Source organism: Sporosarcina sp. USHLN248, assembly GCF_037144575.1.
GTDB lineage: Bacteria > Bacillota > Bacilli > Bacillales_A > Planococcaceae > Sporosarcina > Sporosarcina contaminans.
In genome coordinates this window covers 1-57671 of record NZ_JBBCZC010000026.1, presented here as the reverse complement: position 1 = coordinate 57671, position 57671 = coordinate 1, and the positions used below count along the sequence as shown (strand labels likewise).

Sequence of the window (57671 nt, the reverse complement as noted above, 5' to 3'; positions counted from 1 at the left end):
CATGTTGGCGCTGCAATATACAGTTGCAGGTTCACTATCTGGACGAAATCCATTCGTTTTAATGAAAAAAATGATTCCAGCCTATTTGACGGCTATCGGTACTCAATCTTCTGCTGCTACAATCCCTGTCACTTTAAAACAGACGAAGGAAGCAGGGGCATCTAATCGAGTTACGGATTTTACAGTTCCTTTATTTGCAACAATCCATTTATCGGGCAGTACGATTACATTGGTGTCCTGTTCAATTGGCGTCATGCTAATGAATGGCATGACTGTTGAATTTTCATCCTACTTGCCGTTCATCTTCATGTTAGGCGTAACGATGATTGCTGCACCTGGAGTACCTGGTGGCGCAGTCATGGCTGCGGTTGGCCTGCTTAGTTCCATGTTAGGTTTCAGCGAATCAATGGTCGCACTCATGATTGCGCTTTATATGGCGCAAGACAGCTTTGGCACAGCGACAAACGTAACAGGAGATGGCGCATTAACGCTTATTGTTGACCGGTTTACATCTGAAGCGGAAAAAGTTGAAAATGTAGCTAAAGAGCAATCGGTATAATTTGAAAATAAATTATAGAGAACATATGTGAACTTGGATCATTTTTATTGCATTGCGGTTGTTGAAAAAAAGCCGATGCGCTGTAATAGGTTATTGTAAAGTTCATGGTAGATTGAGTGGTTTTTATTAATTCTATAGAGGGCCTCTCCGTTCATCGAAGGGTGCCATAATTTCTGCTAAAGGCGCAGAAATTATAGCCAATCTAACCCTTTGATTTTCGATTGCGGTGGACGATCCGATTGTTGGATTGTCTGCCGCTATTTTATTCTAAAAAACATAGGATGATTTCTTCTGTTGTAGCTGCGTGGCGTGTTGAAATTTTTTTAGAAACGAAGTCTATAGTGTAAATGTCGCAGATTGTTTTGCAGTATACTTAATGGAGTTTCGCACCGTCATAAAGCAAAGGTCGCTAACATTCATTCTCAATCGCTTCAATTTAATTGAAAATGCGTTTAGAAATGAATGCAGCAATTAAAATCAAGTTGGATAAAGTATTGTCCAATTAAAATAGAATCATTCTAAATGATTTGCAAGGCGGCGTTTAATACGATAAGATTAGAATGATACTAAATAGAGAATGGAATAACCGTTCATCTTTAATAAAATGGAGGTAGTGGAATGGCAACTTTGGAAATTAAAGACCTTCACGTTGAGATTGAAGGTAAGGAAATATTGAAAGGTGTCAACTTAACGATAAATACAGGTGAAATTCACGCAATCATGGGGCCAAATGGTACTGGTAAATCGACACTTGCTTCTGCAATTATGGGCCACCCTAAATACGAAGTCACTTCCGGGTCTGTTACATTGGACGGCGAAGATGTACTTGAAATGGAAGTAGACGAGCGTGCAAAAGCTGGCCTATTCTTAGCGATGCAATATCCAAGTGAAATTACAGGCGTTACAAATGCTGATTTCATGCGTTCCGCAATTAATGCCCGTCGCGAAGAAGGCGATGAAATTTCCTTAATGAAATTTATCCGTGAATTGGACAGCAAGATGGAAGTCCTTGAAATGGATCAAGATATGGCAACACGCTATTTGAATGAAGGATTCTCTGGCGGTGAAAAGAAACGCAACGAGATTCTTCAATTAATGATGCTAAAACCAAAATTTGCAGTTCTTGATGAAATTGACTCCGGTCTTGACATCGACGCATTGAAAATCGTTTCGAAAGGGATCAATGAAATGCGTGGAGAAGGTTTTGGATGCTTGATCATCACGCACTATCAACGTCTATTGAACTATATCACTCCGGATCACGTACACGTGATGATGCAAGGAAGAGTCGTTAAATCAGGCGGTGCTGAACTTGCGAAGAAACTTGAAGAAAACGGTTATGACTGGATTAAAGAAGAACTAGGGATCGAAGACGAAACAGTTGGACAAGAAGCTTAAGAAAGGGGACAAGTCATAATGACGGTTGAAATGAAAATGGCATTGACCGAACAGGACGTCCGCTCTTTTTCCGCAAAAATGAATGAAGCCGATTGGATGGCCGATTTCCGTACAGATGCGCTTTCAAAAGTGGAACAGCTTCCGATGCCAACACCAGATAAAACGAAAATCGATAAATGGAATTTCACTGATTTTCCTGCACACGCAGTAGAAAGTTCGGTATATACTTCTCTTGCAGATCTGCCTGCAGCTGCGAAAGAATTGGTTGGAGACGACCAAAAGAACATTTACGTTCAACATAACAATACGCCGGCGTTTCTTTCATTGTCTGATGAATTGAAGGCAAAAGGTGTTATTTTAACAGATATTTTCACTGCTTCACGCGAACATAGCGACCTAATGAAGAAATACTTCATGAAGGATGGCGTTAAAGTAGATGAGCATCGACTTACGGCATTGCATGGCGCACTTATGAACGGTGGAGTATTCATGTATGTGCCGAAAGACGTAGTTGTAGAGGAACCGATTCAAGTGCTGTTCTTGCATGATGATGTTGAGGCATCACTCTTCAATCATGTAATCGTTGTAGCAGATGCGAACAGCTCTGTAACTTACGTTGAAAACTACTTGTCCACAGTGGAAGAAGCTAAAGGGCAAGCGAATATCATTGCAGAAGTGTTCACTGAAGATAATGCGAAAGTTGTTTACGGTGCAGTTGACGTACTTTCAAAAGGATTTACTACTTATGTAAACCGCAGAGGCGTTACAGGACCAAACAGCCGCATCGAGTGGGCTCTTGGTTTAATGAATGACAGCGATACGATTTCCGAAAACATTACGCATTTGGTCGGCAATGGCTCTTCAAGCGACATGAAAACAGTGGTTGTCGGACGCGGAAGCCAAAAGCAGAACTTTACATCTGAAATTGTGCATTGGGGAATGGATACAGACGGCTTCATCCTCAAGCATGGTGTCATGAAAGAAAGTGCGTCCTCGATCTTCAACGGCATCGGCCGCATTGCAAAAGGCGCAACTCGTGCAAACGCGGAGCAAGAATCACGCGTACTTATGCTTAGTGAAAAAGCGCGTGGTGATGCGAACCCGATTTTATTGATCGATGAAGATGATGTAACAGCAGGCCACGCAGCTTCCGTTGGACGTGTTGATCCGCTGCAATTGTACTATTTGATGAGCCGCGGTATTTCACAACAAGAAGCAGAACGCCTCGTCATTCACGGTTTCCTTGCACCAGTTGTTAGCAAGCTTCCAATCGAAGGTGTCAAGAAACAATTGACGGAGGTTATCGAAAGGAAAGTGCGCTAATGCTCAGCAAAGAGATCCGCAAACATTTCCCGATACTTGACCAGGATGTTAACGGGCATCCGCTCGTTTATTTAGACAGTGCCGCGACTTCCCAAAAGCCGCGGCAAGTCATTGAAGCGATCAATGACTACTATACATTCGATAATGCAAACGTGCATCGCGGCGTGCATACGTTAGGAAATCGTGCAACGGATCATTATGAAGGAGCGCGCGAAAAAGTGCGCAAATTCATTAATGCAAAGTCAACGCAGGAAATCATTTTTATGCGTGGCACGACGACTGGACTCAATACGGTAGCACAAAGCTATGGCCGTGCAAATGTCGGAGAAGGCGATGAAATTGTCATCACGCATATGGAGCATCATTCGAATATTATTCCTTGGCAGCAATTGGCGAAGGAAAAAGGCGCTGTGCTGAAATATATCGATCTTGAAGAAGATGGCACGCTATCACTTGAAAAAGTTCGTGCCACTATTACGGACCGTACGAAAATCGTATCGATCATGTATGTTTCAAATGTAATGGGTACAATGAATCCGATTAAGGAAATTACGGAAATTGCCCATGCTCATGGAGCTGTTATGGTTGTTGATGGTGCCCAAGCTGCTCCGCATTTGAAATTAGATGTCCAGAAATTGGATTGTGATTTCTTGGCTTTTTCAGGTCATAAAATGTGCGGACCGACAGGAATCGGTGTATTATACGGTAAAAAAGATTTATTGAACAACATGGAGCCAGTTGAATTCGGTGGTGAAATGATCGATTTTGTCGGCCTTTACGAGTCAACTTGGAAAGAGCTTCCTTGGAAGTTTGAAGGTGGAACACCAATTATCGCAGGCGCTATCGGTTTAGGCGCTGCCATCGATTATTTGGAAGAAATCGGACTGGAAGAGATTGAAAAACATGAGCATGAGTTGGCTGCTTATGCAATGGAAAGAATGTCAACGATTGAGGGCCTAACAATCTATGGACCTGATGCAAAAGAGCGTGCTGGGATTGTCACATTCAATTTAGGCAATGTGCATCCGCATGATGTTGCTACAGTCCTTGATATGAATGGCATTGCAGTGCGTGCAGGTCACCATTGTGCACAGCCTCTTATGAAATGGCTTGAATGCTCGGCGACAGCCCGTGCAAGTTTCTACCTCTACAACACGGAAGAGGATGTCAACCGTCTCGTAGAAGGACTCCGCATTGCAAAGGAGTATTTCGAATAATGCCTACTAACAATTTAGACCAGCTATATCGCTCTGTCATTATGGATCACTATAAGAATCCTAAAAACAAGGGTGTTTTAGAAGATAATAACATTACAATCGACATGAACAATCCAACTTGCGGAGATGTAATCCATCTTACATTGCAAGTGGAAGACGGTGTTGTGCAAGACGCGAAATTCGAAGGGGAAGGCTGTTCGATTTCAATGGCCTCCGCTTCTATGATGACGCAACTTGTGAAAAAGAAAAAGGTCGATGAAGCACTAAACTATGCACACGTCTTTTCCGACATGATGTTAGGAAAAGAAGTGGACGATTCAGTTGATTTAGGTGATATTGAAGCTCTTTCGGGAGTGGCAAAATTCCCCGCGCGTATTAAATGCGCTACATTGGCTTGGAAAGCAATGGAAAAAGGAATTGGCAACGACTCGGACGAATGATGCACCGAAAGTCAATTTGAAAAAACAGAACGGAGGAATAAAAGATGGCAAAGAAAATGCCTGAAATTGGCGATTATAAATATGGTTTCCATGACAAAGACGTATCTGTTTTCCGTTCAGAACGAGGCTTGACTCGTGAGATTGTTGAAGAAATCTCCAAAATGAAAGAAGAACCTGAGTGGATGTTGAATTACCGTTTGAAATCTCTTGAAGTATTCTACAGCAAACCAATGCCACAATGGGGCGGAGACTTAAACTCGCTTAACTTCGACGAAATTACGTACTATGTAAAGCCTTCTGAAGCAACAGAACGTTCATGGGATGAAGTGCCAGAAGAAATTAAACGCACATTCGATAAATTAGGTATCCCAGAAGCTGAACAAAAATACTTGGCAGGTGTTTCTGCACAGTATGAATCGGAAGTTGTCTACCACAATATGAAGGAAGACCTTGAAGAAATGGGAATCGTCTTCAAAGATACAGATTCCGCGCTTCGTGAAAATGAAGAGCTCTTCAAGAAATATTGGGGCACAGTCATCCCGAACACGGACAATAAATTCGCTGCATTGAACTCTGCAGTTTGGTCAGGCGGATCTTTCATCTACGTACCACCTGGTGTTAAAGTAGATACACCGCTACAAGCCTATTTCCGAATCAACTCGGAAAACATGGGGCAATTCGAACGTACACTTATCGTTGTTGACGAAGGCGCAAGTGTTCACTATGTAGAAGGATGTACAGCTCCTGTTTATACGACAAACTCACTTCACAGTGCTGTCGTTGAAATCATTATTAAAAAAGATGCTTATTGCCGCTATACAACGATTCAAAACTGGGCGAACAACGTTTACAACCTTGTAACAAAACGTGCAGTTTGTGAAGAGAATGCGACAATGGAATGGATCGACGGTAATATCGGTTCGAAGCTGACGATGAAATACCCAGCATGTATCCTTAAAGGTGAAGGTGCTCGCGGAATGACATTGTCTATCGCTTTGGCTGGTAAAGGCCAACACCAAGATGCAGGAGCTAAAATGATGCACTTGGCGCCAAATACATCATCGACAATCGTTTCAAAATCCATCTCTCAACACGGCGGTAAAGTAACATACCGTGGTATCGTTCACTTCGGACGCCGTGCTGAAGGTGCACGTGCGAATATCGAGTGCGATACGTTAATTATGGATAATCAATCTACATCCGATACAATCCCTTACAACGAAATTTTGAACGATAACATTTCTCTGGAACACGAAGCGAAAGTTTCCAAAGTTTCCGAAGAACAGCTCTTCTATTTGATGAGCCGCGGTATTCCTGAGCTTGAGGCGACAGAAATGATCGTCATGGGCTTCATCGAGCCATTCACGAAAGAATTGCCAATGGAATATGCAGTTGAAATGAACCGTTTGATCAAGTTCGAAATGGAAGGTTCAATCGGTTAATAAAGAAACCCTCACAATTGCTTGATACAGAGAAAACAGTAAATAATACGACATTTGGGGACACCATTCGCATATGAAATGGTGTCCCCGTTTTATTTTCACTGTTCATGACATTTTCAGCCTTACGATTGATGAGTGAATAACCTCTCATAAATAAAAATGCATTTGCTTATTGCATTGTTTCTGGATTCGTATTCAAAATCATCGTACCCTGCATCCACTTCAAAATTATATTGTACTTCATTCACTGTAAGAAATTACGATTCGTTTCCATATAAAAGACTACTTACCTAATTCTATGTTTTGACGAAGTTATAGTTTAAATGATATAATTATATTGAATTAAAGGTAATTTATTTTAATTCTTCTATTTCCGTTTTAGATACATCGCAGTAGATTTTTCATCAAAAATAGGAGGTATGAAGTTATGAAAGCAGCAGTTTGGTATGGCGAAAAAGATATCCGTGTGGAAGAACGGGAACTGAAGCCATTGCAAGACAATGAGGTGACAGTACGTGTAGCATGGGCAGGTATTTGTGGCTCTGACTTACATGAATATCAAGAAGGTCCAGTATTTATTCCAGTCAATGAACCTCATCCGTTAACTGGACAACAAGCACCACTTACAATGGGACATGAATTTGCCGGCGTCGTTGAAAAAGTCGGGAAAGATGTAACCTCGATTAAGGTTGGCGATCGTGTAGCGATTAATCCTATGTATACGTTCGGCAATAAACATGAAGATGTGGATGCTTATGACGGTTTCCAATTTATCGGCTTAGGGTCAGATGGTGGATTTGCAAAGTATGTAAACGCAGGTGAAAACTTTATTTATAAATTGCCGGAAGGTATGACATTGCAGGATGGTGCATTAGTTGAACCGACAGCGGTTGCTGTACAAGCAGTTAAAGAAGGAAATATGCAATTCGGTGATACAGTAGCAGTTTTTGGTGCTGGTCCGATTGGATTGTTAACAATCATTGCAGCTAAAGCAGCGGGGGCAAGCAAAATCTTTGCATTTGATTTGTCGGAAGAACGTTTAGAGAAAGCTAAAGAGCTTGGCGCTACACATGTTTTCAATTCAGGGAAAGTGGATCCTGTACAAGCTGTTAAAGACGTTGTGCCTGATGGCGTGGATGTGTCCTTTGAAGTTGCAGGTGTTGCACCGACTTTCAAACAAGCAATTGACGCAACGCGTGCTCGGGGTACGATGGTTATTGTATCAATCTTCGCTCGTCCAATTGAATGGAATCCGATGCAATTAACGAATACTGGTGTTAAAGTAACTTCGACCATTGCCTATACACGAACTACATTCCAACAAACAGTTGATTTGATCGGTACAGGCCAATTAAAACCACAAGGCGTTATCACTTCTCAAATTGAATTGGATGATATTGTGGACAAAGGCTTTGAGGCTTTGACGAATGATAAAACGCAAGCGAAAATTTTAGTAAAATTAAGCGGAGAAATGTAACACTCTTTGATTATTAGTGAGGCAGCCATTTTATGGCTGCCTCAGCTTGTTGACAAACGCTCGCATACTGCGTTGCTCGTCTCGCTCGTCCCCTCATGAACCTAAGTTCTATTCGGGTCTTCGCTCGACTTCGCGCCTTGTCTGACAAGCGTTTTCAAGCCAAGCTGGGCAAACACCTATCTCATGACTACAAACCTTAAAAGAACTGTAGACAAAGTAAAAAGATACTTTGTCTACAGTCTGAGGCAGCCATTTTATGGCTGCCTCTTTCGTTTGTACATATAACCCCCAAGTCCGTGCTCCGTTCCCAAAGTAAATTGTCCCGAGTTCATATAGAAGGTAACTCCACGTCCAATGTGAATCTTTCGCTCTCAAAGTAAGATGCTCTGCTACAGAATGCGAATCCTCCCGCGCTGAAAGGTCAAGTTCCGCCCTCAAATTAGCATCCCATATCTGTATGAGATAGATGCAAAATGGCGGAATCGCCTCTTGGACATATGATATGATGAAAATATTCATCTATGAACGGAAAAGAGGGATACTTTGATTTACATTGGATTGACAGGTTGGGGCGACCATCCGGACGTTTACTCACCGACCTCCAAGAAAAATGAAAAATTGATAGATTATAGCTCCCACTTTCCAATCGTTGAGTTAGACGCATCTTTTTACGCTATTCAACCTGAGCGTAATATCCGAAAATGGATTGATGAAACGCCTGATAACTTTAAATTTATCGTGAAAGCTTATCAAGGAATGACAGGACATCAGCGAGGAAAGTTACTGTATGATACTGCCGAAGAAATGTTTCAGCTGTTTAAGCTTTCTATCGAACCGATGCGAGCAGCCGGAAAGCTATCTATGATTTTAGTTCAGTTCCCACCTTGGTTTGATTGCAAACGGGAAAATGTAGAGCAGATCAGATACATTCGAAGACAACTGGAAGGGTACGATGTAGCAATCGAGTTTCGCCATCAATCATGGTACGATTCACCTATGCAGGAAAAAACACTTTCCTTTCTGAAGGATTTGGATTTTATTCATACTGTTTGCGATGAGCCGCAAGCTGGTGAGGGCAGTGTCCCACTTATAGCTAAAACAACGCGCAATGATAAAGTATTTATTCGTTTGCACGGTAGGAATGTGAATGGCTGGCGCAATACAACAGGAGATAATGAAGCTTGGCGCAGAGTCAGGTATTTGTATAATTACTCAGACAGTGAATTGATGGAAATTCGTCAAGTTGTTCATCAATTAAAAAACGAATCGAAAGATGTATTTGTCATTTTCAATAATAATTCTGGTGGCCATGCAGCTGAGAACGCCAAACGTTTTCAAAAAATGATGGGCATTAACTTCCAGTCACTTGCACCTAAGCAGCTTGACTTTTTTGAGGAGGAATAAGAATGGCGTATCTTTTATTGGCATTGATCGGTGCAATATCAGGTGTTATGGGGTCAATCGTAGGGCTTGGCGGAGGAACAATCTTAGTGCCGCTAACACTATTAGTTGGAATTGACCTAGGCTTAATACCGGGAATTACTCCTCAAGTTGTCGTCGGTATTTCTGTCATTATGATGATTTTCAATGGACTCTCCTCAACGTTATCGCATATGAAAGTGAAGACGGTCGATTATCGTACTGGCTGGATTTTTTTTGCGGGGTCCATTCCGGGCACTTTAATCGGTGCATTTGTGAATAAAGGGCTTGATTTGCCATCTTTCAATTTGTATTTTGGAATATTGCTTATATTGCTTTCGATATTATTATTAGCTCGAAAATATATGAAGCCGATAAATTGGTTTGTCGATCATGGAAAGAAGCAGGAATTCATTGATCACAATGGAAAGACCTATATTTATGGCTATCCAGTTTGGTTTGCGCTCATCCTTTCATTTGCAATCGGATTTTCATCAGGATTGTTCGGGATCGGTGGCGGAACGATGATTGTTCCAGCGATGATCCTCCTGTTTTTATTTCCACCCCACGTGGCTGTTGGAACATCGATGTTCATCGTATTTCTCTCGGCAATCGTCAACTCGATCACTCATATTTCGTTAGGTCATGTAAACTGGCTTTACGCTTTGCCTGTCATACCTGGCGCGTATATCGGGGGGACTATCGGTACAATGCTGAATAAAAAAATGAACTCAGATACGTTAGTTCTCTTATTGCGGATCATGCTCTTGTTATTCGGAATACGGTCTATTTTTGAAGGGATTTGGGGATGAATATGCAAAAAAAGATGGAAACGATATATTTTTACCATACAAATGATATTCATAGTCATTTTGATACTTGGCCGCAAATTAGCAGATATCTAATATCAAAACGAGCCGAGCATAAAGAACGTGAAGAAACTTGCCTCGTTTTTGACATAGGCGATCACGTAGACCGTTCTCACCCCTTCACGGACGGAACAGCTGGCAAGGGGAATGTTGCATTGCTGAACAGTGCTGGCTATGACGCGATTACAATCGGAAATAATGAAGGCATTACGATGTCGAAAAAAGCATTGAATACGTTATATGAAGGTGCTAATTTTGATGTTATTATTTGCAATTTATTTGAAACCGATGATTCAACTCCAAAATGGATGAAGCCCTATGAAATCTATACGACTGTTACCGGTTTAAAGATAGGCGTTATTGGTGCTACTGCGCAATATAAGGAATTTTACGCGAAGCTTGATTGGAGGATTGTGGAGCCGCGTGAAGCCCTACAGAAAATTGCAAAATCGATTCGTCCGCAAGTAGATATGATCGTCTGTCTTTCCCATTTAGGCATCCATGAAGACCGATTGCTTGCGGCAGAATGCAAAGAAATCGATGTTATTTTCGGAGCGCACACTCATCATCTGTTAATGGAAGGAGAGTGCGTAGACTCAACACTGTTAGCTGCTACGGGCAAATTTGGACAGTATGTAGGAAAGGTTGTTGTACAGTTCGACATCGATTCGGGACGTATTGCAAATAAACATGCAACGATCATTCCGGCAAGTGAACTTGAGAGTGAGGAGGCGGACGTTGAAAGGGTCAATCGATTAATTGAAGACGGCAAACAATCGATGGATGAGAAGGTGTTTTACAATCCATTTCCGTTGAAGAATGATCTGTTTAAAGAAAGCCCGCTGTCATCGTTCTTCGGTAAATCATTAATCGCCTATACAGATGCTGATTGTGCTCTTTTTAATGGGGGACTCTTTTTAGGTGGTTTGGAGCAAGGATGGGTGACAAAAGCAGATTTGCATGCATTGCTGCCCCATCCGATCAATCTTTGTGTCGTTCAACTAAAAGGAACGGAGCTTTTGGAAATCATCCGTCTCTCAAAGAATGAAGAATGGCCGAAAACAGAAATTAAAGGGCTTGGCTTTAGAGGGACTTTAATGGGCGCGCTTATATTTGCAAACCTTCATGAGACGGAATCAGGACAGTTGTTCGCGGGTCAGAAGGAAGTTCTTCCTGAAACGAATATTTCATTAGCAACCTTAGATATGTTTACTTTCGGATTTTTCTTTCCAACTTTAAAAGATGCAGAAAAAGACTATATTATGCCGGAATTCATACGTGATGTGCTTGGATGGTATGGAAAAGAAACCTTTGCCGGTACGCTGTAAAAAATCCTTTTGTAGATGGCAATAGATAGTATGAACGGGGCCCCTCCTGCATAATGTGAAGCAGGAGGGATCAGTTTGAAATTTCATGGTCAAGTCCCTCGAAAATATTATAGAGGAAGACGTAAACCGAAACGTAAATGGTTCCCGATTTTAATTCCTGCATTTTTAATAACAATCGCTCTCTTTTTTTACTATGTTAATTCAAAATTGACGCCAATATACTTGCTATATGCGGAAGTCCAAACTGAAAGGATCGCGGCACATGTCATTTCTCAAGCAAATAAATCGAGGTCGACAGAGCTTTATAATGCAAATGAAATTATAGAAATTGTTCCAAATGATTCACCGGGAATGGTTGTCAACACGATTAATACCGATATTATTAATAAGTCGATGTCAGAGTTGCAAAGCCTTGTGGAGGCTCATTTGGCATCAGCTGAAAGCGGCAATTTGGAAATGCTGCCTATTAGCGAAAACATAGAGTATGATCCAAAAGCTATGGAAAGCCAAGGAGGAATTGTTTATTTCGTTCCGATGGGGCAGGCGTTGAATCTTCCTATATTGGGGAATTTAGGGCCGAAAATTCCAATTCGTTTTCATGTAATTGGGGAAGTCCAGACAGAAGTTGTAACGGATATTGAAGAGTTTGGCATTAACAATGCTTTAGTAAAGGTGGATGTTGTTGTAAAAGTGAACGTACAAATCATTGTACCGCTTGCGACACGTAAAAGTGTTGTGGAAAAAAGGATTCCAATGGCAATTGGATTAATCCAAAGCCCAATTCCTCAAATTTATAATAGAGGGGATGTCAGTCCTCCACAAGTAGAGGTGCCCTTCCCACTGACAGGCACACAAGGAAGCCCTTGAAAAAAGTTCGATTTCCTGTTAGTCTTAATAGAAAGAGGAACACCGATTAGGTAGAGGTTGCAATGCTTAAGAGTACCAAACGAGAGACGGCATCGATGACCGTTTGGGAAAGGAAGTTTTGCCGAAGTGTGAAATGGCTTGCCAAGCCTTTCATAGCTGGGGTCATTCCGAATAGGGATGGCACTGTCACACATTGTTGAGATGTGTGATGAGCTACAGATCGTGCGTTAGATAAAGAGAGCTCAATTATCTTACAAACGAAACGTAGAATAAGCCGACACCTATGACACATAAAGTGTAATAGGTGTCGGTTTTATTTTTTCCCCTCTATGTTCTTCAATTCATAAAGTTGGAGGAAATGAATATGATAGGCACATGGGTATCAATATTACCACCATTAATCGCAATCGCCATGGTGCTGCTAACGAAAAGGGTCTTGTTATCACTTGGATCCGGAATTGTAGCAGCGGCATTATTAGTTTCATCTTTTTCGCCATTGGAAACTGTGAAATCGATCTGGACAGGAATGACAGCATCATTCTGGTCAGAAGGCGCTTTGAATACGTATAATATTTTCATAATGATTTTCATTCTTTTATTAGGGATACTTACAGCGTTTGTCAGCTTGTCAGGCGGCAGCAGGGCATTTGCGGAATGGGCCATACGCCGCATTAAGACAAAGCGCGGTGCAAAGCTACTAACGGTTTTCATCGGCATTATAATTTTCGTAGACGATTATTTTAATTCATTGGCTGTAGGTCAGATTGCAAGACCTATTACGGATCAACATCGCATATCGCGTGCGAAATTGGCCTATTTCATCGATTCGACCTCTGCCCCAATTTGCGTAATTTCACCTATTTCAAGCTGGGGCGCATTTTTGATCGGGCAGTTAGCGTTAATTTTTGGAACGAGTGCAGCCATTACGTATTCTCCATTGTCTGCATTTTTAATGATGGCTCCCATGAATTTCTACGTGATCGCCACTCTGTCTATGGTATTTTTCTTTGCATGGACGAATATTGATTTCTTTGCAATGAAAAAGCACGAAGATCGTGCAGAGCAAACAGGTGAATTATTCGATCCTGAAAAGGATATTCCAGGTCAATTGAAAGAGGATTTTCCTGTTCATTCTTATGGCCGGGTACGAGATTTGATTGCTCCAATTGTGGCGCTTGTTATTTTTACATTGGGCATGATGGTGTGGACCGGTTATCGTGCAGGAGGGTCTGCAAGCATTTGGTCTATTTTTGAAAATACGGACGTACCATTGTCCTTAGTGACGGGGGGGATTGTCGGTACAGTATTAGCAGGAAGTCTTTATATCGCACAAATGAAACAGAACGAGACGGCTTCATTTTCATTAATTGGGAAAGCGATCGTTAGTGGTTTAAAAGCAATGCTACCAGCAGTATTAATTTTGATTTTTGCGTGGGGATTAACTGATTTGATCGATGTGCTTGAGACAGGTCTTTACCTCTCAGGCGTTGTAGAAAAATCTAGTATTCCTGTCCACTTCTTGCCGCTTATTATGTTTATCTTAGCCGGCCTGATGGCATTCTCAACTGGCACTTCTTGGGGTTCGTTTGGTATTTTGCTGCCGATAGCAGGAACGATTATGATCAATGCAGAACCAGAGCTTCTACTACCAGCACTTTCAGCAGTATTGGCAGGGGCGGTATTCGGAGATCACTGTTCTCCTATTTCAGATACGACGATTCTCTCTTCTACAGGCGCTGGTTCCAATCATATGGATCACGTAGCGACTCAGTTGCCTTATGCTTTAATAGCGGCAATCATATCCTGCATTGGTTATTTGACTTTAGGGTTAACTGGTTCCATTTGGGTAGGGCTTGTCGTAGTAGTAGTGATCATGGCATTATTATTTACTATAATAGTATCTAAAAAGAATAAAACAGAGTATAAGGTGAAATCCTTCATAGAATAAACAGAAACAGCTGTCTCATATGTTGATCTAATCGACTATGAGGCAGTTTTTTTACCCGAAAATGGCAGCGTTTGTACAATCTTTAGACCTAATAGAAGTAGTTAAAAAGATTCTTACTATACTAAAAACACTTTGACATTAGTAGGATGGACATTTATACTAACTGTAGGATTGCAATAATCTGAATTTACTTACACGTTAGATGCAGAAAAAAGAAAGGGGAGATCTAAAATGGAAGGACGTTCTCAATGGGGAACACGCGCCGGATTTATTATGGCAGCAGTGGGGTCTGCTGTCGGTTTGGGGAATATCTGGCGTTTTCCGTATGTTGCGTATGAAAATGGCGGCGGAGCATTTTTTATTCCGTACTTATTTGCTCTGTTAACAGCGGGAATACCAATTTTGATCATGGAGTTTACGATTGGTCATAAGTATCGTGGGTCTGCACCGTTGTCATTCTTCCGGATGAAGGGGAAAAAAGCGGAATGGATCGGTTGGTGGGGGATTTTTGTATCTTTTGTCATCTCTACTTATTATGCAGTTATAATCGCCTGGGCGATGAAGTATACGATTTACTCGTTTAATTTATCATGGGGGAGCGATACCGAAGGATTCTTATTTGGAAGCGTACTGAACATTGCCGACAATCCTGGGGAAGTTGGCGGTTTCGTCCCTGGTGTACTGTGGCCGCTGTTATTAGTATGGGCGCTCACATTTGTTATTCTGTTAGCAGGTGTCAAAAGAGGAATCGAGTTGGCGAACAGAATATTTATCCCGACATTGATTGTTGTATTCCTCTTAGTTGTCATAAGAGCGGTTACATTGGATGGGGCAGTATTGGGGCTTGAGGCATTCTTTAAACCGGACTTGAGCAAATTGACCAGTCCTACCGTTTGGGTTGCAGCTTACGGTCATATTTTCTTCAGTCTATCGATCGCATTTGCCATTATGATTACGTATTCGAGTTACTTGCCTAAAAAATCGGATATTACAAACAACGCATTCATCACAGGTTTTGCAAACTCAGGATTTGAATTGTTAGCAGGTATTGGGATTTTTGCAGCTTTAGGATTTATGGCTTCACAGGCAAACGTAGCAGTTTCAGAGGTTGCTTCAGCTGGAGTCGGGCTTGCTTTTGTTGTATTCCCACAAATCATTAATGAAATACCAGGCATGAATGGAATATTTGGTGCGCTCTTCTTCCTTTCTCTTGTGTTGGCTGGGCTTACATCGCTCATTTCAATTTGTGAAACATATGTAGCCGGCTTGCAAGATAAATTTAATATTTCAAGGACAAAATCAGTCATTATCGGAGCAGGCCTTGCAACGATTTGTTCATTGCTATTTGCAACTCGCGGCGGTCTCTACTTCCTCGATGCTGCGGATTATTTCATCAACCAGTTTGGTGTAGCGGCAATCGGGCTGATTGAAGTTATTTTGATCGCTTGGGTATTCAGAAAATTGGGTGTTTTCGAAGCGCATGCAAATGAAATTTCCGATATGCGAGTCGGAATGTTATGGAAAATTTGTTTAACGGTCATTACTCCACTCGTCTTAGGGTATATGATGATCGAGTTGCTGCGCATTAATATTATGAAGTTGCATGATACAGACACCGGAACGTATGAAGGATATCCTGCAGAATTCATAATGGCGGGAGGATGGTCTGTAGCCATTTTTGCACTCGTAGCGGCGATCATCTTTACGTTCTTCAAATGGAATAAAACAACTGCTGAATCTACGGACTATGATAATCGATAAGGAGGATTCTTTATGAGTGGTGGAGCAATTTTAATGATGATCGTCGGGATCCTCGTCATATGGGGGGGACTGGCGGCAAGCATCGTGCATGCGGTCATGAAATCGAAAAGTAATGGGTAATCGATAAATTTTCTAAAACGATAACATAGAAAACATGTGAGGATATTTATTCTTTCACATGTTTTCTTTTTCTACCATTTGGTTGCCGTCTGAAACTTATCATCTGTTCAACCGTATAAAAAAGGGAATTGGAAAAAATCAGTAAAAGGATGATTACTATGAAGGTGAATAAATGGTTTGCTACGATGTTTAGCATAATAATTTCCATTACCATATTAACAGCTTGTTCAATGAAAAAGGAGATTATTGTCTCGAATGAGCAGGAAGGAATTGAGTTGAAAGTACAACTGAATCAAGACAGTGTATCTCCTAACGATGAAGTACTCCTACATGTGACTTTGACAAATCATAATGATTCAACAAAAGAAATCTACGTTCCAACACCGAAAGAGACTGAAGAGGGCATTGCTGCGGTAATGGTAATTGATGAAAAGGATAATCGGTTGTATCAATTTTTATCTCCTCATTCCACTCAAAAATTATCGAATGTAAAAGAACGTACTTTCTATGATTATGTCTTAGTAGAATTAGGAGCAAATGAATCCATTGAACAACAGTTCCTTTGGAATCGGGAATTCTATGATGAACAGAATGAAAAATCCGTCACAGCTCAACGTGGAAAATATATTTTAAGTTCTTTCGTCATCTTGGATGAATTGGAAAATGAAGAAGATTATTTTGAGCCCGAAAAGCAAATTGTTTCCAAATTTCATTTTAGAATTAAATAAAATATACTTATGTATGAAAGACGCTGTTTCGTTGAAATGAAAAAAGTAATATCAAAAATCTCCGATACATTTTTGGATGATAAAAAGGATGATAGTAAAATCTGAAAAGTTGTTTGAAGTCAGAATATATGATACATTGACAAGAGCGTTGATATCCATTATAAGTACATAGGAATGGGGTAGATTGCTTTGTCTTGCAGACCAGAAACAGGAAAAAAAACAGAACATATTCGAAAGCCTGATTGGTTAAAAATTAAACTTAATACGAACGAGAACTATACCGATTTAAAAAAGTTAATGCGTGAAAAAAACTTGCATACTGTGTGTGAAGAGGCACGTTGTCCAAATATCCATGAATGTTGGGGAGAGCGAAGAACAGCGACATTTATGATTTTAGGAGCGGTATGCACACGTGCTTGCCGTTTTTGCGCTGTGAAAACCGGTTTACCGAATGAGTTAGACTTGGCAGAGCCAGAACGAGTTGCCGACTCTGTAGCGCTTATGAATTTGAAGCACGTCGTCGTAACGGCAGTAGCTCGCGATGATTTAAAAGATGGAGGCTCTGAAGTTTTCGCGGAGACAATCCGTGCAATCCGCCGCAAAAACCCATTCACAACAGTCGAAGTGTTACCGTCAGATATGGGTGGCGACTATGATAACTTAAAGAGGCTTATGGATGCCAAGCCGGATATTTTAAACCATAATATTGAGACGATCCGTCGCTTAACGCCAAGGGTCCGTGCGCGTGCAACTTATGATCGGTCGTTGGAATTGCTCGCACGTGCAAAAGAAATGTATCCTGATATCCCTACAAAATCTTCCTTGATGGTTGGATTAGGAGAAACGTTTGAAGAAATTGTTGAAACGATGGATGATTTACGTGCTCATAACGTCGATATTATGACGATCGGTCAATACTTGCAACCTACAAAAAAGCATTTGAAAGTCCAAAAATATTATACACCGCAAGAATTTGCCGAGCTTCGAAAGATTGCCATGTCAAAAGGTTTTTCACATTGTGAAGCTGGTCCGCTTGTTCGCTCAAGCTACCATGCCGATGAACAAGTAAATGCAGCGGCAAGGGAAAAACAGCGTATTGGCGATGAGTTATTGGAAGCAACAGTTAAAAGCTAAAATGGTGGTGATGGAATTTGATTATAATTGATCAGACGCAATATGAGGTTTTACAAAATCACCGCGACGGTTTTAATGAAGAAGCATTGGAAAATAGATATAGCGATGTCTTATCAAAGTATGACTATATTTTAGGCGATTGGGGCTATGGTCAGCTAAGATTGAAGGGATTCTTCGATGATCATCATCCGAAGGCGAGCTATGAATCTAAAATAAGCACATTGCAAGATTACCTGTACGAATACTGCAATTTTGGCTGTGCATACTTTGTATTGAAAAAGGTTGGCAAAGTAAAGCAAGAAGAGCTTGAAAAAGAAAATCCATAAGGAAAATTGATAGCTGGCATGTGTAAAAAACATGCCGGCTTTTTGCATGGTCTAGATTGCCGTATGAATGTTCCATTATGGAACCGATGTGATATGATGAAAGAGAGATGACTATCGGGAGGGAACACCATTGTATTTTATTGATCGCAATCAAATCAATGCTACATTGTCTTATATGGAAAAAATAATCGATTTGTTTGAACAGCGAACGGACTGGACGACTGATCCGATTAAGGAATTGGCATTGGAACGTATGGCACATACAGTGATTGAGTCGATTATTGACGTAGGAAATTCCATGATCGATGGATTTATAATGAGAGATCCAGGAAGTTATGATGATATTATTGACATTATGGAAGATGAAAAAGTGATCACTTCTGAAATGGCATCCCCATTGAAAAAGGTACTTAGCCTACGTAAATCGGTTGTCCGAGAATTTACGAAAGTGGACAGCGAAGAACTTGAATCGGTGTTGTACGAAAACAGAGATGAATTAAAAGCATTCCCTGAAAAAGTCCGTCATTATCTTGAATACGAATTAGGGCCCGTATCGGCTTTCATGCCGTCAGGTGAATAAATTGAAATCTTACAAAGCAATATGTTTGGACATGGATGGAACGGTCTATAGAGGGAATGAAGTCATTCCTGAAGCATCTGTTTTCATAAATAGCTTTCAAGGCAAAGATATTGATATTTATTATGTAACGAATAATTCTTCCATGACGGCGGAACGTTTTCAAGCAAAACTATTAAGGATGGGGATTCATGCTTCTACAGATCAAATTATGACTTCGTCAATTGCGGCTGCTACGTATTGTAAACAGCATTTTGAAGGTGCGAAAGTTATGATGATTGGAGAAGAGGGGCTTGAACAAGCACTGCGATCGGAAGGTTTTGTCATAACGGATGAAAATCCTGACGTTGTAGTAGTAGGGATCGATCGGAATATCACTTATGAAAAACTGTCCAACGCGGCATTATCCATTAGGAACGGTGCCCATTTTATTGCAACAAATGGCGATAAAGCTTTCCCGACGGAGAGAGGTCTCGTTCCAGGAAACGGTTCATTCGTCAAGCTATTAGAAACAGCTACCGATCGTGAGGCGACCATTGTCGGCAAACCTGAACCGTATATGTTGGAGTTCATACGGCAACGCGGCTATTCGAAAGAGGATATGGTGATGATCGGAGACAATTACGACACGGATATCCAAGCAGGAATCCGCTTCGGCATTGATACGATTCATGTTAGCGGAGGCGTAACGGATCGGGCAACAGTTTTGAAGAAAGACATGCAACCGACGTATTTGTTTGACAGCTTGACCGATTGGAAATAAATAAAAGAAAAGCGAACCGATATTCGGTTCGCTTTTCTTTTAAAACAAAGGGTTCTCCTCGATGAATTGATAAATTTTTTCGGTTAATTCTTCAGGAGTATCCGCTTCAACAATTTCGCCATTTACAAGAGCATACAATGATTCCGCACAAGTTGTGCAGTAGCTCAAACAGCCGTATTCAAGTACATCTATATTTGGATCTTTTTCTAATGCTTCTAATGTTTCCTGTGAACCGTTTGCAAGATTACTCATGCAAAATTCGACAATCGGATTCACGATGATCACCTCGCTACTTGGCATGCTACTCTTTTTTTCGTCGCCCGTCAATTTCCATGTCTTATTGTGAAATATCTCACAAACTGTTATAATCGAAGATGGAAAAACTACGGAAATTAATTTATCTTTATTCAATGAAAGATTTCTACGAGAAAAGCAGCATTGTACTGTTATTTTTCAGGAAGTCCAAATGTGTTTAACGATCATTTGTATAAAGATAGGTCGTCGGCGGATGTTTGTAGAATTTAAGATGAAAGAATAGGGTTCGCGATGCCATAAGAACACTTCTACAAGATGTCAGTTAGTAGAAATTCAGTTAATGAGCGATCATAGATCGGATTGAGAGCGATTGCGAAATTCATCGATGATTGTATGGCATGCATTGGGTTTGTCAAGAGAGTGCTGTCTGTGAGAGGGATTTGCACATTGTTGACTCGCGATGTAATGAACAAGGAGGTTCATCCGAACAAAATAACGCTGAAATGCAATTGAAAAAAGGAGATTGTCATGAGAAAACTTGTACTATTAGGCGCGGGCTATGGGAATATGCGTATATTGCTACGCCTGCTTAATAAGGATTTACCGGACGACGTAAAGATTACGCTCATCGACAGAACGCCGTTTCATAGTCTTAAAACAGAATTCTATGCATTAGCGGCCGGTACTGCCCCAGACTCGGATATTCGAGTGGCATTGCCAGAACATGAGCAATTAGAATTCATTGAAGGAGAAGTATCCAAGATTGACTTGGAGGAAAAAGCAATTAAGCTTGGGGACGGCAAGGCAGTTCAATACGATGAATTGGTAATCGGACTCGGATGTGAGGATAATTACCATAATGTACCGGGGGCGGCCGAGTATACGAACAGTATCCAAACGATCGGAAAATCAAGACTCACGTATAATAAGCTATTGGACTTAGGCGGAGGCGCAACCGTCGGAATTGTCGGAGCAGGTTTGAGCGGGATTGAACTTGCGAGCGAATTGCGGGAGAGTAGGCCTGATTTGAAGATCAAACTATTTGATCGAAGCCCAAGGATTTTGAAAGACTTCCCTGAGCGTTTAAGTAATTATGTAAAAGACTGGTTCGATAAACATGATGTAGAAGTGATCGCGAATTCGAATATTACAAGAGTTGAAGAAAACGCCCTTTATAATCATGAGGATGAAATCATGGTGGATGCTGTCGTTTGGACAGCTGGCATTCAATCTGTATCCATTGTACGTGAATTGGACATTGAGCAAGATAGAGGCCGTATCGTCTTAAATCAGTACCACCAAGTTCCAAATTATACAGACGTCTATGTCGTTGGTGACAATGCAGCCCTTCCACACGCTCCAAGCGCCCAATTGGCAGAGGAACAAGCTGAGCAGATTGTCAAAGTGCTTCGCCATATTTGGAACGGAGAAGCATTACCCGAAAAGATGCCTGAAATTAAGTTAAAAGGATTTATGGGTTCATTAGGGAAAAAGCAAGGCTTTGCTTATCTTGCTGATCGTACCGTCACTGGACGCATTGCAAGACTTTTGAAATCCGGAGTTCTTTGGATGTACAAATGGCACAATGGTTAATTAAGTTTAGTAACGTTGTTATATGAAAACAAAACTCCCTCATTCATCTTTGTAAGAGGGAGTTTTTCTCAATTATAGTACTCTCATTATCATTCTTGCACGACAAAACCGTGCTTTTCTAACTCAGCAAAAACAGGCTTTAATTGAATATATCCTTCCCCTACAACTTCATCTTCAATCATGACTAAAGGATAGAAGTATTCGTCATCCAACACTTGTTGGGCAATCTCTTTCTGTCTCTCATCTGTTATGTCCGATTCGATGTCGATGTATTCGATAGCATATGGCTGATCCGGGTATTTACGGTCAATTGCGGCTTGTAGCCATTCGTAAGTATCTTTTGATGAAGGGGCGTTGACACAGCTTGCACATATAATATCTGCACCATAAATTTCAATTTTCACCCTCTGTTTCTCCACGTGATCATTCCCTTTCCTATTCTATATTGGATTTTTTAATGAATCCAGTTTATACTTAGTATAAAGAAAGGGGAGACATAAAACAATGAATGATACAGCAATGATGGAACCAGTACAAGAAGTTTTAAATAAATTACGTCCTTTCCTATTACGTGACGGGGGCGACTGTGAATTGGTCGATATTGAAGAGGGCGTTGTAAAACTTCGCCTATTAGGCGCATGCGGTACTTGCCCGAGCTCTACAATTACGTTGAAAGCGGGAATCGAGCGTGCATTGTTAGAAGAAGTTCCTGGTGTAGTGGAAGTTGAACAAGTATTTTAATTAATCGAAAAGGCTGTCCTATGCGCATTTTGCAGGACAGCCTTTTCTTATTTATATGGTGAAAGGGTTCATTGCGCACTCAATTCTCTAATTTCTTGCCATCTATTTTTTGCCATTTCAATGATTTGGGGCTCTGTAGATGTTCGTTGACTTTCAATGACGCGGGATAGATTGCGGATTGTCGATTCCTGATCGCCGATTCGATAGGATAATTCGGCCATCATGTAGAGGACTCTCATCTCGGACATTTGAGTGCCTACAAAGTCACCTTCGCTAAAAGCCTCGGTGTACAAGTCCCGTGCAATGGAAGTGAATCGCTTTTCCTCCTCTTGATCCCCTTTTTCTCGGTAGAGCCATGCTAAGCGTAAAGTGATCCCCGCCATTGTCAGGGGCTTCTCTTTCTTAATAGTAGCGCTTAAATAAGCTAATTTATACGTTTCAATCGCTTCTTCAATCGTTCTTTCATTCCCGAAAGATCTTCCGCTCCAAAGGGAAGTAATTGTATTAGTAATTTCATCTTTTGTGCCGGCTGGAAAGAATTTGGAGAACTCCTCTGTGAATGAAAACCCACAATGCTCACATACAGCAACATTGTAATAAAGCGGGTGGATATCTGGGTCAGAATAAACGGGTTTGAAGTCACTATCATGCTTGGCAACGCGGACAAATCTTGATCTGATTTTTGTTGTAGTAAATTTCTCCCTACAGTTCAAGCATTCAACATTCTTGACATAAGTAGGACTTATATTCATGTGACATCATCCTTTCGTACTAATCGTCTTATTATAGCGCATCTTTGATGTTTATGAGCAAATATTATTGCGTAATTGACAAAATGATTGATATGATAGAAAAAAAAGCAGGAAGGTGGATGTAAATGACACAATATGTTGAACTTACTGAAGCTGCGGCTTTCCGTGTGAAAGAGATGATGGCCCATAACGGAGAGGAAGGTTCATATCTCCGGGTCGCAGTGAACGGTGGAGGATGCAGCGGACTGACATACGGATTAGGATTCGAAGAAACAAAATCGGATGAAGACCACTTGCTCATGCAGCATGGTATACAAATAGTCGTCGCCAAGGATGATGCGGCCATTTTAGAAGGAACAAAAGTTGATTATAAAGAGTCCTTAATGGGCGGAGGCTTTACGATCGACAATCCAAATGCAATCGCTTCTTGTGGCTGTGGAACGTCTTTTAGAACGGCGAAAAAGGTTGGAACACCAGAAGCTTGTGATTGAAAAGTAGAAAGCATAGGACGGAAGGGATTTTCCCTTCCTTTTTAAATGGTTATTTTAACGTTAAAGTGTTGAAAACCCCTTATAAAAAGGCTACTATTATATAGTAGAAGTTTGTCGAAGAGAGACAAAGGCCAGGACTGAGTAAATCGTCATATAACCGACTTTTAATCGGGCCCGGCACATAATAAATTCAAAGGTGGTTTCGATTTTCGTGAAAAGACCGACAATCTTAGTATTAGGTGCGGGTTACGGCGGTTTATCAGCAGTCGTCAACTTGCAAAAATCAGTAGGTGCAGACGAAGCAGATATCGTATTGATCAATAAACATGATTATCACTACGAGTCTACTTGGTTACATGAGGCAGCGGCAGGGACATTGTCTCCTGAACAAGTCCGTTATCCAATTAAATCTGTCATCAACGAAGGAAAAGTGAAATTTATCGAGGCGGAAGTACAAGCGATCGATATACAAGGTAAGGTCGTAACTACTAACGTCGGTACACATACGTATGACTACCTTGTCATTTCCTTAGGCTTCGAAGGTGAAACGTTCGGTATTACTGGCTTGGACAAGTACGCACTTTCGATTGCGAACGTAAATGCAGCACGTCAAATTCGCGAGCATATTGAATATCAATTTGCAACATGGTCTCTTGAAGATGAGAAAGATGATAGCCGTTTGACAATCGTTGTCGGCGGAGCTGGTTTCACTGGTATCGAATTCTTAGGAGAATTAGGCAACAGAGTTCCTGAGCTTTGCAAAGAATTTGATGTACCACAAGAAAAGGTTCGTGTCATCTGTGTAGAGGCAGCTCCAATGGTATTGCCTGGCTTCGACCCAGAATTAGTTGATTATGCAGTTAGACAATTAAAAGCGAAAGGAATCGAATTCTCAATTGGAACGCCAGTTGTAGAAGCGACTCCTGAAGGCGTTAAAATTAAAAAAGGCGAAGATGAATTCGAGTTCATCAAAGCCGGTACAGTCGTATGGGCAGCGGGTGTTCGAGGCAACCGTCTCATTGAAGAGACTGGCATCGAAAACATGCGTGCCCGTGTCAAAGTCGAAAAAGATCTTCGTGCTCCAGGGCATGATGACGTATTCATCATCGGTGACTGCGCTTTGATGATCAATGAAGAAACGAATCGTCCTTATCCTCCAACTGCACAAATTGCGATGCAACAAGGGGATATGTGTGCAAATAATATTATCGCTTTGATGAAAGGCGAACGTACTTCCGATTTCGTTCCTGATTTGAAAGGAAGCATTGCATCATTGGGCGATGACGATGCAATTGGAGTGGCTTTCGGCAAGAAAATGACTGGCAAGAAAGCTTCATTCATGAAGAAAATGGTTGATAATCGTGCGCTCTTCATGATTGGTGGCGTCGGTTTAACATTGAAAAAAGGTAAGTTCAATCTTCTAAAGTAAGGTGACTTAAACTAATGTATAGCCTATTAGTCCACTCTTTGAAGTGAGAGGCTAACAGATATTGAATGACGTTAAAGCATCTCCTATTTTATTGGCAGATGCTCAGACTGTAGACAAAGTATCTTTTTACTTTGTCTACAGTCTTTTTAAGGATTGTAGCCACTAGATAGGTGTTTGCCCAGCTTGACTTGAAAACGCTTGCCAAGGAAGGCAATCTAAGAACGCCACGTCCTAGAGGTGCCTTAATTTCTGCAAAGAACGCAGAAATACGGCCAATCGAACCCTTCGCCGTTCGATTGGCAACGGTTGCATGACTCGCTTCCCGCGAGCCCGCGCGAAGTCGAGCGAAGACCCGAATAGAACTTGAGGTTCATGAGGGGACGAGCGAGACGAGCAACGCCGTATGCGAGCGTTTGTCAACAAGCTGAGCATCTGCCTATTTTATTGGCAGATGCTTTTTTCGGAGGTGATTCCGTGCCGACTGCGAAGCGTGGGAACGTATGGCTTGGCGCGTCAGGCTTAGTGATGAACCGCATGGGAGAATGGCTAGTCGTTCGTAAAACATATGGGGGCTTAAAAGGGGCCTGGTCTTTTCCTGCAGGGTTTGTAGATGGTGGAGAAACAGCCGATGCCGCTGCGATTCCAAGAGGTTAAGGAAGAAACAGGTGTGGATTGCAATTTGGAAGGAATGATCGGTTTTCGCACTGGTGTATTAAATGGACAGATCAGTGATCATTTAGCGATATTTTTACTGCGTCCGAAGAACGAGGAGCAACAATTTGCACCTGACGTCAATGAGATTTCAGAAGTCGCTTGGAAAACGCCTTTTGAGCTTAAGGAGGATCCGAATGTGTCGGCAATGATTCGTGAAATAGCAGATGAGGCGATCGAATCAGGATTATATCAAATGAATGAAATAAATCCTGGGGATTGGTTCGGCTATACTTCTTATAAGCTGCTTTTCAAGAAATAGTTTTGACAAATCAATGACCTTACGTGCGTTCTATTGAAAGGTTTCATCTCTTCCTGTAAAATGTTGAGTGGAAAACGGAGGTAGTCGACTTGGGACAAATTTCACTAGTGGAAGTCATTTTATCTATCCTTATTTTCATTGTCATGTTTTTCGGCATCGGCTTCTTGTTGAATATGCTGCTTCGTATGACATGGCTAATGGCGATTCTATATCCAATTGTTGTCGTCTTGATCATTGATGATGTGCGTGTATTTGAATATTTCACAAAACCGAAGTATGCTTTCGGTCTACTTGGAGATAAAATAGTTTCCCTACATGCTGTCGACATTATCATTTTGTTAAGCGGATTGGTTGGAGCGATTATATCTGGATTTGTGATAAAAGCATTGCGAAAACAAGGTTATCAAATGTTTTAAAATAATATTGGCTGAACGCTCATTTTTTAATACGAGTGCAGATCGATAAGGTGAATGCAGCAAGCGCATGTTACGTTTTTCTAATTGAATGAATGGTAACAGGCTCGTTTAAACTCAGATACAATTATGAGGTGTTTGATAAAAACGGTGTACCGAAGACAAATTGTCTATAGGTACACCGTTTTTAATTTGCTAAATACCTTAAATGATAAATGAGTACGTAATCACTGAGATAAGAATGCCAGTTACTGAACCGGCAAATACTTCACTTGGCTTATGCCCTAATAGCGTTTTTAGCTCTTGTATTTTCTGCTGGCCGTCTTTATGTGACCAGCCTTTCATCTCTTGCACAAATGTTTGAAAATCAATTCGCATTTGATTAATGATCAGAGCCTGTTGTCCCGCCTGATAGCGTATCCCTGTCGCGTCAAACATAACGATGACAGCAAAGATGGCAGATATGGCAAACAATGTCGAATCCAGTCCCGCCTCATAGGCTACAGCTGTCGTCAATGCAGACACGGCGGCGGAATGAGAGCTTGGCATACCCCCTGTCGAAGTCATTAATTTCCAATCTAACTTCTTTGAAAACAGATAATGGATAGGAATTTTTACAAATTGAGCGAAGAAAATCGCAAATAATGCCGCTAGGAGCGGAGTATTTTGAAAAAGAGCCATCGATCATCCACTCCTTTTTGAAAAAGTAGAAAAATATATAATTATTATACCATCAATCGCACTATGTGAAAGGATATTCCGAAGTTCGAATAATTCTTTTTTGTTCAGCGGTAGTTTAAGATATAATAAAGGTGAATGAAAAGTGGGAGGTTGTCAAATGAAAACAAATATTCTACAGCCAGACTTCAATGAAATCAAATGTGATGTACTGTTAGTAGGGGTACCTGAGCATCCAGAGAACGTAACAGGATGGTCGGTATTTGAGGAATCTTTTAGTCCGCGACTGATTGATTGGATTAAGTCTGGGGATATTCAGACCGAATTTAAAAAGATCGTTAAAATGCCTTCGTTGCAAAAGAACGGATATGACCGTGTAATGTTTGTTGGCCTTGGACCTTCTAAAAAATTGACGGAGGACCGCTTGCGGCAAATATTTGCAGCAGCAGGAAAAGAACTTAAAAATGTAAAAGCTTCTTCAGTCGCTGTTTGGACATCGCCTTTTACGAATGAAGATGTAAAATGCGAGGATGTCGTATTTGCAGCAGCTGAAGGGATTGGCCTCGGCAGCTATCAGTTTGAAGGCTACAAAACAGATTCAAATGAAAAAGACGTTGTTCTCGAAACATTATCCTTTTTAACGAACGCTGATGAGGATGAGATGAAAGCGGCATTTGAAGTTGGGAAGACATATGCGGAAGCTGTCAATTCCGCTCGAAACTTAGTGAACTTGCCTCCGAATATGCTGACAGCTACCAAAATGGCAGATTATGCGACAAAATTGGCGGAAAAATACGATTTTGAAATTGAGGTATTAGGTAAAAAAGAGATGGAAGAGTTAGGCATGGGTGCCATCTTAGCAGTCAATAAAGGGTCTGTTGAAGAGCCGCGTTTAATTGTAATGAAGTATGCGGGCACTGATCAATGGGAAGATGTTGTCGGGCTTGTCGGCAAAGGAGTTACATATGACACAGGTGGCTATTCATTGAAGCCTCGTGAAGGCATGGTCGGCATGAAAGGTGATATGGGAGGCGCTGCAGCTGTTTTAGGAGCAATGCAAATTATCGGAGAGCTGCGTCCTTCTAAAAACGTTATTGCTGTTATCGGCTCGACTGACAATATGATTTCCGGAGATGCTTTCAAGCCGGACGATGTCATTACATCTTTAAGCGGCAAGACGATTGAAGTATTGAATACGGACGCGGAAGGCAGATTGGTGTTAGCTGATGCTGTAACGTACGCGAAGCAGTCCGGAGCAAACTATGTCATTGATATCGCTACTTTAACAGGCGGTGTTATTGTTGCGTTAGGCAATGATAAAACGGGTGCTTTGACGAATAATGAAGCGTTCTTCGAAGAATTCATGGAAGCATCGTTAGAAACTGGAGAGTTCGTCTGGAGACTGCCTTTAACTGAGAACGATAAAAAGAGAATCCGCAAAAGTGAAGTTGCCGATTTAAATAACTCTCCTGGAAGAGATGGCCATATGATCTTTGGTGGTGGTTTCGTCGGTGAATTTGCGGAGGATACACCTTGGATTCATTTAGATATCGCTGGGACGTCCGATGCGTCAGCACCCCATGATTTAGGTCCAAAAGGCGGCACAGGGGTAATGGTACGTACTTTGGCTACTTTCATCGAGAGAATGGCTGAGAAAGAGCAATCATAAAGTAAATGAAATGTTTAACATCCGTTCGTTGGTCATTACAAAACGAGCGGATGTTTTTTTGGGGGGAGATTTTTTGGAGGAAATAAAAGTTGTCTATGCATTTATACAAAATAGTGAGGGTCAAGTATTAATGGTTGAAAACCATGAGGGGCATTGGTCTTTTCCTGGGGGAAGAGTAGAAAAGGGAGAAACTTTAGCAGAGGCTGCAGTACGCGAGGCATATGAAGAAACGAACTTAATCATTAAAATAGGAAATATCATGGCCATTGACGAAGTAAAGTTCTCAGAGCGGAATCATCATGCGATTTTCTTTACTTTTGAAGGAAAGATCATTAGTGGTAACGAGGAAATTAAAATGCCTGAAGAAATATTCGATATTGAGTGGGTCGATATGGATCAAGTTGAACGAAGGGCACCTTATTTAAATGGCATTCATAAAGTTTTGTCAGGTAATGCACCTTATTTTAATCAAGGAATACGGTAAGTTTATACTAAATGTACGGTAGTTCATAGAAAAAATAGTGGAACGAATAGGATTCGCAGGGATGTTGCCAGAAAGTGAACCTAATTGTGCAAGAATGGGCATTCGCCCCTCTACATACCGCCCGATTCGAATAGGATAGGTGAGAAAGGGGGATGACGAATGCCACGGTATGGCAGATTTGGCAGAGGACCTTATGGTCGTGGATTTGGAGGTTATGATGGATTCGGTTTTGGATTTGGAGGACCATTTTTAGGTGGATTGGTAGGCGGTTTCCTCGGGAATGCATTGTTCCCTTCTTATCCATATAATTATGGTGGTTTTTCTCCATTTTACGGTGGATTTTCACCATATCCATTTTATTCACCTTTTGGATTTCCGTATTATTAAAAAAACACACCCGGTTCCTTTCGTTAGGAACAGCGGGTGTGTTTTTTAATCCTTTAATTGTTTGTTCTTCGTCGCTTCAGCAACGACTTCTTTTAAATCATCACCGACGGTACGATCAGTAGGTTTGACGCCGGACATATATGCCGCACGCCCCATTAGATGTCCTCCAATCGGCGATGTGATGAAGAGGAAAAGGATCCCTAAGAGGAGCTGTATACTGAAATGCCCCTCCTTCAACCAAAAATGAAAGAAAACGCCTAATAGAATACTTAGAACGCCTAATGTGGCGCTTTTCGAAGCTGCATGAGCACGCGTATATACATCTGGCAGCCGTAAAATACCGATCATTGTCACAATCGTGAACAATACACCGACTACGATAGGGACAATTATTAAAATATTAGTGAGGACGTTCACGTTCGATAATCTCTCCTCTCTCGATGAATTTGGAGAAGGAAACCGTTCCGATGAAAGACATAATCGCAATCAATAAAATAACATCGATAAAAAATGGAGTATCAAAAAGAATCGACAGGAGAGCAATCGATGAAATGAGCATAACTCCGATACCATCAAGAGCAATCAACCGATCTGGAACGGACGGCCCTTTGAAGACGCGGTACATAATTCCGCACATCGACAAAATAACGAAGATGAGACTGCACCATATAAAAACTGTCATGCCCGGCTCACCTCCATAATCGCTTTCTCAAAAGAATTTTTGATTGACCAGATTGCTTCGTCCACGTCATCTACATCGATCGAATGGATGTACAATGTCTTTTGATCGTCAGAAACGTATAACACAATTGTTCCTGGTGTTAACGTGATCAAACTCGATAAAAGCGTAATTTCCCAATCATGGTCTAAATCGGTCGGCATTGCAAAAATCATTGGTTGAATATCCAATTTCGGCTTAATGACGAGCGATAAAACGGATAGATTTGATAAAGTCAATTCTTTGAAAAATAACAATGTCAGTTTAATTGCCGCCCAAAGCCGCCATATATACAACCTGGAAGGAAAGAAACGTCTTGCAACTATAATCAGTATCAATCCGATTAAATAACCAATAATGAATGTAGTTGCATTGAATGAAGAATTCATGAACATCCATACAACAGCTACAAAGAAATTCAATAATATTTGAAAGGCCATCGACATCAACTCCTTTATCCTCGCATTCATTAACTGCTCCCCTTCTCAATTTATAAGCCGTTGTTCACCGATAGATTGTAAGAAGGGGCAACAGTTCGGCAATGCCCGATTTGTACCACTATCAATTAATGAGCAATGTCCACTAATGAAAGTTTACTTTAGCACTGCGTCAATATAGATCGATGGTTGCAGTAATACGTCCGTGGCATCAGCTATATATGGAGCGAACCATTCTACCCCGATTCCATACAGAACGGATAGCAATACTAATGAAAGCGTAGGAATCATCATTTGTACATAAGGCTTCGTTTTCGTTTTCGGCAGATTCTGTGGCTCTCCCCAGAACGCATAAATGAAAATCCGAATAACTGATAGCAGCACGATAAGGCTCGATAGCAAAATAATAATGCTGCCCCAAATATGCTCTGCTTCAAAAGCTCCGCGTACTATGAGCAATTTTCCTATGAAGCCGCTCAGTGGCGGAATACCCGCTAATCCGAAAGCTGCAATTAAATAAAACCAGCCCAAGGCAGGATGTGTTTTCATCAATCCGCCCATTTTCCTTAAATTCGATGTCCCGGTTACATAAATGATCATGCCGATCAGCAGGAATAGCGCCGCTTTGATCAACATGTCATGAACGAGATAAAATACTGCACCAGACAGACCGGATTCATTCATTTGAGCCGCACCGTAGAGAATAACGCCTACTGCGATGACGATATTGTAAATAATGATCTGTTTTAAATCAAAATAAGCAAGGGCGCCGATACATCCTGCGATAATTGTCAGAATGGATAAAGCCATCAAAATCCCATGCGTAAAGGCCATGTCATGCACGAAAAACAAAGTGTACGTCCGCATAATCGCGTAAATACCAACTTTCGTAAGCAATGCACCAAACAAAGATAATACAGGAATAGGAGGTGCAGCATACGATCCTGGAAGCCAAAAATAAAGCGGGAACAATGAACCTTTAATGCCGAATACGATGAGCAATAATATCGCAATGACAGAAATGATGGCAGGTTGTTCGATTTGAGCAATCTTGGCAGCTATATCGGCCATATTCAACGTCCCTACAACGGAATAGAGCATTGCAACTGTAATGACAAATAAAGCGGATGAGACAACATTAATAATTATGTACTTAATCGATTCACGCAACTGTTTCTTTTCACCGCCTAAGACGATGAGTAAGTAAGATGCGATGAGCAGAACCTCGAAAAAGACAAACATATTGAAAATATCGCCTGTTGTAAACGCACCATTCACACCTGTAATCATAAAGAGGATTGCAGGGTAATAAAAGTATTGTTCGCGTCCTTTACCAATCGTAGGAAAGCTGTACAGAACGATAAAGAAAGTGATGAGCAACGTTGTTGTCACTAAGATGGCCGAAAACATGTCAGATACCATCGTAATTCCAAAAGGTGCAGGCCAGCTTCCTAAAGTGACCGTTTGTATCCCTTCCTGCTTTATAGTCCAAATCAAGTAGAACGAAGAACAAAGGCTTATAAGCAAACCGATCACAGTCAATACCCGTTGCGTCTTGACTTGCTCTTTAAAAAATAAAAGAAGAATCGCGAAAAGGAATGGCAGAATGATCGGAAATAAAAGCAAGTTAATCATGTTCGTCATTTCCTTTCATCAGATTCATATTATCAGTCTTATGCACGGCGTAAGCACGGTAGGCCATGACGAGTATGAATGCCGTCACACCGAAACTAATTACGATGGCAGTCAAAATGAGCGCTTGTGGAAGGGGATCCGCAAAATCCGTCACGCCTTCCAATAGGACGGGAGGTGAAGCTCCACCTAAGCCGCCCATTGTTAAAATAAGAAGATGGGCACCATGGCTTAACAAACCTGTTCCAACAATGATTTTAAGCAAGCTTCTTGACAGGATTAGATAGACCGCGGCGGTAAATAGGACCCCGATCAAAATGGCCATTAAAAACTCCATTATGAATCCCCTCCGATCGCTTGAATAATAGTAATAGCAGAGCCGACGACGACGAGATAAACACCTGCGTCAAAAATCATCGCCGTATGGAGAGAAGTTTCCCCAAATAAAGGCAAATTGAAGTCGTCAAAAGCATGGGTGAAGAATGGAACGTTAAAAAATATGGAACCTGCGGCAGTGCCTAAAGACAGTAGGAGGCCGATCGCCGTAACGACCGTAAAATTAAATGGCAATGCCTTCTGTACAGTTTTTAAATCGAATGATAGGAGCAGAAGGACGATTGCTCCTGTCGTCAGAAGACCGCCTACAAATCCGCCCCCGGGTGTATAGTGCCCTGCAAAGAAAATATGAATCGAAAAAAGAAAGATGATGAAAAACACGACTTTCGTTGTCGTCTGTAATATGACGTCATTTGTCCTCATCTAATTTCTCCTTTCTTGCCAAACGAAGTTTAATCATACCTAAAACTCCGATACCTGCAATTGATAGAACAGCAATTTCGAATAATGTATCGAATCCACGGTAATCTACAAGTATAACGTTAACGATATTGCCCCCGCCAGCTTCTGTATGGACGGTGTCCTTATAATATTGTGAAATGGACTCAACAAATTTTTGAGAGTGCGTTGACAATGCCATTAATGTAACTGTTACACCGACACCTAAAGCGACAATCGCATTCACCAATTTTGTTTGCTTCTTTTCTCCGTGGTCGGATAAGGCAGGCAAATGTTTGAATGCCAACATGAATAAGGCTACCGACACGGTTTCAATAACTAATTGCGTCAAAGCCAAATCTGGAGCTTTGAAAATGACGAAAAATAGAGCAACTGAATAGCCGACCGCACCTAATGAAATAATCGCTCCGAGGCGTGTTTTCGAAAGTAACACAAAAATGACGGCTAACAACAGAATTACTCCATTCAACGCGGCATACATACTCACTTTCGAGAAACTGCTGAAATCGACAGCAAAGGCGTCCTTCATGAACAATACCACAATCATCATAATCGAAATGAAAGCGAATATATAAAGTAAGTACGACCGAATTAAACCGGTCATATAGGAGCGTGAAAGACGGTTCATGCCTTTCTCTCCAAAGGTCATCGTTGCATCGTAGAAAGCGTTCAATGAAAGATAATCGGGTTGTATAGAATAGTACTTTTGCCATTTTGACAATGATAAGTACAATAATGTACCAGCAACAATGACACCGATCGTCATCCATAATTCCGCAGAAGCAAATCCGTGCCATGCCGATACATGAATGGCGACTTCTGATGGATGTTCAAATGCATACGGTTGAGCGGCCATTACAGCCGGCTTCACAAGCCATTTACCAACTAGATTAGGTATGAAGAAAATAGTAATGACAAGAACCGCCAAAATAACTGGAGATAAAAGCATGCCAAATGGTGCTTCATGCGGTTCGTTCGGCAAGGATTCTGCTTTTTTCTTGCCTGCAAATGTCCTAAACACAAAATAGAAACTATAAATAAATGTGAACACACTTGCAATCCAAGCTATGACAGGGAATAAGAAGCCCCACGTGTCAAAGTTGAACAAATTAAATTGCCCAATTGCAAGCATCGATTGCAAAAACATCTCTTTACTTAAAAAGCCATTGAAAGGCGGCAAACCAGCCATTGACATGGAACCAATGAAGGCAACTGTGAAACTGATTGGCATGATGCTCATTAATCCGCCTAATTTCCGTATATCCCTCGTCCCAGTTTCATGATCAACGATACCTGCAATCATAAACAAACTGCCTTTAAATGTCGCATGGTTGATCAGGTGGAAAATAGCAGCGAACATAGCAAATGTAAAAATCTGTTCGTCCGAATGGAACGTAATTGCTCCTGCACCAAGAAGCGACATAATCAGTCCAAGCTGGCTGACCGTTGAGAAGGCTAAGATCGCTTTCAGATCAACTTGTTTCACGGCAAAGAAAGAGCCCCAAAATAAAGTTAATAGGCCAATGCCGGTGACGAGCCAAATCCATAATTCAGATGCTGCATAAATCGGCGTAAACCGTGCAACTAAGTAGATTCCTGCTTTTACCATCGTAGCAGAGTGCAAATATGCACTGACGGGCGTTGGTGCCTCCATTGCATCGGGCAACCAAATATAAAAAGGGAATTGTGCAGATTTTGTAAACGCTCCCAACAATATCAGAATAAGAGAAAGCGTAAAGAACTCGTGGTTAAAAAGTACATCCGAGTTTGCAATCAACTCCCGGATTGAAAAAGTATCGCCCATAATGCCAAGCAATGTAAATCCACCTAACATCATCAATCCGCCGAACACAGTAATCATCATCGATTTCAGAGCGCCGAAACGTGAGCCGTCGCGCGTATACCAATAACCGATCAGCAAGAATGATGAAATGGATGTCAGTTCCCAGAACAAGTACAGGGAAATGACATTATCCGACTGTACAACACCTAACATTGCGCTCATGAAAAGTAGAAGATAGACATAGAAGTTCCCTAATTTTTCCTTCTTTTTATCGAGATAAAAGATTGAATAGAGCACGACTAAAGAGCCGATTCCCGTAATAAGCAAAGTAAACAATAAACTTAGCCCATCCAAATAGGAGACAAACGAGATGCCCATTGAAGGGATCCATTGCAATTCAGATATTGCATGTCCACCATCCATCGTAGTAGGGATAAATGTTGCATAATAAATGAATAACAGTACAGGAATGCTTAGTACAAACCAACCAGTATGTATGCCTTTCATTTTTCTAAAGAGGAAAGGAATGAAAATAGCAGCCACAATAGGCAGGAATATTAAAAGTACAAATTCCAAGTAAATCCTCCTTCCAACATTGAATTATTATTCTTTGCATTGTGTAAAAGTATAACGCAAAATGAACGGGTTTGCATGGCTTACTCACTAACTTTGTTGCGTGAATCGAATCTCTTCCTATATTATAGAGAGTGAAAATAAATCGGAGAAAACGTTTATCGGGGTGCAAAATGAGAAATCCTTATGTGTTCGGTTATTTGCCATTTGTCACAATCTCCCTTTTCAGTTTGACATTTGGGGTTTATTTAGTCGGTTTTTCGGTGAATCTATTTAAACAGATTGGTCTTTACGCAGGAATGAGGGAGTTTTTGACGGATGTCCAGCTTCGGATTTTTCTGTTGATCATCTATGCTTTACTTTTTTTTATGGTATTTTCGGCAATGAAGTTAATAGCGGAAACGATTCACGAAACGGCGATGCTCTTTTTTTCAAAAGATGCGATGGGCGAGTCCTATAGCAAGGCGAAAAGTGGAAATTTGATCTATTTTTTCGGGGCTGTCGCTTCTGTCGCGGGCATTCAGTCACTGAAAGTGCTCATCATTCTTTTTTTATTGACAACATTCGTTTATTTCGTATTTGTAGTGTACATATTGAGCAAATATATGACAATAGGGAATACAATTGGGTTGATGGTTTTCGAAATAATGGTTTGGAGCGTCCTATTATCCGTAATTATTTATATTTTATTGAAATTGTACAACGGTGTACTTGCAAGTTTACCGTTTGAATTGAAAAAGACAGCTTGAAATAGCGAAATCGGCGAATAAGGAAAGTACCTTATTCGCCGATTTTTATTAGTCTTGCAATAAAGAAGAGAATGCCCGTATATGAATCTTTTGGTCACTATACCGTTTTATTGGTGTCGGTTGATCGTACCCAATCCAAACAGCTGTCGTGTAATGATCATTCAACCCTGCAACCCATAGGTCTTTATAATGATCGGTCGTACCAGTTTTTGCACCAGTATAAGAAGTTGTATAGCTGATTCCTCTTCCCGTCCCATTCAAAACAACGTCTTTCATTAGATCTCGTATCGTTGAAACAGTTGAAGAGGACCAAACGTCTACTGTAGTGTCCTTCCATTCATAGAGGACATTGCCTTCCCGATCTTTTACCTGCCTTATCGAGCGAGCAGGCTTAAACGTTCCGTCTATGAAACTTGAATAGCTTGATGACAATTCATAGGGTGTTACGCCATGCTGGAAGCCACCAAGTGCAGCTGCGTACGTATAGTCGGCTTCAGTAACATGCTGGAAATTGAAAGGTTTCGTAAAATGAAAGGCATTTTCAATCCCGACTCTTCTCAATAGACGAACTGCCGCAGTGTTATGGCTATGTCGGAAAGCTTCCATCGCGGTCGTCATACCGTAAACATACCCACCGATATTTGTTGGACAATAGGAGCCGATACAAATAGGACTGCTATCGATCGGTGTGTTTGCATGATAAGGTCCGCTTTCAAAAAAAGGCGCATACACCAAAATTGGTTTAATGGCAGATCCTGGTTGTCGAATCGCTTGAAATGCCCGGTTAAAATCTGATTTCCGGTACTCTTTGCCGCCATATACACTAACAACCTCCCGCGTTTCATTGTCTATGACAACTGCTCCTGCTTGTAAGCCATCCGCACGGAGAATTGCATTCAGAGCCGTTTCATCGTGTCGTTGTTTCTCTGAGCTGAGGGCAGTTTCGATAATGAGGCCATTTGAAGAAACGTCGGCGACTCTATTTCTTAGTTGTTCATGTAGTGAACGCTTTTCGTCTTCAGAAGCTGCATTCTTCAGCTTTGCATGATAACCTTCGACTTCACCTATTAATTCTGTCAATTCGTTGAAAACGAAGGAGCTATACATGGCGAAATTGCCTGCTTTCTTTTTAATAGTTAATTCAATAGGTGTCGCTTTGTAATTGCTGCTTTCTTCTTCTGTTATAACACCATTTTTTTGTAGAACGTCTATGAGCCTTTCCTGTCTTTTTTTCGTACGGTCAAAGTGACGTAGCGGATCGTAGAGAGAAGGGTTATTCGGTATGGCGGCGATGAAAGCCATTTCTGCTTCCGACAATTCGCCCAACGGACGGTTAAAATAATAAGTGGCAGCAGCACCGACCCCATATACCCGATTGCCAAAATACATTTCATTCAAATAGCTTTCTAATATTTCTTCTTTTGAACTTTGCTTTTCCAATTCTGCTGCGTAAAGCAATTCTTTAAATTTCCTTTCGTACGTTTTTTCTGTAGAAAGGAATCGCATTCTCACTACTTGCTGTGTAATTGTGGACGCCCCTTGCTGTACATCATCAGCAGCGGCATTTACAGCAAAGGCCCGAACGATGGCGGCAATATCATAGCCACGATGATCGAAAAAGCCTTGGTCTTCACTCATTAAAAATAGTTGTTGAAGAAACATTGGTATCGAATCCAATGGGAGAGGATCTCTCCACTCTACATATTCCTCTGAAAATATTTTTCCATTGCGATCGGTTAAAAGAATCGGATTTTTATTGTTTGGGGCAGAAAGTTCAATGGAATCTTCAAGTGATGACTTCATCGTCGTTGTTTGATGCCATTCATTTGCAATTGCATTTTGGACACAGACTAAAATGAGAGTCATGAGGATGATCGTAATAAAACCGATGATCTGTTTCAAATGCTATCCTCCCAAATTCGTACTATAAAAAATATAGCACACTTCTGTAGAAGCGTGCTTAGCTTGTTTGACAAACGCTCGCATACTGCGAATCGAACATTTAGTTTTCTTCATTTTTTATCGCGCCTATCCTCCTTCCGCGTGACATGGATCGAGAACATAAAAAAACTGTAGACAAAGAGAGAAGATACTTTGTCTACAGTCATTCTAAATGATCCGGTTGCTCATTGAGCGAAGGACTATAGTTGTCTTACGAACGTTCAATATGAGAGCGTCGTTCTTGACTCGATAGGAAATCTTCAAAATCTTGGACAGGCTTCTTTTTGGCGTAATAAAGGAACCCAAATCCTAATAAAAACAGGACACCCGTTAAAACAAAGACGGATGAAATGCCTATAAAACCACTGACAATCCCGCCAAACATCGGGCCGATTATATTGCCTAAAAACCTGAAGCTTGTATTGTAGCCCATTACTTCACCTTGTATGTCAATTGGTGCTTCGCGGCGAACAAGCGCTGTAGTGATTGGGATCATTCCTCCCATTGAAATACCGAACAGCAATCTGCAAATCATAAGCTGCCAGATGGAAGTGACGAATGCCTGTGGAATAATAAAGATGAATGATAGGAGCAATAAGGCGCCCAATACTTTTTCATAGCCGATTTCATCACCTAATTTTCCCCAACGGCGAGCAAATAGCAAATTGCCGACTCCTGCTGCGCTGAAAGTGAGACCTGCTAAAAATGCCACGTCTTTTGCATCTGTCAAATTGGCAACGTATAGCGATAATAAAGGCTGGATACTGAAGTTCCCGATTTGGATTAAAGCGGTGACGACCATAATATTCAGCATGAGGCGATGATGTAGAAGGCCACTCAAAATTGTTCTTCTGGAGTATTGGACCTTTTTTTCGGTTTTTACTTTCACTTGTTCTTTAATACCGAATAGGACGATAATTGCAGCGATGACGACTGAAAAAGATGTTATGATAAATGTATATTTGAAGCCGAATGCATCTGCCATTAACCCGCCTAATACCGGGCCGAACAATGTTCCCGTCACACTGCCCATTTGCAGCGTACCTAATCTTTTTCCTGCCTCTTCTCTTGCCGTCTGTGATGAGATGAATGCCAGTGAGGTAGGGATGAAACCTGTCACAACACCGTTTAATAACCGAAGTAAGAAGAATGCTTCTACGGAGTGGACAAAGCCCATAAGGAAGACGGATGTTGCAATTCCAAAGCCGTTAATAAGCAAGATCGGCTTAAAACCGTATTTATCCGCGATCCTTCCCCAAATTGGCGACATGATCAGAGCCGTAATGAATGTTGCTCCAAAAATGAGACCAGCCCATTTTTGTACGTAAGCATCTGAATGATCGCCAAACGTTTCGATATACAGAGATAAAAATGGCATAATCATCGTCATTGTTCCGGCTACAAGGAAGTTGGCAAACCAGATAATGATGAAATTCCGTTTTTGTATATTCATCGATGAAACCCGCTTTCTTTTCGTCGGACATTGATCTTTACAGAATTGACATTCCCTGTATCCGATCGCGTTAAACTACTATAAGGTCCATTATAAAACAATTCGGGAATCGAAGGAAGTTTCATGCTTATCAATCGATAAACAAAAGATGTTATGATAAACTTAATGGCGGTGACGAAAATGAAGAAAATGATAGGTATTTTCTCGATTCTTTTCACAATGATTATACTTTCTGCATGCGGAACAAAGGACAATTCACAGGAGGCTACGACTATGTATCCACAATTAACAAACGAAGTCGCTTCAAACGAAGCATTGGTCGTCATGAATACTACAATGGGCCCGATTAAAATTAAGCTTTTCCCAGAGAAGGCACCAAAAACAGTTGAAAACTTTTTGACTCACGCTGAAAACGGCTATTATGACGGCATTATTTTCCATCGTGTTATTCAAGACTTCATGATTCAAGGCGGAGATCCGACTGGCACAGGAATGGGCGGCGAAAGCATTTACGGATCTTCATTTGAAGATGAATTTACAATGGATCTATTTAACATTAGAGGCGCATTATCTATGGCGAATGCTGGTCCGAACACGAACGGCAGCCAATTTTTCATCGTCCAAAATCCGAATCCGCCAGCGTCAGCGGACCAACTGAAAAAGGGCGGATGGCCGGATGAAATCGCTGAAGCTTATGAAGAGAAGGGCGGCACACCACATTTGGATCAAAAGCATACGGTGTTCGGTCAAGTGATTGAAGGAATGGACGTTGTTGATAAAATTGCGGCAGCAAAAACTGGCGCACAAGATAAGCCTAAAGAAGATATTGCCATTGAATCGATCGAAATCCTTCAAAAATAATTAAGTAAGTTTTTGAAAAATGAACAATAAGGAAGTGTTCGGAAATGAACGTTATTTTAATGCCGTTCCTATATTTTCCGGAAGATAAATCAGAATACATTCCAGCAGCGTTTTCATTTGTCTTCTTTATGATTCTATTAGCAATTACGTTTACTTGGATTTTACGCAAATCTAAAAAACAAGAAGAAGAGACGAAGGAACTGGAAGAGAAAATTTTACGCGAACGCCGTGAAGCCAAAGAGAAACAGCAACCTATTGATTGAGGATGCTGCTACGTATAGACAAAAGGGTTGGACATTAATTTGATGTCCAACCCTTTTGTTTTTAAGTAGCTAACTTTAAATGCGTCTTGACTACAGGTAAAAAGCGCCCATTCGGAGCGTTCATCACCTTTTCGGAGTATAATTTTCCTTGAAAAAGAGATTATAGGAGAATTCCGAAGCTTTTCGAGTTTGACTATCGTTTAAGCATCCTTATTATAAGAATGCTGTTATGAATTCATTGCTGTAATGAATCGTTCGACGCCGTCTTCTACAACTGAGCGTGGAGCTGCTATGTTCATTCGAAGGAATCCTTTTCCTGCTTCTCCGTATTTTGAGCCTGGTTCAAGAGCTAATTTGCCTTTCTTCAAAAGCTTGTCCATCATTTCTTGTTCAGATAGCCCTGTGTTGCGATAATCGATCCATAATAAATAAGTCGCTTCTGGCTTGCGAATATGAATTTTTGGAACGGCCTCATGTAATTTGTCAATGACATAATCCATGTTGGAAGAGATGATTTCAAGTAGCTTATTTAACCACGGGCCACCTTCTTCATAAGCTGCGACAAGGGCAGAGGATGCGAAGGCGTTAAGGTCCATTTGACCGTGAGATAAGGCATTTTTCTGAAGAGCTTCACGGAGATCTTCATCTTTCGCAATCATAATCGCTGCTTGGACGCCTGCTAAGTTGAATGTCTTCGTCGGCGCTACGCATGTAATGACCCGTCCGCCAATTTCTTCGGCTACTTTTGCAAGAGGTGTATGTACAGACCCCGGTAATACCAAATCAGCATGAATCTCGTCTGACAGTACTAAAACGTTATATTTGTTGCAAAGCTCTAACATCTGTTTCAATTCTTCATTGGACCAGACGATCCCTGCAGGATTGTGAGGGTTGCATAAAATGAATAATTTGACATCTTTTTTTAAGCAACGCTCAAATTCCTCAAAGTCAATCGAGTATTTTCCCTTTTCTTCAATCATGCGGCATTCGACAATGTTTCTTTGCTGGTGGCCAGGCACATTGAAAAAAGGAGGATAAACAGGTGAAGTAATTAAAATATTGTCCCCTTCATTTGTAAAGGTTTCGACGACGGTCGCAATGGCAGGAACAACTCCATGATGGAAAAGCATCCATTCATTCTTCGTTTCCCAGCCGTGGCGTTCAGAAAGCCAGTTGCGGACAGCATCTTTGCATGCCGAACATATATAGGAGTATCCAAATATACCGTGGTCAAGCCTTTCCCTCATAGCTTCAATAACAGGTTCTGGCGCTTTGAAATCCATATCCGCTATCCACATCGGCAATACATCAGAAGCGTCTTCGAGACCATAAACAGCGGATATGTTCCCCCATTTAACGGATCTTGTATTTTTTCGGTCAATGACTTGCTCGAACTCTCTCATACTAAAATCCCCTTCTTTTCTTTTTTCTTTTTCCCTACTATGCTATCATAAATGAAAGAAAAGAAAAAAATAAGGTGAATTGTCGTGCAAACAATCGAAATGAATAAAAAGGCAATTATATTACTTCAAGATTGGGATCCTTTCCAAATTGGCAAAGGGGCATATGAAGTGGAAATTGCGGATGTTGTCGAGGAATTGCAGTCATTAGATCATCCGACAGATCTTGCAAAAAGGATTAGAGAAATTTATGAACACTCCTATAAAATATGGATTCCGATAGAAAATTGCATGCAGATCGCTTATAAGCTATTAGCCATTAAATACGAGGCGAAAAGTATCGTTTGAAGAATAAGGCCGCATCTACCTATACGTAGATGTGGTTTTTTCTTGTAACAAAATTGAAAGATCGTTCGTATCACCATTATAAGAGAGAGAGTGAGGGGGAACGATGGACGAAATCGAGATAGTACATAAAGCCCAAAATGGGGATCGATCAGCATTTGGAGCTTTGATGGAAATGCATTATCGAACTGTAGAGAAGTTTGCGTATCAATGCGGAGTCCATTTAAATGATATTCCTGACGTCACGCAAGAGGTATTCATTAAACTTTACAGATTTTTGCCACAGTTCAATAACCAGCGTTTTACAACTTGGCTATATAAAATTACATTAAACACGTCGAGGGATTATTACCGGAAGGTGAATCGAGAACTTGCAAAAGAAGAAGTGTTGAAAAGAGGAGCGAAAACGACCGGTCCTTCTGCAGAAAATCAAGTGCTTCTTTTTGAAGAGGATAAGGTTTTGCATGAAGCTATTTTGCGATTGGATGAAAAATATAGAATTCCATTAATCTTATTTTATTTTCATAATGCAACCTACCAGCAAATTGCAGATGTATTAAATATTTCAATGTCGAACGTGAAAACCCGGATTTTCAGAGCGAAGGATAGCTTGAAAAAAGAGATGAGCCATTATGGAGGTGCGACACATGGACAATGATCAATTTGAAAAGCGAATGGAGCTTTTAAAAAAGGCATATGACCGTGTACCATCCTCTTTTCATCCTGATGAAGTTTTTAAAAAAATCGATGAAACAAAACCTCCCGAGAGACTTTCTATACCTTCTAAGAAAAAGCGCGGGATTCGGCAACATGTAACTGCTTGGGCGGTTGGCATCAGTTGCATTTTTCTTATAGGGTTAATTGGTACAGGAGTTGTCGTCGATCAAAACAGGAATGCTAATGAACAGATCGACCATTCAGTTCCAAAGAAGGAGTACATCGAGGAATTGAAAAAGAAATTTGAAGTTGAAAAAGAGAAGCGACAAAAAGAATTGGCTTTAGATGATCATTATTTTGATCAATACGTCCAAGGCAATTCGATTTCCATACTGAATCATGATGATTATGTAAAATCTGTTTCACAAAACGCAAATGCGAACGATCGATTTTATGAAGACTATTTGCGAGCTGTGGAGCAATTGAAGACACCTGCAGAGATGATTGATGATTTACTGTTGAATCCGCTGTCGGAAGATGAAGAGAAAAGCATCGAATTCCTCATTCATTATCGTAAAAAGCTGGAAAGGCTATCGATGATTTATAATGCTATTTTGACGGATCACAAACAAGCGATTGATTCGTATGAAATGGATCCAACTGTTGATAAGGCGCTCATTATAATGGATCGTCGTAACCAATTTCCGGATTCACTGCAATCGATATTGTCAACAATGTCAAAACAATCATTTCAACTGCGGACTAGTAAGCGTTCCGGTGAAATAAAGGCGCACTATTATAATACAATTCACCATGACAGACTATATGACTTGCTTCATCATAGTGTTTACGGTTATATTCAAATGCTTGTTGAAGAACCATACACATACGGAGGTTATTTGGAATATCCGTTAGAAGAAACCCCTTCCATATTGTCAATGATGGAAGGTACGCTTATGACAGTGGAGGAAGATTCGACTTTATATCCAATCATGAAAGCGCAATTTACAACGTTATTCAATGTTGTTTTGAAAGGCGACAATAAAAATGTAGTTTTCGATGAAAATGGCGTATTGCTCTCCGAATACCAAGAAGTATGGAGAAAACTAGCCGACAGCGAGAAGGCAACTCCGCTTACTTATGTTATGAAACCGATTGTCGAAGAAATGGAGGCTTCAAACTGGCGATCATCTAAAACATGGGACAGGACTTCCTATTATGCTGTAGAAGAGGCGCTAGTTTTATATAAAGAAGGGCAGTTGGAGCGTTTCATGAACGAAGATTAACAATTTCAAAGCAGTGTAGCCTCGTATCCAAATAGGATAGGGGCTTCAGCTTGTTGACAAACGCTCGATTCTGCAAAGGGTTCGATTTTCCGTATACGCCACTTTGCGGAAATTAAGGCACTGTGGATGTCGCGCACCTATACTGCCTTCCACATGGCAAGCGTTTTCAAGCCAAGCTGCGCAAACAATTATTTCATAACTGCAGTCTGAAGCCTCTTCAAAATAGGATAGGGGCTTTTATTTTACTTATTGGAGCGAGTATCGCTATATGTTAAAATATTGGAAAGTATTAAAAATCGGGGGATTCTATGAAAAAACAATCTATTTTATATGGCGTCATTTTGTTTGTCTTTACTTTATTAATCATCAACGATTTTTTCCCGAAAATGTCCTTTTTCAATATTTTGCCCAAATGGGCGATGATCCTATGTTTGGTCTTCTTAATTGTAGTAGCTGGTATTACTGAGAAGTATATGGATCATCCAGTTCATATATCGGGTATTTTCATTACCCTTTATCTATTGTCGCTCATTATCGTCCTAACCTTATTAGGAGGCAAATCCGTTGTCGGAATTACATTAAAAAGTCCTATTCTTTGGATCGTAGTCCTTATTTCTATAGTAGAAGCGAAGCGCTCAAAAGAAAAGAGAGTCGCTGCAAAGGAATGATTCGGCTTTATCGCCTACGACATGTAAAAAATTGGTTTATTTTACAATAAAAAAGGACCTAATTTGGGTCCCTTTTTTGGTTCAATTATTATACCGCATCATTCACAACATGAACGATGACGAGGTTACATCAAAGTATTAATGGATAATTAACTTTTCATTTTCAATATAACTCTCATAAAGATTGTTAACGTGGGAATCAATTTTTTTACCCCATTCTTCGACTTCCTCATTAGAGGATGGCTCACCGAATTTTGTTTTTATATAGGCTTGGAAGTATTCAACTCTCTCTAAAATAGTTGAAGCCCACATATCGAAATATTCCTCATTAGTTAGACCTAATGCATCTGCTTCTTTTGCATTGAAATTTTCCATTTCAACTGATTCAGCATTCGGATACCACGTTTCTTTTAACTCGTTAATATATTCTTTAGTTACTGTAATGCCACTATTCATAGCTTCATCGATGATAATTTCTTGCTTTAAATAATTTTCAATATTTTCTTCGGTAATTGGATACTGTGAAATTATATCCCTTGTAGTTATATCCTTTCCATTTAAGGTTGCAACTATTTTGTCCAAATCGTACTTATTAGAAGCTTGGTCAGAACAAGCTGCCAATAAGAAAATCGCTAATAAACTTAGGAATAAAAATTTTATTTTCAATTCTTTCTACCCCCTTAAATTATTTATTCTCGTTCAGCAAAACTACATGTCAATTGAACAATAAACTTACTATTGATACGTTCTTAGCGAAAGGTAAGTTTCAATGAGTGGAAGCAAACAATTTTCTACTATCATTTTCTTCTATTTCGATGAATTGAAACCAAGACCTCCAAACAAATTCTTTTGCTTCCTATATGTGGAAAGTTTATTTTAAATTAATCAAATTTCAATAATGATAATTAACATAGCCATTGCCTTAAACGATATTTTGGAATAATTGTATCAACTGGATAGTTCAACCAACTGTAGTTTTGCTGTGAAAGGGCTCTTTATGATATAATTATTGATGGCCGTATAGGCAGAATCGATACCAAAAAGATTGGGAGCTGTTTCACATGGGAAAAAAGTTTGAAGTGGGTGAAGAGCTTTCCGGCAAAGTGACTGGCATTCAGCCATATGGGGCATTCGTGGCACTTGACGACGATACACAAGGGCTTGTCCATATTTCTGAAATCACATACGGATTCGTCAAAGATATAAATGAATATTTGTCGGTAGGCGATGAAGTAAAAGTTAAAGTTTTAGATGTCAATGAAGCAGCCGGAAAAATCAGCTTATCTATGAAAGCGCTTTTAGAAGAGCCGGAAGCCTACCAAAAAGTCAACCGTCCTCGAAAGTCGTTGCAAGACCGCGTAAATGAACACGATGCTGAAGGATTCAACTCATTGAAAGACAAGTTGAAAGACTGGATCGATCGGTCGGGGTATCAATAAACAATCGAATACATGTAAAAAGAGAGAACCGCAATTTTATGCTGTTCTCTCAGCTTGTTGACAAACGCTCGCATACTGCGTTGCTCGTCTCGCTCGTCCCTTTATGAACCTAAAGTTCTATTCGGGTCTTCGCTTGACTTCGCGCGGGCTCGCAGGAAGTGAGTCATGCAACCGTTGCCACAGGACGTGGCGTTCTTAGGTTGCCTTCATTGGCAAGTGTTTTCAAGCCAAACTGGGCAAACGCTTATCCTATGACTACAAACCTTAAATAGACTGTAGGCAAAGTGGAAAAATACTTTGCCTACAGTCTGAGAGAACGGCAATTTTATGCTGTTCTCTCTTTTTTTATCGTTACTGGAAGTACTTGTATTACAAAAGACAGCGCTTTCATTTAAATAATGAAGTTATTATTTTTCGCCTTTCATTTTTCGTAGGCGGTATTGTAAATTTTGCCTACTCATGCCTAAAGCTTGTGCTGTCTTCGTTATATTGTCGTTATGCATTTTCATCGCTTTTTGCAAATAGTACTCTTCCGCTTCTCGTAAATATTGGTCAAGCGGCAATAAATCTTTTTGAGGCTGTACGATGAAATCCCCGGCTTGAATCCGCGTATTCGTCATTTCATCAACCTTTAAACGAAAATGAAGCGGTAGCATTTCATATGTAATGCTATTTTGGATCGTTGCCATTGACGAGATTTCATCCAATAAAAACTCCAACTCTCTAATATTTCCAGGCCAATCATAGCTCAAAAAAAGATGTTCTACTTCTTTGCTCACACCTTCCAATGTCGTTCCAAATCTCTTTTTGCGACGTGTCAAATAAGAGTTGATGAACGGCATGATATCCTCTTTACGCTTGCGTAAAGGCGGAATGCGAATCGTGAATGAAGCGAAGAAATAATATAGCTCCTTCATTAACGATCCTTCTGCGATCAGCTCGACTGGATCATCACCAATGCTTGCAATGAAAAGCCGGCCATCCTGCTCCATGTCTTTTAATACACGATACAGCTTTTGCTGCAACGGAAGGGATAATAAATCAATACGTTCACAAAATAACGTGAATGCTTCCAATGTATTTAGATCTTCGCTTAGCCGATCGAACATAGCAGGATCAGAACGGTGGCAATCAAATGAATAATATGGCCTGGCTGGTGACAACTCATTATGTACGCTCTCTGCAATTAAATCCTTTCCAGTTCCGGTTTCACCAATCAAAAGAAGGGGGAGTTTTGCGTGGATTGCCTTTTTCGCCGTCGAAATGACTGTTTTCATTTCATCCGAAACTGCGACGATTTGATTGAACGTTACCGGAACACTATCCTTTCGAAGGGGGTGAAGAACAAATTTTTCCAACGCTGTCACATCACGGGCAATTTCAACTGCGCCGATCAATTCACCATGCAGAAATACAGGATACGTATCGTTTACCGTAGTAATTTCATAGCCTTTCCGATTCCAATACGTTTGTTTAACATTTAATTGCTCCTTGCCACTTTGCAGCACTTTAAGAAGCGTGCTTTCTTCCTGTTCGAAATTGAACAGCTCTAAAATAGTGCGGTCTCCAACTTCATCGAGTTCCAAGCCTTCAATTAGCTTCATCTTTTCATTGTATATGACAGTACGGCCGGATCGGTTAACAGCATGGATGCCGACACCTGCATGATTTACCGCAAATTCATAAAGAGGGAACAAAGATTGCTCTGTACTATCCAACGCTAAACACCGCCGTTTACTTTTTTTAAGGGAAATAAATAAAAATACTTGAAATGTGCAACAATCTCTTGCATTATTATAGGTGGATTAAAAGAAAAAATGCAAATTTATTTTGCGTCATCATATTTTAGGAGGACTAACATGATTCCATACAAACATGAACCATTTACGGATTTCACAAAAGAAGAAAACAAACAAGCATTCCTTGACGCACTTAAAAAAGTTGAGGGCTACTTAGGTCAAGATTATCCATTGATCATCGGTGGAGAGCGCATCATGACTGAAGACAAAATTGTATCGTCAAACCCTGCAAACAAAGAAGAAGTAATCGGACGCGTATCAAAAGCGAGCCGTGACCTTGCAGAAAAGGCGATGAACATCGCAAACGATACATTCGCTACTTGGAAAAAAGTAAAACCTGAATTCCGCGCAGACGTCCTATTCAAAGCAGCTGCAATTATTAGACGTCGCAAACACGAATTCTCTGCACTTCTTACGAAAGAAGCTGGAAAGCCATGGAACGAGGCAGATGCAGATACAGCTGAAGCAATCGACTTCCTTGAGTTCTACGGACGTCAAATGTTGAAATTGAAAGATGGTATTCCTGTGGAAAGCCGCCCAGGTGAATACAACCGTTTTGATTATATTCCACTCGGTGTAGGCGTTGTAATCTCTCCATGGAACTTTGCATTAGCAATCATGGCTGGAACGACTGTCGCTGCATTGGTAACAGGAAACACAGTACTTCTTAAACCAGCTTCAACTACACCAGTTGTTGCTTACAAATTCATCGAAGTGCTTGAAGAAGCAGGTATGCCGGCTGGCGTTGTAAACTACATCCCAGGCTCTGGCTCCGAAGTTGGTGACTATCTTGTAGACCACCCTAAAACACGTTTCATTTCCTTCACAGGTTCACGTGAAGTAGGTTCACGTATTTACGAGCGTGCTGGCAAAGTGAATGAAGGCCAAATCTGGTTGAAACGCGTTATTGCAGAGATGGGCGGTAAAGACACAATCGTAGTTGACAACGAAGCGGATCTTGAATTGGCAGCACAATCCATCGTTAAATCTGCATTTGGCTTCAGCGGGCAAAAATGTTCAGCATGTTCACGCGCAGTTATCCATGAGGATGTATACGATCAAGTGGTTGCACGTGTTGAAGAGCTTACAAAAGGTTTAACATACGGCGATCCAACTGACCCAACAAACTTTGCAGGTCCAGTAATCGACCAAAACTCATTCGATAAAATTATGAGCTATATCGAAATCGGTAAACAAGAAGGACGTCTTGTAGCTGGTGGAGAAGGAGACAGCTCGAAAGGGTACTTCGTAGCTCCAACAGTTTTTGCTGATGTAGCTCCTGATGCACGCATTATGCAAGAAGAAATTTTCGGGCCAGTCGTTGCGATTACAAAAGCGAAAAACTTCGACGAAGCAATCGAAATCGCAAACAACACAGACTACGGCTTGACTGGTGCTGTTATTACAAATAACCGTCACCACATTGAGCAAGCACGTGAAGATTTCCATGTAGGTAACCTATACTTCAACCGCGGCTGCACAGGCGCAATTGTTGGTTACCAACCATTCGGCGGCTTCAACATGTCAGGTACTGACTCAAAAGCAGGCGGTCCGGACTACTTGCAACTTCACATGCAAGGTAAAACAACATCTGAAATGTTTTAATTAGATTGCAACTATCCCCGTTTTAGCGGAGGATGATGGCTGATTAGGGGGATTTATGCTTAGTGCGTCTTATTCGTATGGAATAGCATAAAGTGTCATCAATTTATAGAAGCAGGTTGTAAAGACCTGCTTCTACAACTACATATAGAGGTCAGGGAGGGAAAGCTCATGTCAATCAGTGAGAAAATTATTACTACTACAAATCAGTATGGGGCTAATAACTACCATCCGCTTCCAATTGTTATTTCTGAAGCAGAAGGTGTTTGGGTAAAGGATCCAGAGGGAAACAAATACATGGATATGTTATCGGCGTATTCAGCGGTTAACCAAGGACACCGTCATCCGAAAATCATTCAGGCATTGAAAGATCAAGCAGACAAAGTAACATTAACATCTCGTGCATTCCATAATGATCAATTAGGTCCGTGGTATGAAAAAATTTGCCAACTATCCAATAAAGATATGGCATTGCCTATGAATACAGGTGCGGAAGCGGTCGAAACAGCTGTTAAAGCTGCACGTCGTTGGGCGTATGATGTAAAAGGCGTTGAGAAGGATAAAGCAGAAATTATCGGTTGTGAAGGAAACTTCCATGGCCGTACGATGACAGCTGTATCTCTTTCATCTGAAGAAGAATATAAACGTGGTTTTGGACCTATGCTCCCGGGTATCAAGTTAGTCCCTTACGGAGATTTGAAAGCATTAGAAGAAGCGATTACTCCGAATACAGCGGCTTTCCTTATTGAGCCAATCCAAGGGGAAGCGGGCATTATCATTCCGCCGGCGGGCTATATGAAAGCGGCCTATGAATTATGTAAGAAGCATAATGTTCTATTTATTGCTGATGAAATTCAAGCTGGGCTATGCCGTACTGGTAAGATGTTCGCTTGCGAATGGGAAGGCTTTGAGCCTGATATGTACATATTAGGTAAAGCGCTTGGCGGTGGTGTATTCCCAATTTCCTGCGTTGTAGCGAATAAAGATATATTAGGTGTTTTTAACCCTGGTTCTCACGGTTCAACCTTCGGCGGGAATCCGATGGCATGCGCTGTATCCTTGGCATCTCTTGATGTTTTAACAGAAGAGAAGCTTGCTGAAAAATCTCTCGACCTCGGAAATTATTTTGTAGAAGAATTGAAAAAGATTAATCATCCGTCGATAAAAGAAGTGCGCGGCAGAGGATTATTCATAGGTGTAGAATTAACCGAAGCTGCACGACCTTATTGTGAAAAACTGAAAGAACTTGGATTGCTATGCAAAGAAACCCATGATACTGTAATCCGTTTTGCTCCTCCGTTAATTATTACGAAGGATGAATTGGATTGGGCAGTCGAAAAAATTAAAAAAGTTTTTGCAGGTTGAATAATTAGTGTCCAAAAGTCAATTGGTCTATGTTACAATATGGGCGAAGAAAACATTATAAATCAAAGAGGCGAACACTTAAAATGACTGAAAACCTGAATCTGTTCACGTCTACACAAGTTGTCATCAAAGAAGCACTCGACAAATTAGGCTATGATGAAGGAATGTATGAACTATTAAAAGAACCAATCCGTATGGTAGAAGTTCGAATCCCTGTCCGCATGGACGATGGTAAAGTAAAAGTATTTACTGGCTACCGTGGGCAGCATAACGACGCTGTAGGTCCAACGAAAGGCGGAGTACGCTTCCATCCTGGAGTTACTGCTGACGAAGTGCGTGCACTTTCCATGTGGATGACATTGAAAGCCGGTATCGTTGACTTGCCATATGGCGGTGGTAAAGGCGGAATCATTTGCGATCCACGCGAAATGTCTATGGGAGAATTGGAACGTTTAAGCCGTGGCTATGTACGTGCACTGAGCCAAGTAATGGGACCAACAAAAGATATCCCTGCTCCGGACGTTTTCACAAACGCTCAAATTATGGCATGGATGATGGATGAGTATAGCCGTATTGACGAATTCAACTCACCAGGTTTTATTACTGGAAAGCCAATTGTGCTTGGTGGATCTCAAGGTCGTGACCGTGCGACTGCAGAAGGCGTAACGATCATTATCAATGAAGCTGCTAAACGCAAAGGAATTGATATGAAAGGTGCACGTGTTGTTATCCAAGGATTTGGTAACGCAGGAAGCTTCTTGTCTAAGTTCTTGCATGATGCTGGCGCGAAAGTAATCGGTATTTCTGATGCATACGGTGCATTGCACGATCCTGAAGGTTTAGATATCGACTATCTATTGGATCGCCGTGATAGTTTCGGAACAGTAACTACCTTATTCGACAATACAATTTCCAACAAAGAATTGCTTGAATTGGATTGCGATATTTTAGTTCCTGCTGCAATCGAAAACCAAATTACAGAAGAAAATGCCGATAAAATTAAAGCGACAATTGTTGTCGAAGCTGCAAATGGTCCGACAACTTCCGAGGCGACAAAAATTCTTACAGAGCGCGGAATCCTTCTTGTGCCAGACGTGCTTGCAAGTGCGGGCGGCGTAACGGTATCTTATTTTGAGTGGGTTCAAAACAATATGGGATACTACTGGTCAGAAGAAGAAGTACGTGAGAAAATGACGGAAAAAATGGTTGAAGCATTTGAAAATGTTTATAGCGTAGCTACAACTCGCAATATTGATATGCGTTTGGCTGCATATATGATCGGTATTCGCAAAACTGCAGAAGCATCTCGCTTCCGTGGTTGGGCGTAATGCAAAACAAAGAAGCATCTCCTATCTACAGGGATGCTTCTTTTTTATCGTACATTTAGCGACTCGCAACTCTATCACTTTCCATGCAAGGATTTGGTCAATGGACTTTAGTGTACATCCTTTAAACTTTAGCCAAGCAAAATTATAGTTTTTCGGCTTCGGTCATCCGATAGCGTTCCCTTTTAGGCTCAGGATTGAAAAGAAGCCAGAGGGAAACGATACCTGCAATCCCAACTATAATATAAATGAAACGTGATACAGAATTGACGTTGCCGCCCGTGAGTTGTGCAACGACATCAAAATTAAAAAGACCGATGACTCCCCAATTCAATGCACCGATAATTGTAATTGCTAGCGCGACTTTTTGTAAATTGTTCATAACAGCACCTCCTTGAGAATAGGTTTTCCCACGAAGGAAAGTTCCATACAATCAATGGACATTTCATGTTAGGATAAAAAGAACGATAAGGAGGTCGATCATATGGAACAATTTATATTTCACAATCCGGTAAAGTTGATTTTCGGTAAAGGAGTTTTATCGAAACTGCCTAATGGCCTTGAAAGCTACGGCAATAAAATACTTGTTGTTTATGGGGGCGGAAGCATTAAAAGGAATGGCCTGTATGACGAAGTTATGTCCATCCTGAAAAAGCTTAATAAGGAAATTTATGAATTGGGCGGAGTGGAGCCGAATCCGAGAGTATCTACTGCAAGAAAAGGTGCGGAAATTTGTAAAAAAGAACAAATCGATTTCATTTTGGCAGTTGGTGGCGGATCCGTTATCGATTGTACAAAATTGATCGCTTGTGCAGCTAAGTACGATGGAGATCCATGGGATTTTGTCGTAAAGTCCGCAAAACCGACAGATGCAATCCCATTCGGTACAGTGTTGACAATGGCTGCTACGGGTAGTGAGATGAATGCAGGCTCTGTTATAACGAATGAAGAGACAGAAGAAAAATACGGTTGGGGAAGTCCGTTTAATTTTCCTAAGTTTTCGATTCTTGACCCAACGTACACTTTATCGTTGCCGAAGGATCAAACGATTTGCGGCATTGTTGATATGATGTCTCATATATTTGAACAATATTTCCATAGTACGACGAATACTCCACTTCAAGATGAGCTTTGCGAAGGAGCATTAAGGGCAATTATGAAAGATGGCCGAAAATTAGTTAATGACCTCCAAAACTATGAGCTGAGAGAAACGATTTTGTTAGGCGGCACTTGGGGACTTAATGGCTTTTTAGGAATGGGCAATGCAGGTGGAGATTGGGCAACGCACGATATAGAACATGCTGTTTCAGCGGTTTATGACATTCCGCATGCAGGAGGATTGGCGATTTTATTCCCTAATTGGATGCGGTATAACGTCAATGTGAACCCTAAGCGATTTGCACGGTTGGCAGTAAATGTCTTTGGTGTCAATGGAGAAGGGAGAACGGTAGAAGAAATCGCGATGGAAGGCATTGACAAGCTGCGGGAGTATTGGACGTCGTTGGGAGCGCCAGTTAAGTTGGCTGATTATGGCATCGATGATTCCAAAATTAGCTTAATGGCGGAAAAAGCGACGGTCAATGGGAAAGTAGGAAAGTTTGCACCGCTATCTAAAAAAGATGTAGAAGCAATATTAACAGCATCATTATAACTTCAAGAAGGCTACCTAAACACTTCCATTCGGTAGCCTTCAACATTTATTTTGGCAGTTTTTTAAATGTCTCTACTGATTTATCGTTTGAGTTTGTGCCTTTCCACGTTCGAATTCCATCATCTTCGTCAAAAGAAATTAATGCTTCCTTAACGCCCCTTTGCTTTAAAATAATCATCATAAGCCGGTCGCGTACATCATCTACGTAAGCGACTGTTTTAGATGGGTCTACCTCTGCGACCACTTCAACGTGAAGGTACTCTCCTTCCTTTAACACTTCAACCTTTTGAATATCCTTTATATCTGGATCTTCTGCAACGATGTGAGCGATATGATTCATCATTTCCTCATCTGTTTCTCCGATAGCGCCTCTCGCGTTTTCCAAAAAGATCCTCCCTACTACATAAAACATCATGATTCCGATTACCATAGAAGCAATTCCTTCAGCGGCGAAAAATCCTGTGAAATGTGCTATTAAGACGGATAGGAATGCTAAAATACCACCTATTGTAGCGACTAAATCTTCCATGAAGACTAATTTCGTCGCAGGCTTTGCTCGGTTTAAATGGGTGAGACTAAATAAAAAAGCTCGTAACCCTTTATAATTCTCCCCTGAATCCCTAGAAATCTCCTTTGATGCTTTTAACAGGACGGAGAACTCCAAAAGAGTTGCAACTCCTAAAACAGATAAATTAATAAGAAGCCCCTTCGTTTCAGTTGGATTCATTATATGGCTCCAACCTTCTTTTATTGCTTCGTATGACATAATCGCAACGACGATGACTGCACCTAAACAGACTAAATTAACTACTCTCCCAAAGCCATTTGGATATTGCGGGGTAGGTGCTTTTTTTGATAGTGCAGATCCGATATATACAAAAAACTGGTTTGCTGCATCCCCTAAAGAGTGCATCGTTTCTGCGAACATGGCGACATTGCCTGTGAAAAAGAAAGCGACTGCCTTAATAATGGCGATCACCGCGTTGACAACACCTGCCAACAAGGATGGTTTGTTACCCTGTTTTAGCAAGCTGAACATTTCATTCATTATAGCGCCTCCAGTTATGGGAATATTTCTATTTCGACTGATTCTATATAAGGAAGTTCAGTCAGTTCGATGAATAAATCTGAAGTGGATTTTTTAGGAAGAGTTTGTAATCGAAAGTCTACCTCATACATAACAGGATTTTTAATCATTTGACGAATTCGCATATTTTCCACTTTCATATTGACGGAATTTAAATGCTCGATAAGATCATTTATTTTCCGTTTGTCTGTAATGAATACGATGCATGCAGCTTCTTTTGAGCGGATGCGTTTCGGCCCAAACTTGCCAAGGGCCGGGGCGATTACTTCAATGACGAATAATACACATAGAACTGCGAATGCAGCTTCAATATAAAAGCCGGCGCCTACTGCGATGCCGATACTTGCTGCTCCCCAAATCATCGCAGCTGTCGTCAGCCCTGTTATATTGTCGTTATCTCTTCTTAATATTGCCCCAGCTCCTAAGAATCCAATACCGCTCACAATTTGTGCAGCAAGTCGCAAAGGATCCATTGTCACATTAATATCATCCCTTGCTGGTACTAAGTAAGCCGCTTCTATAGAAACAATTGTAAGCAAGCAGCTGAATGTGGAAATTACCGCACTCGTTTTCAGTCCAATCGGCTTTTTCTTTATTTCCCTCTCTACACCAATAATTAAACTTAAAAACAAAGCGAGAGATAATTTGATTAAAACTTCCGGATACATCGCATAATTTGCTATCCATTCCATTGAAATTCCCCCAATCATCTATAGATGATAAATTAATTGTGATATACTTCGTTATGTTGTCTTTAACCTTAAAAGGTACTAAACTAACGTAATAACGACGGAAAGGGAAGGTGTGATTATTGGAAAAACCCTCTATCCATCCATATATACCAATAATAATTGGTGTGATCTCAGTTGCTTTATCGGCGATCTTTGTTAAGTTATCTACTGCTGACGCCGGTGTAATCGCATTTTATCGGATGCTGTTTACAGTGCTGTTGCTGCTTCCAGTATTCTTAATGAAGCATAGACATGAAGTACTGAAGTTCACTAAGAAAGATTGGCTCTTTTCTTCAATAGCCGGAATCTTTTTAGCGTTTCATTTCATCTTATGGTTTGAATCTTTAAACTACACTTCAGTTGCAAGTTCTACCGTACTTGTCACGTTACAACCAATATTCGCTTTCGTAGGAACATACTTCTTTTTCAAAGAAAAAATATCTATGAAAACGATCTTATCCGCAGTTGTAGCAATTAGTGGGAGTGTCATTATTAGTTGGGGAGACTTTCAGTTAAGCGGGGATGCGTTTTACGGTGATATGTTGGCGCTGGCTGGATGCGCGCTCATTACTGCATATCTTCTTTTTGGACAAGAAGTGAGAAAAAGACTTTCTCTTATTACATATACGTTTGTTCTTTATTCGATTAGTACTGTCACATTGTTCTTTTATGTACTTATTAAAGGGGAAGCATTTGCTCCTTATTCGCCGTCGAATTGGTTTTGGTTCTTCATGTTAGCTTTAATTCCTAATCTTTTAGGGCACTCATTATTTAACTGGGCAATAAAGTGGGTAAGCACAAATGTTATTTCAATTGCTATTTTATTTGAGCCGGTTGGTGCTGCGATTTTAGCTTATTATATATTCCATGAGACATTAACTGTTTCACAAATAGTAGGCGGAATCATTGTTATATCAGGTATTTTGCTTTATGTAGTAGATGTAAAGAAACTTCGGGAGAAATTATTTTTAAAAAAGACTTGATTTCTTCCGAAGTCATGTTGTATATTAATACATGTCCTTTCCGACAAGTTGAAAACAACAAAATAACTTATGAAATTAAGTTTAAAAAAGTTGTTGACACTTAGAAAAGAGGATGTTATGATAAGTAAGTCGCTGTCGAAAAAAAGACAATGAATGAACCTTGAAAACTGAACAGCAAAACGTCAACAAATAAAGTCTCAAAGCCGACCCCGTCGGCGGAAGAGACAAAACGAATCTTCGGATTCGAAATTGACATCTTAACAAGATGCCAGCAAGAAACTCGAGCTATTCGAATTTCTCATATCTAACTTCTTTCTATTGTAGTCAGAAGTGCTGGCGGCCGAGGTGTAGTGCAGTGGTAGGAGATGAAGGAGAGAAGGAAGGAGCGTGCTTCAGCACGTGACTGACTGATCGAGTGAAATCGACACCCCAATGCGCTGCGCATCGGCTGCCAGATTTATGGAGAGTTTGATCCTGGCTCAGGACGAACGCTGGCGGCGTGCCTAATACATGCAAGTCGAGCGAATCGATGGGAGCTTGCTCCTTGAGATTAGCGGCGGACGGGTG

Annotated in this window: 59 protein-coding genes, 1 rRNA gene, 1 pseudogene and 1 riboswitch (1 of these 62 running past the window's edge); of the genes and pseudogenes, 42 read left to right on the top strand and 19 right to left on the bottom strand. The window is 40.8% G+C overall.

Annotation, left to right across the window (positions count from 1 at the left end):
- The 19 genes from WFH04_RS11835 to WFH04_RS11745 all read left to right on the top strand — a co-directional run.
- Positions 1-559, top strand: partial view of a dicarboxylate/amino acid:cation symporter gene (locus tag WFH04_RS11835; RefSeq protein WP_336824263.1) — the 3' portion only. The gene continues 659 nt to the left of window position 1, outside the view; only the last 559 of its 1218 coding nucleotides appear in the window; its start codon lies off the left edge, out of view; it ends in the stop codon at positions 557-559.
- Positions 560-1177: 618 nt separating this feature from the next.
- On the top strand, positions 1178-1957 hold the full coding sequence (sufC, locus tag WFH04_RS11830; RefSeq protein ID WP_336824262.1) for a Fe-S cluster assembly ATPase SufC: 780 nt from the start codon (positions 1178-1180) through the stop codon (positions 1955-1957).
- Positions 1958-1975: 18 nt separating this feature from the next.
- On the top strand, positions 1976-3280 hold the full coding sequence (sufD, locus tag WFH04_RS11825; RefSeq protein WP_336824261.1) for a Fe-S cluster assembly protein SufD: 1305 nt from the start codon (positions 1976-1978) through the stop codon (positions 3278-3280).
- A complete protein-coding gene (locus WFH04_RS11820; protein WP_336824260.1) occupies positions 3280-4497 on the top strand; it encodes a cysteine desulfurase in 1218 nt (405 codons plus the stop codon). Before sufD ends, WFH04_RS11820 begins: the two co-directional genes overlap by 1 nt.
- Positions 4497-4937, top strand: coding sequence for a Fe-S cluster assembly sulfur transfer protein SufU (sufU, locus tag WFH04_RS11815; protein ID WP_336824259.1), 441 nt, complete (start codon positions 4497-4499; stop codon positions 4935-4937). The genes WFH04_RS11820 and sufU overlap by 1 nt, the downstream gene beginning before the upstream one ends.
- 44 nt (positions 4938-4981) lie before the next feature.
- Positions 4982-6379, top strand: coding sequence for a Fe-S cluster assembly protein SufB (sufB, locus tag WFH04_RS11810; RefSeq protein WP_336824258.1), 1398 nt, complete (start codon positions 4982-4984; stop codon positions 6377-6379).
- Positions 6380-6806: 427 nt separating this feature from the next.
- Positions 6807-7856: a 2,3-butanediol dehydrogenase gene (locus WFH04_RS11805; RefSeq protein ID WP_336824257.1), complete on the top strand. Its 1050-nt coding sequence runs from the start codon at positions 6807-6809 to the stop codon at positions 7854-7856.
- A gap of 543 nt (positions 7857-8399) precedes the next feature.
- Entirely contained in the window at positions 8400-9260 is an 861-nt protein-coding gene (locus tag WFH04_RS11800; RefSeq protein WP_336824256.1) for a DUF72 domain-containing protein, read from the top strand.
- Positions 9261-9262: 2 nt separating this feature from the next.
- On the top strand, positions 9263-10087 hold the full coding sequence (locus WFH04_RS11795) for a sulfite exporter TauE/SafE family protein (protein ID WP_336824255.1): 825 nt from the start codon (positions 9263-9265) through the stop codon (positions 10085-10087).
- Positions 10084-11472, top strand: coding sequence for a bifunctional metallophosphatase/5'-nucleotidase (locus WFH04_RS11790; protein ID WP_336824254.1), 1389 nt, complete (start codon positions 10084-10086; stop codon positions 11470-11472). Before WFH04_RS11795 ends, WFH04_RS11790 begins: the two co-directional genes overlap by 4 nt.
- Before the next feature lie 75 nt (positions 11473-11547).
- Positions 11548-12339: a sporulation protein YunB gene (gene yunB, locus WFH04_RS11785; RefSeq protein WP_336824253.1), complete on the top strand. Its 792-nt coding sequence runs from the start codon at positions 11548-11550 to the stop codon at positions 12337-12339.
- 43 nt (positions 12340-12382) lie between these two features.
- Positions 12383-12563: riboswitch (Lysine riboswitch) on the top strand.
- A gap of 140 nt (positions 12564-12703) precedes the next feature.
- The gene (locus WFH04_RS11780; protein ID WP_336824252.1) at positions 12704-14287 is read left to right on the top strand and encodes a Na+/H+ antiporter NhaC family protein; all 1584 of its coding nucleotides are present in this window, start codon (positions 12704-12706) and stop codon (positions 14285-14287) included.
- Between the two features lie 231 nt (positions 14288-14518).
- Complete coding sequence (locus WFH04_RS11775; protein ID WP_336824251.1) at positions 14519-16048, top strand: sodium-dependent transporter; 1530 nt, start codon at positions 14519-14521, stop codon at positions 16046-16048.
- Positions 16049-16060: 12 nt separating this feature from the next.
- A complete protein-coding gene (locus WFH04_RS11770; protein WP_336824250.1) occupies positions 16061-16168 on the top strand; it encodes a methionine/alanine import family NSS transporter small subunit in 108 nt (35 codons plus the stop codon).
- Positions 16169-16326: 158 nt separating this feature from the next.
- A complete protein-coding gene (locus WFH04_RS11765) occupies positions 16327-16896 on the top strand; it encodes a hypothetical protein (protein ID WP_336824249.1) in 570 nt (189 codons plus the stop codon).
- A gap of 189 nt (positions 16897-17085) precedes the next feature.
- Positions 17086-18030 (top strand): lipoyl synthase, encoded by a 945-nt coding sequence (lipA, locus tag WFH04_RS11760; RefSeq protein WP_336824248.1) that lies wholly within the window; start codon positions 17086-17088, stop codon positions 18028-18030.
- Between the two features lie 17 nt (positions 18031-18047).
- Entirely contained in the window at positions 18048-18356 is a 309-nt protein-coding gene (locus WFH04_RS11755) for a YutD family protein (RefSeq protein ID WP_336824247.1), read from the top strand.
- Between the two features lie 130 nt (positions 18357-18486).
- Positions 18487-18936 carry a DUF86 domain-containing protein gene (locus WFH04_RS11750; protein WP_336824246.1) on the top strand — a complete coding sequence of 150 codons (450 nt, stop codon included), beginning with the start codon at positions 18487-18489 and terminating at the stop codon, positions 18934-18936.
- Positions 18929-19696 (top strand): TIGR01457 family HAD-type hydrolase, encoded by a 768-nt coding sequence (locus WFH04_RS11745; RefSeq protein WP_336824245.1) that lies wholly within the window; start codon positions 18929-18931, stop codon positions 19694-19696. Before WFH04_RS11750 ends, WFH04_RS11745 begins: the two co-directional genes overlap by 8 nt.
- Positions 19697-19735: 39 nt before the next feature.
- Here the strand turns inward: WFH04_RS11745 and WFH04_RS11740 are convergent, their stop codons facing one another.
- Complete coding sequence (locus tag WFH04_RS11740; RefSeq protein WP_336824265.1) at positions 19736-19972, bottom strand: YuzB family protein; 237 nt, start codon at positions 19970-19972, stop codon at positions 19736-19738.
- 507 nt (positions 19973-20479) lie between these two features.
- Here WFH04_RS11740 and WFH04_RS11735 point away from each other — a divergent pair.
- On the top strand, positions 20480-21544 hold the full coding sequence (locus WFH04_RS11735) for an NAD(P)/FAD-dependent oxidoreductase (protein WP_336824244.1): 1065 nt from the start codon (positions 20480-20482) through the stop codon (positions 21542-21544).
- An 89-nt stretch (positions 21545-21633) separates the two neighbouring features.
- On the opposite strand, the gene WFH04_RS11730 is transcribed toward WFH04_RS11735, so the two are convergent.
- Positions 21634-21963, bottom strand: a complete 330-nt coding sequence (locus WFH04_RS11730) for a YuzD family protein (protein WP_336824243.1) — start codon at positions 21961-21963, stop codon at positions 21634-21636.
- 85 nt (positions 21964-22048) lie between these two features.
- On the opposite strand from WFH04_RS11730, the gene WFH04_RS11725 reads away from it, so the two are divergent.
- Entirely contained in the window at positions 22049-22285 is a 237-nt protein-coding gene (locus tag WFH04_RS11725) for a NifU family protein (RefSeq protein ID WP_336824242.1), read from the top strand.
- A gap of 68 nt (positions 22286-22353) precedes the next feature.
- On the opposite strand, the gene WFH04_RS11720 is transcribed toward WFH04_RS11725, so the two are convergent.
- Positions 22354-23037 carry a DUF2225 domain-containing protein gene (locus tag WFH04_RS11720; protein WP_336824241.1) on the bottom strand — a complete coding sequence of 228 codons (684 nt, stop codon included), beginning with the start codon at positions 23035-23037 and terminating at the stop codon, positions 22354-22356.
- A 125-nt stretch (positions 23038-23162) separates the two neighbouring features.
- On the opposite strand from WFH04_RS11720, the gene WFH04_RS11715 reads away from it, so the two are divergent.
- From WFH04_RS11715 to WFH04_RS11695, 4 genes and pseudogenes are all read left to right on the top strand, one after another.
- Positions 23163-23528 carry a HesB/IscA family protein gene (locus WFH04_RS11715; RefSeq protein WP_336824240.1) on the top strand — a complete coding sequence of 122 codons (366 nt, stop codon included), beginning with the start codon at positions 23163-23165 and terminating at the stop codon, positions 23526-23528.
- Between the two features lie 211 nt (positions 23529-23739).
- The gene (locus WFH04_RS11710; protein WP_336824239.1) at positions 23740-24957 is read left to right on the top strand and encodes an NAD(P)/FAD-dependent oxidoreductase; all 1218 of its coding nucleotides are present in this window, start codon (positions 23740-23742) and stop codon (positions 24955-24957) included.
- Between the two features lie 525 nt (positions 24958-25482).
- Positions 25483-25930 (top strand): annotated as a pseudogene (locus WFH04_RS11700) (NUDIX domain-containing protein).
- 143 nt (positions 25931-26073) lie between these two features.
- Entirely contained in the window at positions 26074-26346 is a 273-nt protein-coding gene (locus tag WFH04_RS11695; RefSeq protein ID WP_381480639.1) for a YuiB family protein, read from the top strand.
- Positions 26347-26547: 201 nt separating this feature from the next.
- Here the strand turns inward: WFH04_RS11695 and WFH04_RS11690 are convergent, their stop codons facing one another.
- The gene (locus WFH04_RS11690) at positions 26548-27024 is read right to left on the bottom strand and encodes a divergent PAP2 family protein (RefSeq protein ID WP_336824235.1); all 477 of its coding nucleotides are present in this window, start codon (positions 27022-27024) and stop codon (positions 26548-26550) included.
- A 157-nt stretch (positions 27025-27181) separates the two neighbouring features.
- On the opposite strand from WFH04_RS11690, the gene WFH04_RS11685 reads away from it, so the two are divergent.
- From WFH04_RS11685 to WFH04_RS11675, 3 genes are all read left to right on the top strand, one after another.
- Complete coding sequence (locus WFH04_RS11685) at positions 27182-28690, top strand: leucyl aminopeptidase (RefSeq protein ID WP_336824234.1); 1509 nt, start codon at positions 27182-27184, stop codon at positions 28688-28690.
- 73 nt (positions 28691-28763) lie between these two features.
- Complete coding sequence (locus WFH04_RS11680) at positions 28764-29174, top strand: NUDIX hydrolase (RefSeq protein WP_336824233.1); 411 nt, start codon at positions 28764-28766, stop codon at positions 29172-29174.
- Between the two features lie 159 nt (positions 29175-29333).
- Positions 29334-29561 carry a hypothetical protein gene (locus tag WFH04_RS11675; protein WP_336824232.1) on the top strand — a complete coding sequence of 76 codons (228 nt, stop codon included), beginning with the start codon at positions 29334-29336 and terminating at the stop codon, positions 29559-29561.
- A 45-nt stretch (positions 29562-29606) separates the two neighbouring features.
- Here the strand turns inward: WFH04_RS11675 and mnhG are convergent, their stop codons facing one another.
- From mnhG to WFH04_RS11640, 7 genes are all read right to left on the bottom strand, one after another.
- Positions 29607-29978, bottom strand: coding sequence for a monovalent cation/H(+) antiporter subunit G (gene mnhG / locus WFH04_RS11670; protein ID WP_336824231.1), 372 nt, complete (start codon positions 29976-29978; stop codon positions 29607-29609).
- The gene (locus WFH04_RS11665) at positions 29962-30243 is read right to left on the bottom strand and encodes a Na(+)/H(+) antiporter subunit F1 (protein ID WP_336824230.1); all 282 of its coding nucleotides are present in this window, start codon (positions 30241-30243) and stop codon (positions 29962-29964) included. Before WFH04_RS11665 ends, mnhG begins: the two co-directional genes overlap by 17 nt.
- Positions 30240-30719 carry a Na+/H+ antiporter subunit E gene (locus WFH04_RS11660; protein WP_336824264.1) on the bottom strand — a complete coding sequence of 160 codons (480 nt, stop codon included), beginning with the start codon at positions 30717-30719 and terminating at the stop codon, positions 30240-30242. The genes WFH04_RS11665 and WFH04_RS11660 overlap by 4 nt, the downstream gene beginning before the upstream one ends.
- Positions 30720-30872: 153 nt before the next feature.
- The gene (locus WFH04_RS11655; protein ID WP_336824229.1) at positions 30873-32351 is read right to left on the bottom strand and encodes a Na+/H+ antiporter subunit D; all 1479 of its coding nucleotides are present in this window, start codon (positions 32349-32351) and stop codon (positions 30873-30875) included.
- Positions 32344-32685, bottom strand: a complete 342-nt coding sequence (locus WFH04_RS11650) for a Na(+)/H(+) antiporter subunit C (protein ID WP_336824228.1) — start codon at positions 32683-32685, stop codon at positions 32344-32346. Before WFH04_RS11650 ends, WFH04_RS11655 begins: the two co-directional genes overlap by 8 nt.
- Positions 32685-33107, bottom strand: coding sequence for a Na(+)/H(+) antiporter subunit B (locus tag WFH04_RS11645; protein WP_336824227.1), 423 nt, complete (start codon positions 33105-33107; stop codon positions 32685-32687). Before WFH04_RS11645 ends, WFH04_RS11650 begins: the two co-directional genes overlap by 1 nt.
- On the bottom strand, positions 33094-35502 hold the full coding sequence (locus WFH04_RS11640) for a Na+/H+ antiporter subunit A (protein ID WP_336824226.1): 2409 nt from the start codon (positions 35500-35502) through the stop codon (positions 33094-33096). The genes WFH04_RS11645 and WFH04_RS11640 overlap by 14 nt, the downstream gene beginning before the upstream one ends.
- 170 nt (positions 35503-35672) lie before the next feature.
- On the opposite strand from WFH04_RS11640, the gene WFH04_RS11635 reads away from it, so the two are divergent.
- Positions 35673-36248, top strand: coding sequence for a YufK family protein (locus WFH04_RS11635; RefSeq protein WP_336824225.1), 576 nt, complete (start codon positions 35673-35675; stop codon positions 36246-36248).
- Positions 36249-36296: 48 nt separating this feature from the next.
- Here the strand turns inward: WFH04_RS11635 and WFH04_RS11630 are convergent, their stop codons facing one another.
- Positions 36297-38150 carry a transglycosylase domain-containing protein gene (locus WFH04_RS11630; RefSeq protein ID WP_336824224.1) on the bottom strand — a complete coding sequence of 618 codons (1854 nt, stop codon included), beginning with the start codon at positions 38148-38150 and terminating at the stop codon, positions 36297-36299.
- A gap of 250 nt (positions 38151-38400) precedes the next feature.
- On the bottom strand, positions 38401-39642 hold the full coding sequence (locus WFH04_RS11625; protein WP_336824223.1) for an MFS transporter: 1242 nt from the start codon (positions 39640-39642) through the stop codon (positions 38401-38403).
- 273 nt (positions 39643-39915) lie between these two features.
- On the opposite strand from WFH04_RS11625, the gene WFH04_RS11620 reads away from it, so the two are divergent.
- Both WFH04_RS11620 and WFH04_RS11615 read left to right on the top strand, forming a co-directional pair.
- Positions 39916-40503: a peptidylprolyl isomerase gene (locus WFH04_RS11620; protein ID WP_336824222.1), complete on the top strand. Its 588-nt coding sequence runs from the start codon at positions 39916-39918 to the stop codon at positions 40501-40503.
- Positions 40504-40547: 44 nt separating this feature from the next.
- A complete protein-coding gene (locus WFH04_RS11615; RefSeq protein WP_336824221.1) occupies positions 40548-40766 on the top strand; it encodes a hypothetical protein in 219 nt (72 codons plus the stop codon).
- Between the two features lie 227 nt (positions 40767-40993).
- On the opposite strand, the gene WFH04_RS11610 is transcribed toward WFH04_RS11615, so the two are convergent.
- Positions 40994-42169 carry a MalY/PatB family protein gene (locus tag WFH04_RS11610; protein ID WP_336824220.1) on the bottom strand — a complete coding sequence of 392 codons (1176 nt, stop codon included), beginning with the start codon at positions 42167-42169 and terminating at the stop codon, positions 40994-40996.
- Positions 42170-42253: 84 nt separating this feature from the next.
- Between WFH04_RS11610 and WFH04_RS11605 the strand changes: the two genes are divergently transcribed.
- From WFH04_RS11605 to WFH04_RS11590, 4 genes are all read left to right on the top strand, one after another.
- A complete protein-coding gene (locus WFH04_RS11605; protein ID WP_336824219.1) occupies positions 42254-42514 on the top strand; it encodes a DUF1871 family protein in 261 nt (86 codons plus the stop codon).
- Between the two features lie 103 nt (positions 42515-42617).
- Positions 42618-43169 (top strand): RNA polymerase sigma factor, encoded by a 552-nt coding sequence (locus tag WFH04_RS11600; protein WP_336824218.1) that lies wholly within the window; start codon positions 42618-42620, stop codon positions 43167-43169.
- Entirely contained in the window at positions 43159-44454 is a 1296-nt protein-coding gene (locus tag WFH04_RS11595; protein ID WP_336824217.1) for a hypothetical protein, read from the top strand. Before WFH04_RS11600 ends, WFH04_RS11595 begins: the two co-directional genes overlap by 11 nt.
- Before the next feature lie 308 nt (positions 44455-44762).
- A complete protein-coding gene (locus WFH04_RS11590; protein ID WP_336824216.1) occupies positions 44763-45122 on the top strand; it encodes a hypothetical protein in 360 nt (119 codons plus the stop codon).
- Between the two features lie 138 nt (positions 45123-45260).
- Here WFH04_RS11590 and WFH04_RS11585 read toward each other — a convergent pair whose 3' ends face one another.
- Complete coding sequence (locus tag WFH04_RS11585; protein ID WP_336824215.1) at positions 45261-45788, bottom strand: hypothetical protein; 528 nt, start codon at positions 45786-45788, stop codon at positions 45261-45263.
- 395 nt (positions 45789-46183) lie between these two features.
- Here WFH04_RS11585 and yugI point away from each other — a divergent pair, with 395 nt between their 5' ends.
- Positions 46184-46561 carry a S1 domain-containing post-transcriptional regulator GSP13 gene (yugI, locus tag WFH04_RS11580; protein WP_336824214.1) on the top strand — a complete coding sequence of 126 codons (378 nt, stop codon included), beginning with the start codon at positions 46184-46186 and terminating at the stop codon, positions 46559-46561.
- Positions 46562-46968: 407 nt separating this feature from the next.
- Here the strand turns inward: yugI and WFH04_RS11575 are convergent, their stop codons facing one another.
- On the bottom strand, positions 46969-48279 hold the full coding sequence (locus tag WFH04_RS11575) for an AAA-type ATPase lid domain-containing protein (RefSeq protein ID WP_336824213.1): 1311 nt from the start codon (positions 48277-48279) through the stop codon (positions 46969-46971).
- A 141-nt stretch (positions 48280-48420) separates the two neighbouring features.
- On the opposite strand from WFH04_RS11575, the gene pruA reads away from it, so the two are divergent.
- The 3 genes from pruA (at position 48421) to WFH04_RS11560 (ending at position 52655) form a co-directional block, all read left to right on the top strand.
- On the top strand, positions 48421-49965 hold the full coding sequence (gene pruA, locus WFH04_RS11570) for an L-glutamate gamma-semialdehyde dehydrogenase (RefSeq protein WP_336824212.1): 1545 nt from the start codon (positions 48421-48423) through the stop codon (positions 49963-49965).
- A gap of 168 nt (positions 49966-50133) precedes the next feature.
- Positions 50134-51327 (top strand): ornithine--oxo-acid transaminase, encoded by a 1194-nt coding sequence (locus WFH04_RS11565; RefSeq protein WP_336824211.1) that lies wholly within the window; start codon positions 50134-50136, stop codon positions 51325-51327.
- An 83-nt stretch (positions 51328-51410) separates the two neighbouring features.
- The gene (locus tag WFH04_RS11560; protein ID WP_336824210.1) at positions 51411-52655 is read left to right on the top strand and encodes a Glu/Leu/Phe/Val family dehydrogenase; all 1245 of its coding nucleotides are present in this window, start codon (positions 51411-51413) and stop codon (positions 52653-52655) included.
- A 142-nt stretch (positions 52656-52797) separates the two neighbouring features.
- Here WFH04_RS11560 and WFH04_RS11555 read toward each other — a convergent pair whose 3' ends face one another.
- Positions 52798-53034 carry a DUF378 domain-containing protein gene (locus WFH04_RS11555; protein WP_336824209.1) on the bottom strand — a complete coding sequence of 79 codons (237 nt, stop codon included), beginning with the start codon at positions 53032-53034 and terminating at the stop codon, positions 52798-52800.
- 102 nt (positions 53035-53136) lie between these two features.
- Here WFH04_RS11555 and WFH04_RS11550 point away from each other — a divergent pair, with 102 nt between their 5' ends.
- Positions 53137-54303, top strand: coding sequence for an iron-containing alcohol dehydrogenase (locus tag WFH04_RS11550; RefSeq protein ID WP_336824208.1), 1167 nt, complete (start codon positions 53137-53139; stop codon positions 54301-54303).
- Between the two features lie 46 nt (positions 54304-54349).
- Here the strand turns inward: WFH04_RS11550 and WFH04_RS11545 are convergent, their stop codons facing one another.
- Complete coding sequence (locus WFH04_RS11545; protein WP_336824207.1) at positions 54350-55351, bottom strand: cation diffusion facilitator family transporter; 1002 nt, start codon at positions 55349-55351, stop codon at positions 54350-54352.
- A 14-nt stretch (positions 55352-55365) separates the two neighbouring features.
- A complete protein-coding gene (locus WFH04_RS11540) occupies positions 55366-56082 on the bottom strand; it encodes an MgtC/SapB family protein (protein WP_336824206.1) in 717 nt (238 codons plus the stop codon).
- Positions 56083-56201: 119 nt separating this feature from the next.
- Between WFH04_RS11540 and WFH04_RS11535 the strand changes: the two genes are divergently transcribed.
- A complete protein-coding gene (locus WFH04_RS11535; RefSeq protein WP_336824205.1) occupies positions 56202-57104 on the top strand; it encodes a DMT family transporter in 903 nt (300 codons plus the stop codon).
- A gap of 456 nt (positions 57105-57560) precedes the next feature.
- Positions 57561-57671, top strand: a 16S ribosomal RNA gene (locus WFH04_RS11530); the annotation flags it as partial.

Excerpts from the sequence above, each read along its gene's own strand:
- sufC (WP_336824262.1), top strand. The coding sequence starts at position 1,178 with ATGGCAACTTTGGAAATTAAAGACCTTCACGTTGAGATTGAAGGTAAG.
- sufD (WP_336824261.1), top strand. The coding sequence starts at position 1,976 with ATGACGGTTGAAATGAAAATGGCATTGACCGAACAGGACGTCCGCTCT.
- WFH04_RS11820 (WP_336824260.1), top strand. The coding sequence starts at position 3,280 with ATGCTCAGCAAAGAGATCCGCAAACATTTCCCGATACTTGACCAGGAT.
- sufU (WP_336824259.1), top strand. The coding sequence starts at position 4,497 with ATGCCTACTAACAATTTAGACCAGCTATATCGCTCTGTCATTATGGAT.
- sufB (WP_336824258.1), top strand. The coding sequence starts at position 4,982 with ATGGCAAAGAAAATGCCTGAAATTGGCGATTATAAATATGGTTTCCAT.
- WFH04_RS11805 (WP_336824257.1), top strand. The coding sequence starts at position 6,807 with ATGAAAGCAGCAGTTTGGTATGGCGAAAAAGATATCCGTGTGGAAGAA.
- WFH04_RS11795 (WP_336824255.1), top strand. The coding sequence starts at position 9,263 with ATGGCGTATCTTTTATTGGCATTGATCGGTGCAATATCAGGTGTTATG.
- WFH04_RS11790 (WP_336824254.1), top strand. The coding sequence starts at position 10,084 with ATGAATATGCAAAAAAAGATGGAAACGATATATTTTTACCATACAAAT.
- WFH04_RS11780 (WP_336824252.1), top strand. The coding sequence starts at position 12,704 with ATGATAGGCACATGGGTATCAATATTACCACCATTAATCGCAATCGCC.
- WFH04_RS11775 (WP_336824251.1), top strand. The coding sequence starts at position 14,519 with ATGGAAGGACGTTCTCAATGGGGAACACGCGCCGGATTTATTATGGCA.
- WFH04_RS11770 (WP_336824250.1), top strand. The coding sequence starts at position 16,061 with ATGAGTGGTGGAGCAATTTTAATGATGATCGTCGGGATCCTCGTCATA.
- WFH04_RS11765 (WP_336824249.1), top strand. The coding sequence starts at position 16,327 with ATGAAGGTGAATAAATGGTTTGCTACGATGTTTAGCATAATAATTTCC.
- WFH04_RS11735 (WP_336824244.1), top strand. The coding sequence starts at position 20,480 with ATGAGAAAACTTGTACTATTAGGCGCGGGCTATGGGAATATGCGTATA.
- WFH04_RS11725 (WP_336824242.1), top strand. The coding sequence starts at position 22,049 with ATGAATGATACAGCAATGATGGAACCAGTACAAGAAGTTTTAAATAAA.
- WFH04_RS11720 (WP_336824241.1), bottom strand. The coding sequence starts at position 23,037 with ATGAATATAAGTCCTACTTATGTCAAGAATGTTGAATGCTTGAACTGT.
- WFH04_RS11715 (WP_336824240.1), top strand. The coding sequence starts at position 23,163 with ATGACACAATATGTTGAACTTACTGAAGCTGCGGCTTTCCGTGTGAAA.
- WFH04_RS11695 (WP_381480639.1), top strand. The coding sequence starts at position 26,074 with ATGTTTTTCGGCATCGGCTTCTTGTTGAATATGCTGCTTCGTATGACA.
- WFH04_RS11690 (WP_336824235.1), bottom strand. The coding sequence starts at position 27,024 with ATGGCTCTTTTTCAAAATACTCCGCTCCTAGCGGCATTATTTGCGATT.
- WFH04_RS11685 (WP_336824234.1), top strand. The coding sequence starts at position 27,182 with ATGAAAACAAATATTCTACAGCCAGACTTCAATGAAATCAAATGTGAT.
- WFH04_RS11675 (WP_336824232.1), top strand. The coding sequence starts at position 29,334 with ATGCCACGGTATGGCAGATTTGGCAGAGGACCTTATGGTCGTGGATTT.
- WFH04_RS11665 (WP_336824230.1), bottom strand. The coding sequence starts at position 30,243 with ATGACAGTTTTTATATGGTGCAGTCTCATCTTCGTTATTTTGTCGATG.
- WFH04_RS11660 (WP_336824264.1), bottom strand. The coding sequence starts at position 30,719 with ATGGCCTTTCAAATATTATTGAATTTCTTTGTAGCTGTTGTATGGATG.
- WFH04_RS11655 (WP_336824229.1), bottom strand. The coding sequence starts at position 32,351 with ATGATTAACTTGCTTTTATTTCCGATCATTCTGCCATTCCTTTTCGCG.
- WFH04_RS11650 (WP_336824228.1), bottom strand. The coding sequence starts at position 32,685 with ATGGAGTTTTTAATGGCCATTTTGATCGGGGTCCTATTTACCGCCGCG.
- WFH04_RS11645 (WP_336824227.1), bottom strand. The coding sequence starts at position 33,107 with ATGAGGACAAATGACGTCATATTACAGACGACAACGAAAGTCGTGTTT.
- WFH04_RS11635 (WP_336824225.1), top strand. The coding sequence starts at position 35,673 with ATGAGAAATCCTTATGTGTTCGGTTATTTGCCATTTGTCACAATCTCC.
- WFH04_RS11625 (WP_336824223.1), bottom strand. The coding sequence starts at position 39,642 with ATGAATATACAAAAACGGAATTTCATCATTATCTGGTTTGCCAACTTC.
- WFH04_RS11620 (WP_336824222.1), top strand. The coding sequence starts at position 39,916 with ATGTATCCACAATTAACAAACGAAGTCGCTTCAAACGAAGCATTGGTC.
- WFH04_RS11615 (WP_336824221.1), top strand. The coding sequence starts at position 40,548 with ATGAACGTTATTTTAATGCCGTTCCTATATTTTCCGGAAGATAAATCA.
- WFH04_RS11610 (WP_336824220.1), bottom strand. The coding sequence starts at position 42,169 with ATGAGAGAGTTCGAGCAAGTCATTGACCGAAAAAATACAAGATCCGTT.
- WFH04_RS11600 (WP_336824218.1), top strand. The coding sequence starts at position 42,618 with ATGGACGAAATCGAGATAGTACATAAAGCCCAAAATGGGGATCGATCA.
- WFH04_RS11595 (WP_336824217.1), top strand. The coding sequence starts at position 43,159 with ATGGACAATGATCAATTTGAAAAGCGAATGGAGCTTTTAAAAAAGGCA.
- WFH04_RS11590 (WP_336824216.1), top strand. The coding sequence starts at position 44,763 with ATGAAAAAACAATCTATTTTATATGGCGTCATTTTGTTTGTCTTTACT.
- yugI (WP_336824214.1), top strand. The coding sequence starts at position 46,184 with ATGGGAAAAAAGTTTGAAGTGGGTGAAGAGCTTTCCGGCAAAGTGACT.
- pruA (WP_336824212.1), top strand. The coding sequence starts at position 48,421 with ATGATTCCATACAAACATGAACCATTTACGGATTTCACAAAAGAAGAA.
- WFH04_RS11565 (WP_336824211.1), top strand. The coding sequence starts at position 50,134 with ATGTCAATCAGTGAGAAAATTATTACTACTACAAATCAGTATGGGGCT.
- WFH04_RS11560 (WP_336824210.1), top strand. The coding sequence starts at position 51,411 with ATGACTGAAAACCTGAATCTGTTCACGTCTACACAAGTTGTCATCAAA.
- WFH04_RS11555 (WP_336824209.1), bottom strand. The coding sequence starts at position 53,034 with ATGAACAATTTACAAAAAGTCGCGCTAGCAATTACAATTATCGGTGCA.
- WFH04_RS11550 (WP_336824208.1), top strand. The coding sequence starts at position 53,137 with ATGGAACAATTTATATTTCACAATCCGGTAAAGTTGATTTTCGGTAAA.
- WFH04_RS11545 (WP_336824207.1), bottom strand. The coding sequence starts at position 55,351 with ATGAATGAAATGTTCAGCTTGCTAAAACAGGGTAACAAACCATCCTTG.
- WFH04_RS11540 (WP_336824206.1), bottom strand. The coding sequence starts at position 56,082 with ATGGAATGGATAGCAAATTATGCGATGTATCCGGAAGTTTTAATCAAA.